The sequence below is a fragment of the Chitinophagaceae bacterium genome (assembly GCA_016710165.1).
Classification (GTDB): domain Bacteria; phylum Bacteroidota; class Bacteroidia; order Chitinophagales; family Chitinophagaceae; genus Ferruginibacter.
Map to the genome: position 1 here is coordinate 2,191,516 of JADJLJ010000001.1, position 57,671 is coordinate 2,249,186.

Annotated in this window: 52 protein-coding genes, 3 tRNA genes and 1 pseudogene (2 of these 56 only partly in view); 17 read left to right on the plus strand and 39 right to left on the minus strand. The window is 45.0% G+C overall.

The genetic code is table 11. The features are described 5' to 3' along the window. The 11 genes and pseudogenes from IPJ02_09590 to IPJ02_09640 all read right to left on the minus strand — a co-directional run. On the minus strand, positions 1-97 hold the beginning of the coding sequence (locus IPJ02_09590; protein ID MBK7375790.1) for a tryptophan 7-halogenase. 1,157 nt of this gene lie to the left of the window's left edge; only the first 97 of its 1,254 coding nucleotides appear in the window; the start codon lies at positions 95-97; the stop codon falls past the left edge of the window. Further along, a complete protein-coding gene (locus IPJ02_09595) occupies positions 94-1,179 on the minus strand; it encodes a methyltransferase domain-containing protein (protein MBK7375791.1) in 1,086 nt (361 codons plus the stop codon). The genes IPJ02_09590 and IPJ02_09595 overlap by 4 nt, the downstream gene beginning before the upstream one ends. Positions 1,180-1,193: 14 nt before the next feature. Then, positions 1,194-2,339, minus strand: coding sequence for a beta-ketoacyl synthase (locus IPJ02_09600; protein MBK7375792.1), 1,146 nt, complete (start codon positions 2,337-2,339; stop codon positions 1,194-1,196). Between the two features lie 9 nt (positions 2,340-2,348). After that, complete coding sequence (locus tag IPJ02_09605; GenBank protein ID MBK7375793.1) at positions 2,349-2,768, minus strand: acyl-CoA thioesterase; 420 nt, start codon at positions 2,766-2,768, stop codon at positions 2,349-2,351. 18 nt (positions 2,769-2,786) lie between these two features. Then, a complete protein-coding gene (locus IPJ02_09610) occupies positions 2,787-3,440 on the minus strand; it encodes a hypothetical protein (protein ID MBK7375794.1) in 654 nt (217 codons plus the stop codon). Then, positions 3,437-3,868 (minus strand): 3-hydroxyacyl-ACP dehydratase, encoded by a 432-nt coding sequence (locus IPJ02_09615; protein MBK7375795.1) that lies wholly within the window; start codon positions 3,866-3,868, stop codon positions 3,437-3,439. The genes IPJ02_09610 and IPJ02_09615 overlap by 4 nt, the downstream gene beginning before the upstream one ends. Before the next feature lie 5 nt (positions 3,869-3,873). Further along, positions 3,874-4,751, minus strand: a pseudogene (locus tag IPJ02_09620) (lipid A biosynthesis acyltransferase). Beyond that, complete coding sequence (locus IPJ02_09625; GenBank protein ID MBK7375796.1) at positions 4,751-5,008, minus strand: acyl carrier protein; 258 nt, start codon at positions 5,006-5,008, stop codon at positions 4,751-4,753. The pseudogene IPJ02_09620 and the gene IPJ02_09625 overlap by 1 nt, the downstream one beginning before the upstream one ends. 9 nt (positions 5,009-5,017) lie before the next feature. Further along, the gene (locus IPJ02_09630; protein MBK7375797.1) at positions 5,018-6,238 is read right to left on the minus strand and encodes a beta-ketoacyl-[acyl-carrier-protein] synthase family protein; all 1,221 of its coding nucleotides are present in this window, start codon (positions 6,236-6,238) and stop codon (positions 5,018-5,020) included. Between the two features lie 114 nt (positions 6,239-6,352). After that, positions 6,353-7,081 carry a 3-oxoacyl-ACP reductase FabG gene (gene fabG, locus IPJ02_09635; protein MBK7375798.1) on the minus strand — a complete coding sequence of 243 codons (729 nt, stop codon included), beginning with the start codon at positions 7,079-7,081 and terminating at the stop codon, positions 6,353-6,355. 72 nt (positions 7,082-7,153) lie between these two features. After that, a complete protein-coding gene (locus tag IPJ02_09640) occupies positions 7,154-8,731 on the minus strand; it encodes an aromatic amino acid lyase (GenBank protein MBK7375799.1) in 1,578 nt (525 codons plus the stop codon). A gap of 200 nt (positions 8,732-8,931) precedes the next feature. Between IPJ02_09640 and IPJ02_09645 the strand changes: the two genes are divergently transcribed. Together IPJ02_09645 and IPJ02_09650 are read left to right on the plus strand one after the other, a co-directional pair. Next, complete coding sequence (locus tag IPJ02_09645) at positions 8,932-9,516, plus strand: hypothetical protein (GenBank protein MBK7375800.1); 585 nt, start codon at positions 8,932-8,934, stop codon at positions 9,514-9,516. 86 nt (positions 9,517-9,602) lie between these two features. Next, entirely contained in the window at positions 9,603-10,199 is a 597-nt protein-coding gene (locus IPJ02_09650) for a hypothetical protein (protein MBK7375801.1), read from the plus strand. 5 nt (positions 10,200-10,204) lie between these two features. On the opposite strand, the gene IPJ02_09655 is transcribed toward IPJ02_09650, so the two are convergent. From IPJ02_09655 to IPJ02_09690, 8 genes are all read right to left on the minus strand, one after another. Then, positions 10,205-11,500, minus strand: a complete 1,296-nt coding sequence (locus tag IPJ02_09655) for an AMP-binding protein (GenBank protein MBK7375802.1) — start codon at positions 11,498-11,500, stop codon at positions 10,205-10,207. Positions 11,501-11,535: 35 nt separating this feature from the next. Then, entirely contained in the window at positions 11,536-13,245 is a 1,710-nt protein-coding gene (locus tag IPJ02_09660) for an FAD-dependent monooxygenase (protein ID MBK7375803.1), read from the minus strand. 150 nt (positions 13,246-13,395) lie between these two features. Then, entirely contained in the window at positions 13,396-13,773 is a 378-nt protein-coding gene (gene acpS / locus IPJ02_09665) for a holo-ACP synthase (protein MBK7375804.1), read from the minus strand. An 89-nt stretch (positions 13,774-13,862) separates the two neighbouring features. Beyond that, positions 13,863-15,524 carry a peptidase C45 gene (locus IPJ02_09670; GenBank protein ID MBK7375805.1) on the minus strand — a complete coding sequence of 554 codons (1,662 nt, stop codon included), beginning with the start codon at positions 15,522-15,524 and terminating at the stop codon, positions 13,863-13,865. Next, positions 15,517-17,106, minus strand: coding sequence for an NAD(P)/FAD-dependent oxidoreductase (locus tag IPJ02_09675; GenBank protein MBK7375806.1), 1,590 nt, complete (start codon positions 17,104-17,106; stop codon positions 15,517-15,519). Before IPJ02_09675 ends, IPJ02_09670 begins: the two co-directional genes overlap by 8 nt. A 20-nt stretch (positions 17,107-17,126) precedes the next feature. Further along, a complete protein-coding gene (locus IPJ02_09680; GenBank protein ID MBK7375807.1) occupies positions 17,127-20,984 on the minus strand; it encodes a 1-acyl-sn-glycerol-3-phosphate acyltransferase in 3,858 nt (1,285 codons plus the stop codon). 3 nt (positions 20,985-20,987) lie between these two features. Then, on the minus strand, positions 20,988-22,154 hold the full coding sequence (locus IPJ02_09685; GenBank protein MBK7375808.1) for a DUF2062 domain-containing protein: 1,167 nt from the start codon (positions 22,152-22,154) through the stop codon (positions 20,988-20,990). A 222-nt stretch (positions 22,155-22,376) separates the two neighbouring features. Then, positions 22,377-24,080, minus strand: a complete 1,704-nt coding sequence (locus tag IPJ02_09690) for an NAD(P)/FAD-dependent oxidoreductase (GenBank protein ID MBK7375809.1) — start codon at positions 24,078-24,080, stop codon at positions 22,377-22,379. Between the two features lie 241 nt (positions 24,081-24,321). Here IPJ02_09690 and IPJ02_09695 point away from each other — a divergent pair, with 241 nt between their 5' ends. The 3 genes from IPJ02_09695 (at position 24,322) to IPJ02_09705 (ending at position 27,926) form a co-directional block, all read left to right on the plus strand. Then, on the plus strand, positions 24,322-25,290 hold the full coding sequence (locus IPJ02_09695; protein MBK7375810.1) for a hypothetical protein: 969 nt from the start codon (positions 24,322-24,324) through the stop codon (positions 25,288-25,290). 485 nt (positions 25,291-25,775) lie between these two features. Then, entirely contained in the window at positions 25,776-26,384 is a 609-nt protein-coding gene (locus IPJ02_09700; GenBank protein MBK7375811.1) for a hypothetical protein, read from the plus strand. A 270-nt stretch (positions 26,385-26,654) separates the two neighbouring features. Further along, positions 26,655-27,926: an NAD(P)/FAD-dependent oxidoreductase gene (locus tag IPJ02_09705; GenBank protein ID MBK7375812.1), complete on the plus strand. Its 1,272-nt coding sequence runs from the start codon at positions 26,655-26,657 to the stop codon at positions 27,924-27,926. Positions 27,927-28,179: 253 nt separating this feature from the next. On the opposite strand, the gene IPJ02_09710 is transcribed toward IPJ02_09705, so the two are convergent. Further along, a tRNA-Gly gene (locus IPJ02_09710) sits at positions 28,180-28,252 on the minus strand. Positions 28,253-28,845: 593 nt separating this feature from the next. Between IPJ02_09710 and IPJ02_09715 the strand changes: the two genes are divergently transcribed. From IPJ02_09715 to IPJ02_09745, 7 genes are all read left to right on the plus strand, one after another. After that, positions 28,846-29,028 (plus strand): hypothetical protein, encoded by a 183-nt coding sequence (locus tag IPJ02_09715; protein MBK7375813.1) that lies wholly within the window; start codon positions 28,846-28,848, stop codon positions 29,026-29,028. Positions 29,029-29,181: 153 nt separating this feature from the next. Further along, positions 29,182-29,355: a hypothetical protein gene (locus IPJ02_09720; protein ID MBK7375814.1), complete on the plus strand. Its 174-nt coding sequence runs from the start codon at positions 29,182-29,184 to the stop codon at positions 29,353-29,355. Positions 29,356-29,894: 539 nt separating this feature from the next. Beyond that, positions 29,895-29,968 (plus strand) — tRNA-Asn (locus IPJ02_09725). 201 nt (positions 29,969-30,169) lie between these two features. Continuing rightward, on the plus strand, positions 30,170-30,472 hold the full coding sequence (locus IPJ02_09730) for a DUF1778 domain-containing protein (protein MBK7375815.1): 303 nt from the start codon (positions 30,170-30,172) through the stop codon (positions 30,470-30,472). Then, positions 30,469-30,969, plus strand: a complete 501-nt coding sequence (locus tag IPJ02_09735) for a GNAT family N-acetyltransferase (protein ID MBK7375816.1) — start codon at positions 30,469-30,471, stop codon at positions 30,967-30,969. The genes IPJ02_09730 and IPJ02_09735 overlap by 4 nt, the downstream gene beginning before the upstream one ends. 266 nt (positions 30,970-31,235) lie before the next feature. Beyond that, positions 31,236-32,153, plus strand: coding sequence for a pirin family protein (locus IPJ02_09740; protein ID MBK7375817.1), 918 nt, complete (start codon positions 31,236-31,238; stop codon positions 32,151-32,153). An 880-nt stretch (positions 32,154-33,033) separates the two neighbouring features. Continuing rightward, the gene (locus tag IPJ02_09745; GenBank protein MBK7375818.1) at positions 33,034-33,477 is read left to right on the plus strand and encodes a hypothetical protein; all 444 of its coding nucleotides are present in this window, start codon (positions 33,034-33,036) and stop codon (positions 33,475-33,477) included. A 1,098-nt stretch (positions 33,478-34,575) separates the two neighbouring features. On the opposite strand, the gene IPJ02_09750 is transcribed toward IPJ02_09745, so the two are convergent. From IPJ02_09750 to IPJ02_09775, 6 genes are all read right to left on the minus strand, one after another. Beyond that, positions 34,576-34,878: a Rieske 2Fe-2S domain-containing protein gene (locus IPJ02_09750; protein ID MBK7375819.1), complete on the minus strand. Its 303-nt coding sequence runs from the start codon at positions 34,876-34,878 to the stop codon at positions 34,576-34,578. A 121-nt stretch (positions 34,879-34,999) separates the two neighbouring features. Beyond that, a complete protein-coding gene (hflX, locus tag IPJ02_09755; protein MBK7375820.1) occupies positions 35,000-36,193 on the minus strand; it encodes a GTPase HflX in 1,194 nt (397 codons plus the stop codon). A gap of 114 nt (positions 36,194-36,307) precedes the next feature. Further along, positions 36,308-37,684, minus strand: a complete 1,377-nt coding sequence (locus tag IPJ02_09760) for a peptidylprolyl isomerase (protein ID MBK7375821.1) — start codon at positions 37,682-37,684, stop codon at positions 36,308-36,310. A 215-nt stretch (positions 37,685-37,899) separates the two neighbouring features. Then, positions 37,900-40,695 carry a translation initiation factor IF-2 gene (infB, locus tag IPJ02_09765; GenBank protein MBK7375822.1) on the minus strand — a complete coding sequence of 932 codons (2,796 nt, stop codon included), beginning with the start codon at positions 40,693-40,695 and terminating at the stop codon, positions 37,900-37,902. Between the two features lie 75 nt (positions 40,696-40,770). Next, entirely contained in the window at positions 40,771-42,021 is a 1,251-nt protein-coding gene (nusA, locus tag IPJ02_09770; GenBank protein ID MBK7375823.1) for a transcription termination/antitermination protein NusA, read from the minus strand. A 70-nt stretch (positions 42,022-42,091) separates the two neighbouring features. Beyond that, positions 42,092-42,556 (minus strand): ribosome maturation factor, encoded by a 465-nt coding sequence (locus IPJ02_09775; GenBank protein MBK7375824.1) that lies wholly within the window; start codon positions 42,554-42,556, stop codon positions 42,092-42,094. Positions 42,557-42,722: 166 nt separating this feature from the next. Between IPJ02_09775 and IPJ02_09780 the strand changes: the two genes are divergently transcribed. Beyond that, complete coding sequence (locus IPJ02_09780; GenBank protein MBK7375825.1) at positions 42,723-42,962, plus strand: hypothetical protein; 240 nt, start codon at positions 42,723-42,725, stop codon at positions 42,960-42,962. Positions 42,963-42,968: 6 nt separating this feature from the next. Here IPJ02_09780 and IPJ02_09785 read toward each other — a convergent pair whose 3' ends face one another. From IPJ02_09785 to IPJ02_09795, 3 genes are all read right to left on the minus strand, one after another. Next, on the minus strand, positions 42,969-43,583 hold the full coding sequence (locus tag IPJ02_09785; GenBank protein MBK7375826.1) for an HAD family phosphatase: 615 nt from the start codon (positions 43,581-43,583) through the stop codon (positions 42,969-42,971). A 57-nt stretch (positions 43,584-43,640) separates the two neighbouring features. Beyond that, positions 43,641-43,943 (minus strand): GIY-YIG nuclease family protein, encoded by a 303-nt coding sequence (locus tag IPJ02_09790; protein ID MBK7375827.1) that lies wholly within the window; start codon positions 43,941-43,943, stop codon positions 43,641-43,643. 373 nt (positions 43,944-44,316) lie between these two features. Continuing rightward, positions 44,317-44,393: transfer RNA gene (locus IPJ02_09795), tRNA-Ile, on the minus strand. A 329-nt stretch (positions 44,394-44,722) separates the two neighbouring features. Between IPJ02_09795 and IPJ02_09800 the strand changes: the two genes are divergently transcribed. Both IPJ02_09800 and IPJ02_09805 read left to right on the plus strand, forming a co-directional pair. Further along, positions 44,723-45,439, plus strand: a complete 717-nt coding sequence (locus IPJ02_09800; GenBank protein ID MBK7375828.1) for an outer membrane beta-barrel protein — start codon at positions 44,723-44,725, stop codon at positions 45,437-45,439. Positions 45,440-45,550: 111 nt separating this feature from the next. Further along, positions 45,551-47,419: an amidophosphoribosyltransferase gene (locus IPJ02_09805; GenBank protein MBK7375829.1), complete on the plus strand. Its 1,869-nt coding sequence runs from the start codon at positions 45,551-45,553 to the stop codon at positions 47,417-47,419. A gap of 75 nt (positions 47,420-47,494) precedes the next feature. Here IPJ02_09805 and IPJ02_09810 read toward each other — a convergent pair whose 3' ends face one another. Together IPJ02_09810 and IPJ02_09815 are read right to left on the minus strand one after the other, a co-directional pair. Continuing rightward, positions 47,495-48,283, minus strand: a complete 789-nt coding sequence (locus IPJ02_09810; GenBank protein ID MBK7375830.1) for a S1/P1 nuclease — start codon at positions 48,281-48,283, stop codon at positions 47,495-47,497. A 67-nt stretch (positions 48,284-48,350) separates the two neighbouring features. Then, the gene (locus IPJ02_09815; GenBank protein MBK7375831.1) at positions 48,351-49,502 is read right to left on the minus strand and encodes an esterase-like activity of phytase family protein; all 1,152 of its coding nucleotides are present in this window, start codon (positions 49,500-49,502) and stop codon (positions 48,351-48,353) included. Positions 49,503-49,588: 86 nt separating this feature from the next. Here IPJ02_09815 and IPJ02_09820 point away from each other — a divergent pair, with 86 nt between their 5' ends. Continuing rightward, positions 49,589-50,083, plus strand: a complete 495-nt coding sequence (locus tag IPJ02_09820) for a histidine phosphatase family protein (GenBank protein ID MBK7375832.1) — start codon at positions 49,589-49,591, stop codon at positions 50,081-50,083. 149 nt (positions 50,084-50,232) lie between these two features. After that, positions 50,233-50,874, plus strand: a complete 642-nt coding sequence (locus IPJ02_09825) for a hypothetical protein (GenBank protein MBK7375833.1) — start codon at positions 50,233-50,235, stop codon at positions 50,872-50,874. Positions 50,875-50,947: 73 nt separating this feature from the next. On the opposite strand, the gene IPJ02_09830 is transcribed toward IPJ02_09825, so the two are convergent. From IPJ02_09830 to IPJ02_09865, 8 genes are all read right to left on the minus strand, one after another. Beyond that, complete coding sequence (locus IPJ02_09830; GenBank protein MBK7375834.1) at positions 50,948-51,850, minus strand: DMT family transporter; 903 nt, start codon at positions 51,848-51,850, stop codon at positions 50,948-50,950. Positions 51,851-51,945: 95 nt separating this feature from the next. Then, on the minus strand, positions 51,946-52,965 hold the full coding sequence (gene recA / locus IPJ02_09835) for a recombinase RecA (GenBank protein ID MBK7375835.1): 1,020 nt from the start codon (positions 52,963-52,965) through the stop codon (positions 51,946-51,948). A 490-nt stretch (positions 52,966-53,455) separates the two neighbouring features. After that, the gene (locus tag IPJ02_09840; protein ID MBK7375836.1) at positions 53,456-54,037 is read right to left on the minus strand and encodes a sigma-70 family RNA polymerase sigma factor; all 582 of its coding nucleotides are present in this window, start codon (positions 54,035-54,037) and stop codon (positions 53,456-53,458) included. A 74-nt stretch (positions 54,038-54,111) separates the two neighbouring features. Then, a complete protein-coding gene (locus tag IPJ02_09845; protein ID MBK7375837.1) occupies positions 54,112-54,690 on the minus strand; it encodes a sigma-70 family RNA polymerase sigma factor in 579 nt (192 codons plus the stop codon). Positions 54,691-54,943: 253 nt separating this feature from the next. Further along, entirely contained in the window at positions 54,944-55,798 is an 855-nt protein-coding gene (locus tag IPJ02_09850; protein MBK7375838.1) for an AraC family transcriptional regulator, read from the minus strand. A 66-nt stretch (positions 55,799-55,864) separates the two neighbouring features. Continuing rightward, positions 55,865-56,476 (minus strand): hypothetical protein, encoded by a 612-nt coding sequence (locus IPJ02_09855; protein ID MBK7375839.1) that lies wholly within the window; start codon positions 56,474-56,476, stop codon positions 55,865-55,867. Beyond that, the gene (locus IPJ02_09860; GenBank protein MBK7375840.1) at positions 56,439-56,927 is read right to left on the minus strand and encodes a hypothetical protein; all 489 of its coding nucleotides are present in this window, start codon (positions 56,925-56,927) and stop codon (positions 56,439-56,441) included. The genes IPJ02_09855 and IPJ02_09860 overlap by 38 nt, the downstream gene beginning before the upstream one ends. Before the next feature lie 10 nt (positions 56,928-56,937). Further along, positions 56,938-57,671, minus strand: the 3' portion of a protein-coding gene (locus tag IPJ02_09865; protein ID MBK7375841.1) for a TIGR04255 family protein. Its footprint extends 76 nt past the window's final position; the window shows 734 of its 810 coding nt (coding positions 77-810); its start codon lies beyond the right edge, outside the window; its stop codon occupies positions 56,938-56,940.

A 57,671-nucleotide genomic window follows, 5' to 3' on the forward strand; every position in this document is an offset into this window, starting at 1 on the left:
TCTTGACCGTAAAGCCTGCCTTTTTAATGATGGCAGCAGCTACGGTCCCGGATGGGCCGGCACCGATCACTAACACATCAACTTTTTCTGATTTCATGATCTTAGTTTTATTATTTTTTTTTTGCATTGCAGTAAGGTCTGGCTGAGGCCAATTCCGTCTGTTTGCTTTACGATCTCAAAACCCGCCTCGCTGATACATCTTATAAATATTTCGGCACTGTACATCTGGCTGTTGCCATTTGCCACCACCGTAAAGTACAGAGAAGTTTGCTGCAAACAGAATGCAGCCGTTTCAAATCGCTGCCTGTCCCAGAACGGTTCCAGGATGAAGACAGACCCGTTCTCATCAATTGCCTCATAACATCGCTTCAGGATGGAGACGATCTCCTTTTCTGAGAAACAGTCAAGGAACTGGCTCATCCAGATGGCATCATATCCCGCAGGAAGTTTCACTGTTTCGTCCAAAATATTTGCGGAAACAAATGAGATCCTTTCTGTCAGGCCAAGTTCTTCAATCTTTTTTCTGGCCATGTCCAGTTGGCCGGGGAGATCCATGATGGTAACTTGAACTTCCGGAGAATATTTCGCAGAAGCGATGGCCCATTTCCCGGTATTGCCGCCAATTTCCAGTATTCTTTTTACCCCGTCCCTGTATACCATCGGAAGCACTAAAGGAAAAGCATCGTCTGAAAAATAATGATCGAAATTGAACCAGCTTTTTTGCACCTGTGGCGGCAGCTGCGACAAAGCTTCATACACCGTATTCCAGTTACCAAATTCTTTTAAGCCTACCGGCCTGCCCGTTTCCACGCTTTCCTGCAGGTGAAAAAGTCCCTTATAATTCACATCATGTACAAAATCCATATTCACATTCGTCAATGCATCATGAAGGAAGAAATAACCGGTCTTCCCCAGAGTATATTTTCCTTCATTTAGCAGCACCAGGCCAAGGCTGAGCCCCGACTCCAGCAGTACCCTTACCCCATAAACCGAAAGGTTTACTTTTTCCGATACCTCCTCAACAGTCAGGCCTTTTTTCCCGGAATCTTCAATACACTTCAGTATGCCTTTATTTCGTAAGACCCGGGCAGCCTGGAATATTACCGGGCCAAAAGCTATCCATTGTGCCCGTTCCTGTGCTTCAAATGCCGATCGCTTGTCTTTTTTAAAAAAATTCATGTGTTAAAAAAGTTTTAATCTGAATAATCTTTACTGAATATCATGGCTGCATTACACCCGCCAAAACCAGAGGCTGTTTTCAGGCAGTTGTTCAGTGGTTTTTGTAAAAGCGTAGTGCAAACATTCACCGGCTGTGTTACTCCCATGGTCTCAAATCCAAGGGTGGGCACAACCATATTCTCTTTTAATGATTGTATGGCAATGACCGATTCAATAAGCCCGGCTGCACCCAGCGTGTGGCCGTAGTATCCCTTCAGGCTGTTTACCGGTACTGATTGCAGTCCCGCCAGTGTTAATGCCTTCGCTTCCATCTCGTCGTTATAAACCGTAGCGGTTCCATGTGCTGAGATAAAATCAATATCTGCCGATGACAAACCCGCTGCATGCATGGCGTTTGATATGGCAAGTTTTAATTCCTCCCCGGTACGGGAGGGGCCCGAGATATGGTTGGCATCATTGCTTACAGAGCCGCCGCTCACTTTTATTCCACAGGAATTATTTTTATGGGAACTTATTATCACGGTAGCTGCCCCTTCGCCAAGGTTTATCCCGTTTCTGGCAGCATCAAATGGTTTACAGGGCGAAGAACTGATGGCCTGGAATGACTGGAATCCTGAGAGTACGAACTTCGTTATAACATCCGCCCCTGCAATAACGGCATGTTCAAATTGCCCGGATCGTATAAGCCGCATACCCGTTAAAATAGCCAGCAGGCCTGAGATACAGGCGTTGGAAACGATCACAGGCTTGTTGATGAATCCAAAATATTCCGCCACAAGTTTTGCAGAAGTATTCAATGATATCCGGGTCTGTAATTCCCTGTTGTACGGTTCGGTTTCCAGCAAACTGATGTTTCCCTTGGTGGAAGAGATGATGAGAACCGTTTTTTCATCGGAAGCATTCACAGGGCTCTTTTCCAGTGCATCGCTGATGGAAGTGATGAGCAGGTTCTCAAACCGGGACAGACCGGCCTGCTGCCCGTTTTGCACAAAGTCCTGTCCTTTTTCAAACAACGCTGCATAAAAGGGCTGTTCAGACATGGCGGCATCATCCTGTTCCTTTACCCCGGAAATATTTTCGGTAAGCCGGGAAAAATTTTCGGCCGTTGTTAAACCAAGTGGTGATACAATATTATCTGAACCAATATAAATTGCTGTCATTATCCTGTTTTAATCCAGCCCGTGTTTCCTTTTCCATTCCTCAAAAAACGGGGGGTTAGACAATTGAAGTACCGAATCGTCCTTGCTTAAAAAAACCTGGACGGAAGAACCGGTTGCAACCAGGTCTCCTGTTGCAGCGTTAAACAGCCGGTACGTGAATTTCATTTTAGCGGCTTCGCAGGGCACATACCATGTTTCCACAATTACGCGGTCGCCATAGCGCAATGATTTTTTAAAATCACATTGTACATTCACCACCGGGATCACAAAGCCCTGCTGGTACACATCCAGGTATTTCAAACCATGGGTTTCGCCAAATGCTTCCCTGCCATCTTCAAAATAACGGATATAGTGGCCGTGCCATACAATGCCCAACGGATCTGCTTCATTAAACCGTACTAAGATCTCCCTTCTGCTGGTTAATTCCATATGTATTGTTTACGCCGGTCAGCTGTTGCTTTTATTCCGCCACTCTTTGTATTTTTTCTTGTCAATGTCATCAAGCAGTTCTTTGATGGTGGAAGCCCAGTAATTACGGAAACCAAAACCGCCCTTTGCTTCTGTTACCATCCGTTCTGTCATCAGCACTTTTTTCGATTTCATGTCAATGAATGTGACCCAGATAGCCGCATCCCCTTTTTTATCAACCTTGCGCATGGCTTCCATTACAAACAATACCCCAACACCATCTTTCCCGGAGATATCCAGTTGCTTAACAATGGCCGCAATGTCAGATTCTTTTAAGCGGCTGAAATCCGATGAGTTGGTGGAGATGATGTCGTTCAGGTTTGCTTTTTCACTGCTTTTGAGCGCCGCACTGATGTCATTCGGCATATTGCTTTTGCGGAAAACCCCCCTCAGGTCATATTTTTTGGGTTCATCGATCACCAGGTTGTTGATACTGCCGTAGAGCCGGCCACGTATATCGCTGGCATTGCCCACATCCAGCAGGCGGGCCTGGCTGAAATCAATACCCAGGTAAACCAGCGGTGATTCGCTGTTGTTAAATACATCTTTCAATGATTGTGCGGAAGAAGCTGCGCTGCCACCCAAAAAGATAAATACAGCAACAAGCCATTTGCTTTTTAGTAAACGTTTCATGATTGGGGATTTTTAATTTGATTAATAAATATTTTCATGGTACACTGCACGATAATATTTCCGTTGCAGGTTATTTTCCCGGATATTAATGTTACATCAAAAATCTGATTTTCTATGGTAATTTCAGTAATTAATTCATCGCCGGTTCCGGGCAATGCATGCACCTGCAGGTTGTTCACAGCGCCGATATAACCAACGGGCACCGGCCTGTTCTCCGTTTTAGAAACATAGCCTGAACGGGCGGCGGCTGTCTGTGCAATATTTTCCACCAGGCCGGGCTCTTTAAACTCACCATCCTGTACAAAAATATTATCTGCCCGTATGGTTAGCCGGGTGGTGGCCGTATTGTCAGCACAGGCCAACAGCTCATCCACCATCACAAAGGGTGGTTTTTGAGGGATCAGTTCCAGTATGTTCTCCGTTGCCATTATGTTTATTGCCAGAAATTATAATAATTAAACCACTGATCGGGATATTGTTTGAGTTTCCCTTCCATCTCGCCGACAAAATCGTTCAGCATCTCCTGCATTACGGATTGCTTGTCTGCATTGCTATATTCTTTATTTCACTGGCAAAGAAATGATAATGCATTTTGCTTTCCTTCATGGCAAAAACAAAAGACACCGGCACTTTAAATTTAGCGGCCAGTAGGAAAGGCCCCATCGGGAACTTTGCCTTTTCCCCCAGGAAAGCGGCCGACATGGTCTTATTGCCTTCCATAAACCGGTCGGCATGCATGCAAACGAGTTCGTTGCCGGCAAGGGCATCATTTATTGCGTAAATATGCGAAAGATCGTTTTTAATAACGATGATCTTCATCACCCGCTTCCCGGTCACCCCTTCCAGGTATTCTTTTATCTGTTCATGTTCGCCATCGTACAATACAATATTCACCGGGGTTTCCAGCCTCCTGAATAAATGACCGGCCACATCCCAGTTGCCGATATGGGCGCTGAGCAATATGCCGCCTTTTTTTTGTGCGGCGATCTTTTGCAGGTTTTCCTCTCCATCAAAATCAAAGCTGAAATTATTTCTGATCCCCGACATCACCACCACTTTATCAATGATGCTTTGACCGAGCATATAATAATTCATGTACAGTTTTCTTACAGAAGAGATCTTCCCATAACCAAGCCGGTAGTGATATAAATGATAGATCTGCCGCGATGATCTGTAGGAAAACAGGAAGTAATAAGGCACCACAAAGTGCAAAAGGAAGTAAGCAGGCAAAACACCAAAAGTCCGTAATACCCATACAAAGATGCGGTACCCCAACGGGGTTCCTTTTGATTTTCCATGCCAGGAAGACATTATGCCATTTCTTTAGAATTCACACGGGAGATCACGTAGTCGCAAAAATCCCCGAAAGTGGCTATGTTGGTAAAATCTTCGGGTTTGACCTTAAAGGCAAAATTGCTTTCGATAACCACCACCAGGTCGATATAATCCAGACTGTCTAAGCCCAGGGTTTCTTTTAAATTGGCTTCGGGTACAAGTTTTTCTGCTTCCACCTCAAATTCCTCGATAAGGAATTCGTGAATTTTCTCAATAATTTCTGTATTCGTCATAGCAGTTTTTTAATTCAGTTTTCGGATGATCAGGGAGGAATTCGTTCCTCCGAATCCAAAAGAGTTGGACAAAAATACAACTATATCTTTTTCTATGGCACTTTTTGCAATATTGAGTTTGGCCGAATCCTCATCCGGGTTCTCAAAATTGATATTGGGCGCCACAAAGGAGTTTTGCATCATGAGCAATGAATAAACGATCTCACTGGCCCCCGCCATCCAGCATTCATGGCCGGTCATGGATTTTGTTGAACTTACCAACGGTTTGTACTGCCCAAAAACTTCATCAATCGCCCTTGCCTCGCTGGCATCGCCCGCCGGCGTTGATGTGGCATGTGCATTTATATAATCAATTTCCTTTGCATCTATCCCGGCGTCTTTCAATGCCCTGTGCAATGACCGGACCGGACCCTCAACGGTTGGGTTTGAAATATGGCCGCCATTGGATGAGAACCCATAACCGATCACTTCGCCCAGGATCTTCGCCCCTCTTTTTTGTGCCGACTCCAGGCTTTCCAGTATAACCGTTGCAGCACCTCCGCTGGGGATCAATCCATCCCGGTCCCGGTCAAACGGGCGGGAGGCACGGGTTGGATCCGATTCCCGGATCGAAAATGCAGAGAGGGCATCAAAGGTTCCCATGGATAAATGGTTTATCTCCTGGGCGCCCCCGCAAATGATACAATCCTGTAAACCCGTTTTTATAAAGTGATAACCAAGGCCTATGGAATGAGACCCGCTGGCACAGGCTGCACTGATCGTAAAATTTATACCCCTCAGTTTAAAGATGGTTGCCAGGTTCATGGTCACGGTCGAGTTCATGGTTTGAAAAACCGCTCCCGAGCCTACCAGCGTGGTATCTTTTTTCTCCCGGATGATATCATCCGCTTCTATCACCGCTTTGCCCGAACTGTCGTTACCATATAAGATCCCGATCTCGTTCGCCTGGATATGATCGGCATCAATACCGGCATTTGCCAACGCTTCGATGGTGGCCAGGTACGCATATTCCCCCTGCTCAGGCAGCATGATACGTGCCCGCCGGTCTAATTTTCCTTTCAGGTCGGGTTTATCTACATAGCCGGTCAGCCCCGAACGGTAACCATACTCTTTACGCACCGGGTCGAGTATGATACCGGACCTTCCTTTGTACAGCGAGTCCCTTACCTCTTCGAGGTTCTTTCCTATGCAGGAATAAATACCCATGCCTGTTATAACTACCCTGTTCATAATTTTTTATGTCATTGGATATTAGTCACTAGTCACTGGTCATTGGTAAGTCTCTTTGGGTTTAGTGGTCTCCCAATGACTTAATGACTCAATGACTCAATAACTAATTCACCATCAGGTATACAACCCGCCATTCACAGAAATAACTTCCCCGGTTATATAAGAAGCCCCTTGTGAAGCCAGGAACCCAACCGTTTTTGCCACTTCTTCGGGTGAACCAAACCGTTTTACCGGTATCATGGCCTTCAGTTCATTCTCATTCAGGTCACTGGTCATATCTGTCTTAATAAATCCCGGCGCCACCGCATTCACGGTGATCCCCTTCCGGGCTATCTCCTGTGCCAGGGCCTTGGTGGCGCCTATCACGCCGGCTTTGGCCGCGGAATAATTGACTTGCCCCGCCATTCCCTTTATGCCCGAAAGGGAAACAATATTAATGATACGGCCATATTTTTTCATCAGCATACTGTTCACCACCAACCGGGTAACATAAAAGAACCCGTCAAGACTGGTGTTTACCACCCGGTCCCATTGTTCATCTTTCATCCACATCATCAGCCCGTCGTCCCGTAAGCCGGCATTATTCACCAGCACTTCGATCACTTTATCTTCATTGGCTTCCATCCAGCCGCCCAGTTTGCTGTTTATCTGTTCCTTGTCCGAAACATCAAACCGGATGATCTCTCCATCCATCCCTTTCTCTTTTACAAGGGCAAGGGTTTGCAATGCTTCCGTTTCATTCGATCTGTAATTGATGAGCACATTATATCCCATCCCGGCCAATTCAATACAAACAGCCCTTCCAATACCTCTTGAACCTCCCGTTACTAATGCAAATTTCATCTGAATTTATTATTTGGCGGTAATATTATTTGCCGGTACCATTTATTAATTGGTTGCTTTCTTTTCAACAAATCAGGAAGTAATTTGTTCCGGTACGATCCCTAATTTGAAGGAAATAACAGGGTCGGCCTTCTCAAAATAGTTTTTGATCCTTTCCAGGTCTTTGTATTTGGGTTTGTCTTCAATAAAGCTGGGGAATATCTTTCTCACTTCCGAATAAATATGATGGGTCTCGGAGGAGAGCCGGTCGGTGCATTTCAGGTAATCGATCGCCTGCAGCACCGTCATCATCTGTATGGCAAGCACTTCAAACGAATTGTTGATGACCCGCCTGGTCATCAACGCAGCATTACAGCCCATGCTTACAATGTCCTGGTTGTCGTTGTTATTCGGTATGCTGTGTACATACATGGGAAAAGACATGGTCTGGTTCTCGGCCACCGTGGAAGTTGCCGTAAACTGCATCCCCTGCATCCCGAAGTTGAAGCCCAGTACACCCAGGTTCACAAAGGGCGGGAATTTCTGGTTCAGCTTTTCATTCAGTAAATAATTCAGCTGCCTTTCCGAAAGCATGGACAGCTTGGTAACAGCGATCTTTAATTTATCCATCTCCAGCGAAACATAATCGCCGTGGAAATTGCCGCCATGAAAAATATTCTGGTTCTCGTGATCGATCACCGGGTTATCATTGACCGAATTGAGTTCATCCACCACCACTTTTTCTGACTGGCAGATGGTATCGTAAATGGGGCCCAGCACCTGGGTAACACAGCGCAATGAATAGTACTCCTGCACTTTGTCCTGGAAGACCTCCTGGTCGAGTTTCTCGGGATTATACAAATGCTCCGAACGGTTGCGGATCATTTTACTGTCCTTCAGGATATCCCGGAGCTGGGCAGCAACTTTATTCTGTCCTTTATGATGTTTTACCACGTTCAATTCATAGGAATAATGGTCGTCAAACGCTTCCACCACTTCATTGATCATGGCCGAAAGCATCACCGACCATTCCAATAGTTTTTGCGCCTGTATAATATTTAACATGCCGATGCCGGTCATGGCCGAAGTGCCATTTAGGATGGCCAGTCCCTCCCGTATATGGATGGTCAGCGGCTTAATCTTCAGCCGGGAAAATACCTGTGCCGCTGGCTGAACCTCTCCGTTATAAATTACTTCTCCCTCGCCGATCAATACCAGGCCCAGGTGTGCCAGTTGAACCAGGTCGCCGCTGGCTCCTACGCCGCCGTGCTCATAAATACAGGGGGTCACGTTTTTATTGATCAGTTCCCTGAGCAGCTCCACTGTTTCGGGATGAACCCCGGAATAGCCCTGCATGAGGCTGTTGAGCCGGGCAATCATTACTGCTTTTACCATGATGTGCGACATCAGGTTTCCGCTGCCGGAACTGTGGCTCCGGATCAGGTTATACTGAAGCTGAAGCATGTTCTCTTCACTTACCTTATACTGGGCCATGGGGCCAAAACCGGTATTGATGCCGTAAATGAGCTTATTCGAGGAGAAATTCTTCAAAAACCGGAAATTCACATCCACTTTTTCAACCGTCTTTTTATCTAAAGCAACCTTCTTTTCCTTGAAAAGTATATCAGAGAAATCATCTAAGGAAAGGGCTCTGTCTCCAACATGTACCATGATCCGAATTTTATCTGCAATTAAATTGTTTGGTAACTATTCAGGTAAAAATAGAATAAAGATTTCAAATTTTATTTTTTTGACCTGCCATACCTTGAAGGTATAAAAACAGGGTACAACAAATTTGTGGCGATTGGGTATTTTTATTGCCGGATTTTTTTATACTTTTAATTAATTATCACCTAAAAACAACTTTTCATATGAAACGCATAACTGGTTTATTTGCTATTTCCCTTATTGTCCTGGGCTCCCTGACAGCCAATGCTCAGCGGATCAAAACCAAGAGCGGCAACGAGAATATTATTAAGAATGAATCCACTATTAACATTGAATTTGTATACGACGGCCTGAGCGTAGGCAAATATGATGTGGAAGCCGATTATATCAAGGCAAAAACAGATGAATACAACAAAAAAGAGCCGGGCAGGGGCGACTCCTGGGCCAGGAGCTGGGTCAGTGACCGGGAATCAAGATTTGAGCCCCGGTTCATCAACGAATTCCAGGATGCCACCGGTATGACCGTAAAAAAAGATGCCAAATACACCCTTGTATTCAAAACCACTTCCATTGAACCGGGTTATAATATTGTGATCAGCCGGAAAAATGCAGAGATCGATGCCGAAGCGTGGATCGTTGAAACGGCCAATAAATCAAATAAACTGGCGGAGTTCACCATATCCAATGCACCCGGAAGGATTTATGGCGGGTATGATTACGATACTGGACTACGGATACAGGAATCGTATGCCGTGTCTGGCAAAAGGCTGGGTAAATACCTGAAATAAAGAAATTAACAACAAAAATGAATAAAGACTTCCCATAAAAAGGAAGTCTTTATTTTTGCCACTGTTAAACCAAACGATCATACCAAATGAAAACTATTAAAATGCTACTGGCCATTGCAGCCATCCTGGTTAGTTCTATCAGCGCTTATGCACAGCAGGTTGACCTGACCAGGGGCGATCTTTCCATTTTAAAGGAGGAGAACTCGATCAACATTGAGTTTACCTATGATAAGATGACCGTGGGCGATGATGGCAAAGAAGCAGACTATATAAAAAGGAAAAGGACCGAACTGAATGACAAGGAAAAAGGAAGCGGGGAGATCTGGGCACGGAAATGGGAAGAAGACAAAGCCACGAAATTTGGCCCGAAGTTCATCCTTGGTTTTACAAACCTCAGTAAAATGACGGTCAGCAAGGATGCGAAATACACCCTCCTCTTTAATACCAAAGCGCTGGAACCGGGTTACAGCGTTGGGGTTTCAAAAAGAAATGCGGGCATTGACGGAACGGTTACTATTGTAGAAACGGCCAACCCGTCAAAAAAACTTGTCGTTCTTTCTGTCGAAAGGCCCGGCGAGAACATGTTCCGGGGAGCAGCTTTTGATGCCGGATCCAGGATCGCTGATGCCTATTACCTATCCGGGCAGAAGGTTGGTAAATTCATAAGCAAGAATAAAGATTAGATCTTTTAATTCCTCCTGTCGATAAACCTGATCGCCTTCCGGCTTCCTTCAGGGAACTGTATCTTCTGCATCTCCTCTTTGGATACGTACCGGATATGCGGACTCACCCGTAAGCGGGCCTGCAGGTTGGACCGTATCTTACGGTTGATCTCTTCGCTGCTGTTCAGCGGCAGCAGGTGCAGCATCACTTCATCCATACCTATATCATTGGAATATACTTCGGCAACAAAATCCTGTACTTCTTCCATTTCGTTCAACAAGTCAAAAATGGAAGGTGGGTATAAGGTGGTGCCCTTGTATTTTATCATTTGTTTTTTTCTTCCCATCACCGGGGACAACCGTAATGTGTTGCGGCCGCATTTGCATGGTGCATCATCATACACACATATATCGCCTGTCTTGTAGCGAAGCAGGGGCATGCCTTCCACACCCAGGGTGGTAATGGTCACTTCACCCGGTTCACCGGCTGCAACCGGCTTATTCATTTCATCCAGCAGTTCCACGATCAGAAGATCGGGTTGCAGGTGCCCTCCTTTACACTCGCTGCATTCCGTAAAGGCGGTCTGCATTTCGGTGGAAGCATAGGTAGAGAATAATTTGATGTTCCAGGCGTCGGTGATGCGTTTGCCCAATGTGTTCAGGGAAAAATCGGTGTTGCGGATATTTTCCCCGATGCAGATCGCTTTCTTTACTGTTGAAGAATTAACATCGATCTTATGTTCATTTGCAAATTGTACCAGCTTCAGGATAAAGGAAGGGACCGCAACAATGGCCGTTGGCTTCAATCGCTGGATGGTCTCCCATTGCAGGGAGGGTACACCGGGACCAAGCCGGATAATGCCTGCGCCTAATTTGCGGAGGCCGGCATAATAGGCCATGCCCGCCATGAATTGCCGGTCAAGCGTCAGCATCAGCTGGTAAATATCATCTGCCGATCCTTCGGCACTTACAAAAGAGGAGTATTCATTGTATGTAAGCCGGCCGAGGTCATTTTCGGTAAGCGCAATGGTAACCGGGCTGCCCAGTGTACCGGAAGTGGAACTGTATTCTATGATCCTGTTCTTAGGCACACATAAAAAATCATTGTTACGCTGCTGCAGGTCTTCCTTCACCGTAACCGGTATCACCGAAAGGTCTTCAATGGTCTTGATCCCTTTTACATTGAACCGGGCACTGGTGAACAGTTCCCGGTAAAAGGGAGAACGTTCATTCAGGTATGCAACGGATTCCTGCAGTTTTTTTTCCTGCATCCGTTTGATCTGTTCCTTGCTTTCAAATGCTGCTTCGGGAGAATAGTTCATATATTTTCAATTATTGTCATTCGCCTGATCCATGATCATCCTGCTGTTTCTGTTACTGCTTTCGGGTAAAACCACATCAGTTCCACATCTTTAATAATGGAGGGGCCGGGAGTGATCGCATCGGCCGATCCGGTATCCAGCATCATTGCATTTTCCTTTTTTCCCAGGTTGATGGTATACGGGTTGACCTTTATGTCAGGGGCTGTTCCGTTCACCTCTGTACTTATGAACCGGAAGATCGCAACGGCCAATTGTTCCAGGATATTCATATTCTTTTCGATCTGTGTGACCATTTCCCCCGGGTTACGCTGTACTTCTATTTCTTCCTGGAATTTTCTTAAAACAGCCAGGTCAAAAGGATCAATATAGCGGTTAGAAAATACCCGGTTCTCAAAAGGCAGCCATTCAAGAAAAAGGTCCTGCATTATTTTATTCAGGCGTCCGAACTTCCTGCCCAGGCTATCGGGCGCAACAAAAAGTTCTTTAAGTATCCGGAGATTGGTAAATGCCTTGTTGGCAAACAAATGTGAAGGTATTGCCCAGTATGTTGCCCAGTCCCAGAATATTTTTATCACCATGATCTGGGTGTTTCCCATCAACAGGTATTTATTCTGGTAAACCGGTATCCAGCTATCCACCAATGCAAGGTGTGATTTTTCATAAATGGTGGCACGCCCGGAAATATCCTCCCCGTCCATATCACGGAGTATCAGATCACTTAACCAGGAATTATTCAACGCAATGAAATCAGTTCCGGGTGAATAAAGCGGATCTAAAAAAGGGCCCGATTCACCGGTGGTTGCCCAGCGGTCTGCCGAATATATCCGTTCGGTATGATGGGCATAGTGTTTCAGTATCTTAAAATCCAGCAAACCATCTCCATGCCCGAGCGGTTCCAGCATTTTGTAAGGCAATGGTTCATTCTTTTTCATCCACTCCACTGCCTTTTCGTAGGTGTTGAATGTTTCAAACGGATGAACGGCCGGGTCTGCAACAATTCCGATGCTGGTGTTCTTAGACCCCAATGGAATGACCCATAACCAATAACCGGTATCCATGAAATGGACCGTGCTTAAATACCTTAACCCCGGCTCAAGGTATGATCGCCATTCCTTGTTGTTGGTCCATGTATCAATATCGATAACCCCTTTAAGCCTCCACCACACTGCATTGGTATGATGTTCCATCGGCTTCTGGAACTGCAGTTTGCGCTTCAGTATGCTGGACCTGCCGGATGCATCTGCCACCCAACGGCAGCGAACGGTGATCTCTTCGCCGTTCCGGATATAAGAAACGCGGTGACCGGCATCCCTGTCAAGATCCACATTGGAAACTTTTGCTCCCAGTACCAGGTCGGTCCCTTTTTCCCTGGTCAACCGCATCATGTAATTTTCCACGGTCCCCCTGTCAAGCTGGTGACTTGGCACCGGCAGCCGTAGCCGCGGGCCTAATTCAACACGGCTTGCAATATCATCCTTGGTATGTGATCTGAAAAAAAAGCGCAGGCCATGTTTGGGAAGTTCATGTTCTTCTAAATAATCTTTCAGGTTCAATACCTCCCGTAAATAATGAGTTCCGAGCTCTACCGTTGATTCACCCACTTTATGTGCTGCAACAGCCGCGTCTGCTTCTCTTCTTTCCAGTACAAGAATGGAAAGGCCGGGCTTTGCATTTTTAAGCTGTAAGGAAAGCGTCAGACCTGCAAGCCCTCCGCCAAGTATCACCACATCATACTGATCATGCATAAAGATTATTTTATACTATTAAAAGTAATAAATTAAACAGTAGAATCACAAAGTATAAATACAGGATGGGTTGATCTTGTTTAATATAGCGGCCGGTATTTATCAGAAGGTTCGACGGTCAATAAATGCTTTGAAAAATCCGGCGGCAGCTTAACGGGATTCAATGATCACCATGGCACATGCCATTGTCTTAAGGTGGGAGAGCGAAACGAAAATATTTCCTATTCTCATTTCAGCAACGGTATCCGCCGTTGTACCTGAAAAACGTAACTCCGGCTTTCCTTCACCATCATTATACACTTCAATTTCATGGAAGGCCGTTCCGCTCCGCCAGCCGGTGCCGATCGCTTTTAAGAAGGCTTCTTTGGCTGCAAAGCGGGCGGCATAGTGTTCGTACTTATTGGTCTTTGATTCACAATAAATAATTTCTGCCGGCGAAAAAACCAATTCCTTAAAGCCGGATTTCTTTTCCATCTTTTCGGCCACCCGTTCCACTTCGATCAGGTCGGTGCCGATGCCTAGGATCATGATGTTTGTTTTATCTGGTGATTTTTTGAACCACATAGGCACATAGGAAACATAGAAAACAACCTATGTGATCTATGTGTCTATGTGGTTCAGTTTTTATTGATCTTTTTGATCTGCTCTTTTATATGGTCCTCCTCCTTCTTTGTTGCAATTACTTTTGTAAGAGCAAGCTGGTAATTTTTTAGCGCCTCTGCATATTTTTTCTTTTTGAAAAGATAATCACCCGCCAGCACATAGGCATTATAAAACTCCGGATTGCTTGCTACCAAACTATCTGCGTTCACCTCGCCGCCGTCCATGATCCGTTGCTTGAGGTTCCTGAATACCACAAAGTTCTTATAGGCGGGGGTCAGCAGGAATGAATCTGCCGCAATGGCAAGGCTGCTGTCGGCGATCTCCCTGTTCTCCTTCATGCCCTTCCATGCAAAGATCCTGTTCAGGTCGTATGCCACGTATTCGCCCAGTTGCCAGGGTGAAGTGGAGACCCAGACCAATAATTTTTTAGGTTCAAACACAATGGAATGATGGGCGATGAGCTGGTTGATGGCTTTTTCGTTGCCCATACCAATATCGGCATTGTTCAGTCCTTTCCGGTCACGCAGGATACGGATCGTTTTCTGAACGGTATTCTTCCCGTTTACATTCAGCAGCTCCATCATTCTTTTATAGCGGTAGGGAGAGGCACTTTCGTTCTCCTGTTCAATATTCATCTTTGTTTTTCCCAGGCCCTTGCTTTGAAAATGATTGGTGCAAACGATAAAATCCTTTTTCGGGTCATATACATCCAGGTCATCCGGTGTTTTTTCAATGATGACCGCTTTGTTGTCGGAAGCGGACGCCACTAAAAAAGACTCTGAAACAAACATCTTTCTTGACCGGGCAATGGCAATGGCCTCTTTTATATTCTTTGCATATTGCAAAATTTCTTTTGTTACCAATGATACCGGTGTAGCCGATCCGGTAGGTAGACTCGATTTGGCTGCATTGATGGTAACGGAAACTCCCTGGTCGTTCATCCCGGATACTGCGCCGGTAAATCCGCCCCAGGTAACCGTCATGAATTTATGCCCCTGCGTGGGGTTGAAAAAAGCGACGATCTTGTCTTCGGCAAATTTATCCCCCACATAAAAATCGAAATTGCGGCCGATGATCATTGTGCTGTCCTGCGACATGGCCCCCCATGTTCCGAATGATGTACATCCTACCATGGCCAGGTTTTGAACGGCATGGCCAATATCGTGTGCGGCATGGTAATTTAAAATGCGCTGGTAGTTGGTGCCAAGGTATTGGTATTTGGGAGATGCAGATTCTGATACCCCATAGATCTCTTCCTCGTATTCTTCTGTAACATTTTTATCCAGGTTGCGGTTGAACCACCCGATGAGGTACTTCAAAAAATTCCGTTTGAATTCAGACGGGATCATTTTTTCGATCTGTTCCGCAAAATGGTCTTCCTGCCTGATCACCAGTTCGCGGGTAAGCCTGCCGTTGATAACGCCCCGCTCGAACGGATCGCCTTCCACGTATAATTCATACAAACCGCTTTTGCTGTGCCGGAACCAGTTGTCCTTAATGGTATAGAATCCATTGCCGTGATCAATACGCTGCAGTTGCAGGCTGCTCATGTCCGCAACTTTTGGCGGATCCACTTTTGAAACCTGGACTATATAAACAGCGCCGATCACCAGCAGCAGCACGAACGCTCCCAGCACATAAAGAACCCTTCTCCAGAATTTCCTTCTTTTAAGCATTTCTTACTTTTTCAATGATGTCTTCATTTCCCAGCAGGGCAATACAGGTTACCAGCCCGCTCATGGTGGCGCCCAGCACCCCATGTAAATTAAGGTTTTGCCCGGTTAAGTAGAGGTTGGATATTTTGGTACGGGGAGAGATGAATGTTTTTAACGGGTTGCGGTAGTCTTTCGCTATGCCGTACATCGAGCCGTCATCGTTACCAATATAATCCCGGTAAGAAAGGGGCGTGGCCGTATAGTAGGATCGTATGGCATCCCGCAGGCCCGGAAATTTTTCCTGCACCAGGTCGATCAGTTTTTCCGCTTTTCTTTTCTTGAATTCCTCGTAATCCTGTCCCCGGTCGGTTTCATTTGATACGGTATTGACCGTACCCGCCCATTGTTTCACTTCGTCAAATTTCATGTAGGCCAGGATGGTCATCGACTCGGCATAAACATCCGACCTGGAAGAAGCAGAAAAGAATAATGAATAACACAAAGGCCAGTTGGCTTCATTGTGGTCTGCCATGTTCCAGATATGCCCTTCCTTGTGGTAATAATAATTGTTCTTCAGGTAGGGAAATGCGTCTTTTTTAAAAACAACATTTACAATGAACGACGAAACCGTGTTCTCCAGTTCTTTTACCCGGCTGCGGTAAGCCGGTTTGATGAGCGTGGTCTCTGTCATCTCCAGTGTCCGCACCGGGTGCATATTGCTGATGAAAACATTGGCATATAAATGTGACCCGTCGGCCAGTTCCACTGATGTTGCTTTCCCGTTCTCCACTACAATGCGTTTCACTTCGGTATTGCGCCGTATATCTCCGCCATGCTGCCGGATATTCTGCACCATGTATTTTGCAATGGCCGAGCCGCCGTCGATGCATTTCCACGAGCTTTCTATATAGCTGTTCAGGATCATGGCATGAACATAGAACGGCGTCTTGTTACCCTGCAGTACATACAGCATATTATTGCCCACCAGCACTGCCTGCAGTTTTTTGTTGGAAGTGATGGATTCAATGAATGCCTGCGTATCGATCTCCAGCACTGTTGTTTTTTCATTTACATCGCCGCCGGACCGTAAGTTGTATAAAGGGAATTTACTGCACACTTCTTTGATCTTATCGCAATAGGTCCGCAATGCTTTTTCTTCGCCGGGGAAATCCTTCAACAGGTGCCGGATAAAATTCTCGTAGCCCTGTGCAAAAACATATTCCTTTTCATCGTTCTCAATAATGATCTTGTCAAATACGTCTTCATCCATTTTCTGCAGCTTGAGTTTATCCATCAGCCCCAGGTATTTGAACACCTGGTAAAGATTCTGCCCCTTGCCCAGCCCACCCAGGTAATGCACACCCGAATCAAAGATCACCCGGTCACGTACATAGGTCTGCAGGCTGCCGCCCACCTGTTTGTTCTTCTCCAGTACGCAGACCTTATATCCCTCCCGGCCCAGTACATCAGCACAAATAAGGCCACCCATGCCGCTGCCGATTATTATGATGTCGAATTCTTTTTTCAATCTGTTATTTTTTATGCCACAAGCTGTTAATTGGGTTGAAAGTGGTTGAAAATGGTTTAAAGGTTTAAACGACATTCAACGAATTTCAACCACTTTCAACCATATTCAACCATTGCACTTTGCTTCCCTAAAATAAATATCGTATTCGAAGTAAGTTTCGAATCGGGTATTTCCCGGCAGGACAAACCGTTTTCGGCTGCCACCGCCCGGATCATTTTCCCCGATAAGAAACATAACCCGCTTTCTTTTGTTTTATTAAAATTCAGGACCGTGGTTGAGAAGAACTCGGTAAGCTTTGTTTTTTTGTGCAGTTCCGCCTTGTCACTGTCCCCATCCCGTATTATGATCATTCCGCCGGCATTCAGGTTGCTGATGCATTTTTCCATCACCTGTTCCTGCTCTGCCCGTGGCAGGTAATGCAGCATATCGGCCAGGATGATGGCATCGTACCTTTCAAAAGCGAACCCCATTACATCACTGTGCACAAAATTAATGCTATCTGTTTTGCTGAAGCAATGATTTGCCGTGTCAATCTTCTCCCCGTCATAATCTATCCCGGTGATCTCCCGTTGCGGAGAGGTAAAAGAAAGCATATACGACATGAACCCATAGCCGCAGCCAATATCAAGTATCTTCCCTTGTTCCGGAACCAGGTCATGAAAGGGCTGGTAGTTCTTCTCCAGTTTGGTCTTTACCCGCATGTACCATTCCAGCACGGGGCCCTTGTACAGGTAATTATATATGAGCTTCTCCCGGAAGTAGGCAGGCTGTTCAATTTCTCTTTTAAGCAGGCTGAATTCATCCCGGAAATACCGCCCGATCGTTTTCGACCGCTCGGCATAACCCTCCCCAAAACGTTTATCTTCCGGTTTTATCCTGGGCAGGAACTTTACTGTAAGCTGGCCGTCTTTTAAAAGCTGGTCCTGCTTGGTCAATGTATAATCGGTGCCATGTATCATGATGGGCAGGATATCCACGTTCAGTTTTTCGGCCAGGTAGAATGCCCCTTTATGAAAACGTTTGATCACCCCGTCTTCCGACCTGGTGCCTTCCGGAAAAATAATTACCGAGTAGCCGTTCCGGATCCGGTCTTCCACGAGGCTGATGTCCTTTTCGATCTGTTCCGTCGGAAAATAATCTGCCATGCGGATCACTTTTCCAAAGAGTGGTGAATTCCAGATGCGGTTATTGGTGAACATGATGAGCCTGGGGTGCAGCATGATCAGCGGCAGGATGTCAAGCGATGACTGGTGATTGGCAATGATGATGGCTGGCGTCTCAAATTTTTCGTTCTGTGGATTAATGATCTTCTTTTTTACGTTGATCATGATATACACCAGCCGCCGGCAAACCCGGGCAATGATGCGGTGATAAAGCAGTTTGCCTTTTTCTTTTATGTTGAACAGGGCAAATATCCAGGCAATATGGGTGAAGGTCACACTCCAGCCGATAAAATAGGAGAATGCAAAGGAAGATTTTATAAAGCCCCAGAGTGTCCATGGAAAACGGTTACGCTTTACCCGGTTCCGTATCAGAAGAGAAAACAGGAAGGGTATGAGTATCTGCGCCATGATGACCACGCAGAGGATACCGATGATGGAAATGAATGCGATGGAACGCAATGCCGGGTGCTTTGCAAAGATCAAGACACCCAGGCCGGCAATGGTGGTAACGGCCGATAAGATGATGGAAGATTTGAAAGATGACAGGTTCTTTTTTCCTGTTTTATATTCCTGCAGCAGCCCGTCCATGATGAACAAACTGTAGTCGTCTCCCAGGCCGAATATCAGTGCCGATACAATGATGTTGATGATGTTGAACTGTATGCCCGCCATGGCCATGATGCCCAGTATCCAGAGCCAGCTGATGAACATGGGAATGAAGGAGACCAGGGTAAGTTCTATTCTCCCGTACATGAGCAGCAGCACAAAGAACACCAGCAGCGAGGTCATTAAAGCGATGCGGGAGAAATCGGCATTGATGATCTCCACAAAACGGTTGGTAAGGTATTGTTTGTCGAGCACCGTAACATTGCTCTCCTTTTCAAAAGCCTTATACACTTCCGCTCTTTTTTCCGGTATGGCTTTTACCAGGGTAACCACCGTTGCTTTTCCGGGCTTTTCGGTGATGTAATCATCCAGGAAGTTTTTACGCACATCCGCCATCGCATCAGCACCCACCGGTTCATATTCCTTATCCAGCAGCATCTTGAAATTATCAAATGCCGAGGCATTGAACTTTAAAGCGGCGCCTTCTTTAAGCAAGCTGCTCATTAATGCTTCTTTCTTTCCTGGTGTCCAGTATTGCTTCCATTTTTCAATCCGGGCCTTCTGCAGGGAGGCTGATATGATAAGTGATGAGGCTCCGGAGTATTTTTTTACGATACCCCTGTCCTGCAGGTCTTCAACCTGTGCCATCAGTTTTTCATTGTTCACCAGTGCTTCGTCCAGCGTCTTCCCTTCGGTTACGATGTACACAGACTGCAGGGCGTATTGATTGATCCTGTTCAGTTTCTGTTCCGACTCCTTTAAACCGCTGCTCATGAAATTCATGTTCTGCAGGTCTGATTCAAAACGTACATTGCCCGCCTGGAAAGAAAAAATAACCGTAAGGATGAGAATGATCAGTACCAGGTATTTATTATACTCGGGACGGAACGATGCGACCTTATCGATCAGGGAAAAATCATTTTTACTATGCTGAACCTGCTCTTTTTTTGAAACAATGAAATGGGGCAGGAAGATGAGTGAGCAGAGCGAAGCGCCGATGAGACTGAATGCAGCAAAGAGTCCCAGGTCCTTCAGCATTTCCGATTCAACAAACTGCAGGCACAAAAAGCCGCCGATGGTGGTGAAACTCCCCACGGTCATAGGCATGGCCAGGTCACGGATCAGTTGCTGCATGTTCCGGGTATGTCGGTAATGGTTAAAGACATGCAGGGAGTAATTGACAGCGATCCCCAGCACCACCGAACCCGTACCCAATGCAATTACCGATATCTTCCCCCTGATAAAATAAATGGCCGCCAGTGAAAACGTAGCGCCAAACAGCACCGGTATCAGGATGAGAAAAGGGGCTCTTTTTTTACGGAAATAGATCCCTAAAAAAACAATGATGAAAAGAACGGTGATCCCCTGCGTGAGCAAGGAGTCTTTTCTCAGTTGCAATGCATTGCCTACCGAAACCGCCGTGGCGCCAAAATAGGAAGCGGTAATATCACCGCCGCTGTTTTTATTGATGAGGCTATCGAGGCCCCTGAGCAGCAGGGCGTTCTTACCGGTGTTATTGGGCGGGTATTCCGGTGTGATGAACAACAGGAGGTGCTTCCTGTCCCTGGTCACCACGTAATTATCATACAGCTCAAAGTTCTCATCGTATTGCAGCTGCTGTACTTTTTTTATTCCCAGGAAACTGATGCCTACCGGGTCTTTGCTGATCATGCTTTTGAGCGCAATGCCGGCAGGCGAGCTGAGTGTGCGGAGATCCTGTTCCAGGGTTTGTTTAACCGCTTCAGGAGTAATGAGAGAATCGATCGCTTTATAATCTTTTTCTTCAAGGTATACCGGCAGGTGGCTGCTGATGGTACCGAACAGTTCCATCGCAAATTCATCATCTACCTTATCATTGATCTTCCGGACAAAGGGAGAAAGTGTTCCCCGGATGCCTTCCACAAGGCGGTCTGCATAAGCTACCAGGCTGTCGGGCTCCGGTACCGCAGACGTATCTTTCATGGAAACCGTGACCGCCAGCTTATCCATGAACTTCGAGTTCTGGAAAACCTCGTTCAGTTTTTCGATCTTCTTATCGTTGGGGAGGATGCTGGAAATATCTTCTTCAAACTTCAACTGCGTGGCAAACCAGGCAGCCATCAGGAAAAGGGCGGCAAAACTTCCGTACAGAACAGGTTTATGCCTGCTGTAAAACCGGTGGATGTGAAGTAATATTTTTTCCATGCCCTAATCTGCCCCTGTAACAACGGGTTGTTTTTTGCCCGTCAGTTTTAAAAAAATGAACGTGAGTATCCCGAAAACAATGCCGGCAACAATGGCCAGCGTTATGCTGCCGTAAATATATTGAAGCAGGTTGTTTTTTATCGAATCAAGGGTGATGGTCTTGCTGAAGCTTATCTGCATGGCATTGGCCCCCATCCAGAATGCGCCCATTTTATAGCTCAGGAATATAATGACCGGGATCATGGGCGGGATACTGATGTTGGCTGCAATGATGACCAGGGGTTTGTTCAGGTTGAACAGAACAGCCAGGAATATGGCGGCTACCAGCTGGAAACCCCAGATGGGAACAATGCCCATGAATATGCCAAAGGCAACGGAAATGGCTTTAAGCTGTGCCGGCTGCTGTGTGTTGAACAGGTGATCATCCAGCAACTTGCCCAGTTTCTTTTTATTGAACAGGGTCCGGATAAAATCCCGTGGCTTTATATAAAGGAATGCGATCAATACCAGCAACGTGTTCAACACACTGATCCGGAAAAAATCCTTGAATGGCCTGAAATGAGAAACCCTTTCTTCTTTGGGTGCATAATAAACCGTTACCGGTACCGATTCCACCCCAACACCTTTCCAGGAAGCCCTTACCAGCACTTCGATCTCAAATTCGTATTTACGGGTGAAGAATCTCATTTTCTGCAATGGTTCCAGTGGATAAAGGCGATACCCCGATTGGGTGTCGGGGCTGCTGATGCCAGTTTCCACCTTGAACCAGAAGTTGGAGAACTTATTGCCAAAACTGCTGCCGCCGGGAACAGATTCCTGGTTCATATTACGGGCGCCGATGATGATGGCACGGGGGGTTTCTTCTGCCTTATCAAAAAAAAGGGGAAGGTCTTTTGCAAAATGTTGTCCGTCTGAATCGATGGTTATGGCATATTTATATCCTTTATCCATTGCATACCTGAATGCTTTACGCAGTGCCCATCCCTTACCCATGTTTTTTTCATAGCTCACGAATTGCACAAATGGAAATGAGTTGACAATTGATGCGGTATCGTCGGTAGAGCCGTCATTCACCACAATGATATGGTTGCAGTAGCCGGCTGTGTCTTCGATCACTCCGGCAAGGGTGGCGGCATTGTTATAGGTAGGAATAATAACACAGGCCCTCAAAACATCAGCTTTCTCCTTCGGGGAAACAGAACCGGTCATTATTGTCTTTATTTGGCATTAAATGAAACCCTTGGCAGGGTAGCGGTAAAATTAAAACAATAAAGGGAATAACGGGGAGGCTGTTTTACGTTTAGGACGTTTCAGACGTTATAAATCGTTGCAGCGTTGCAAATCGTTGCAGACGTTTAAAACGGCTGAAACGATTGACCTGACTTCAACGACTCACACTGCGATCTTCATCTTATTCTCCGAGCGTTTTTGTTTAGCAGCCAGCCGTTGCTTCATCCATTCGGGCCATGCGGAACTGTCTTCTGCTTCAAATACACGCAACTCCTGCGATTCGTCTTTTTTCAGCAGGTCGGCTTCATTGCAGCCAAGGATTTCTGCAGCTGCTTTTACTCCCGAATAGCTGGCTCCGGAAACCCCGTGCGACATGGTGCTTGCTCCGCAAAGGAACAGGCTCTCAATTTTCGTTTTTGAAGTGAATGAGAACGGTCCTGTTTGCCAGAATCCTTTTTCCGTGCCATATACATTGCCCCGGGTGGCGTTGATATAATGTTTATTAGTAAAGGGGGTGCCTAATTCAAGATGCACCATATTCGCATATACGTCCGGCAATATTCTTTTAAAGGTATTCATCAATTTCTGGCATAAGCGCTCTTTTATTTCCTGGTATTTCTGATCATTTTCCCCGGGAACTCCCATGCAGGCTTTAAAAGAATCGTAATCAATGAATGTGATCGCTTCGATGGTATGCAGTTTACCGTTATAACTCAACGGGTCCTTTAAAGAAGAGCAGCTGATAAAGAGCGAATCAAATTCACCGGGCTGTAAAATATCTTCGCCTGCCATACCCTCGTGCAGCTCATCCATATCTTTTTTGGGCATGAACCAGATATTCCCGGAATCCAGTCCGGCTTTGCGTATATCCATTTCCACGGTAATGAAAAATATAAGTGAGGTTACGGAATAGCGGGTCTTTTCCAGTCTCTTCAGAAATTTGCTGCCCAGGTTTTCGTGTCCCACCATTTTAAAGGTTGTTTCCGGGTCAGCGTTGGAAATAATATTTTTTGCCATGAGCTGCTCCCCATTCTGTAATTCTACTCCAATGGCTTTTTTCCCCCGATGGTTATCGTCCCGATAGCTATCGGGATGCGGTTCCAGCAATATCTTTTTTACAGCCTGCCCGGTATGTATCTCTCCCCCGTATTTTTTTATTGCATTGGTAAAGGCTTTCACAATGGCGGCCCCGCCCCCCATTGGATAGAATCCCCCGTTAAAATAATGGTCCATCAGTGCACAATGGAAGGGGAAACTGGCCTTGGAAGGAGGTAACCCATGATCGCCGCATTGTATGTTCAGAACTTTCCTCAAAAGGGGGTCTTTAATATGCCAGCCAATTACCCGTTTTAAACTGAATAACCCGTATTTACCCAGGTGCCTGGTGCGGTAAGCAATGGTCAGGTTGTCCCAAAAGCCGCTCATTTTAGGAATGAGCTGTATCTGGTCGCTTACTTTTTTAACAAGGGCCAGGTATTTTTTTAAGCCTTTTTTCTCTGCGGGAAAGCGTTTTGAAAGAGATTCATACAGGTTTTCGATGCCTGCGGGCATGTCAATGCGTTCATCGCCAAGCCAGCAATGTTCATAACCGGAAGGGTTCATCCTGAAAAAAACAAGTTCATTGGCTATGCCAAGGCCCTCGTATAAATTGCGGGCAGAGCCCCCATTATCCATGGAACCGATATAATGAACCCCCGGACTGAAGCGCTGGCCATCTATGTAAAAACTATGGCACCAGCCCCCGGGCACATAATGTTGTTCAATAACAGCCACTTTTTGTCCTGCCCTTGCAAGACAAAGGGCTGCAGACAGGCCGCCGGCCCCGGAACCAATAATTATAGTATCAAATACCTTTTCTTTAGTCATTGCCGTTGGAAGATACTCCTTTTAATAAAGCAAACTACCATATGTATAACAAGGTTTTGAAGGTTTTCACCCAGGGTTCATCAGAATTATTTTTCCCTTTATTAACATTTAATATCTGCTTTAGATTTGCCTCTAAGTCCGCTTCAATGGGTTAAAATAATAGTATGGCACGGTTTTGGTTTTGTATCTCAGGTATCAATTTAATACTTATTAACACGTTTAACCTTCTAAATTTAATATTATGACTGAGACGAATTTTCCAACCCCACCAGCTCCACAGGCTGCACCGGCAAAGAACTATAAGAATATAGCTATTGGTGTACTTGCCACAGCTCTTGTTGCCGTATCGGGTTACATGCTGTATTCAAGAAATCAAACATCGCAGACCTTACAGCAGCAGGAAACGCAAATTGCAAAAGTAACCACTGAAAAAAGTGACCTGCAGAACAGTTTTGATGCTTCACTGGCAAGGCTCGACTCCATGTCGACCGTTAACTCCGGCCTGGAAAGCAAGCTGACTGAAAAGAACGATGAGATCACCAAGGTAAAAGCAGAGATACGCAGCATCCTGAACAAGAAGAATGCTACCGCATCTGAATTAGGCAGGGCAAAGACCCTGATCGCTTCCCTGAATGAGAAGATCGCTTCCCTGGAGCAGGATGTGGCCCGCCTTACCATGGAGAACCAGACTTTGTCAAACGACAAGGCTGTTTTAACCCAGGAAAAAGAAAAGCTGACCCAGGACCTTACAGCCACCACGGTTGTTAAGCAGGAACTGGAGAAAAAAGTAGATGTAGCTTCTACCTTAAATGCTTCCAACATTGTCATCACCCCGATCAATGTGAGGAACAACGGAAAAGAAAAAGTTTCTACTACCGCCAAGCGTGTTGACAAATTTGTTGTAAGCTTCGACGTGGCAAACCGCATTGCCCAGCCTGGTAAAACAGATGTATATGTACTGGTTATCGGGCCGGATGGCCAGGCAATCAATACCGGAACAGAAACATTCACCATCCGTGAAGAAGGAGAAAAAGCATTCACCGCAAAGGTTCCGGTTGAACTGGAAACAGCAAAGACCAAGAATGTTGAATTTGCATTCATTCCAAAATCAACTTTCAAACAGGGTAACTATACCATCATGATCTATCAAAATGGATTCCTGATCGGCCAGGGTACCCGTGAACTGAAGAAAGGCGGCCTGTTCAGCTAAGAAAAGAACAAAAGAATTCCAATATATCATTCAACATTATCCCTGTAAAGCCAGGAGAAGCTGTCCGGATCTTAATAATCCGGGCAGCTTTTTTGTTTTTTGGACCTTCGCCCTGGTTCGTGTCTCTCCTGAGTGAAGCCGAAGGAACCACAAAGACACGGAGAAAATCCCCGGCCCACCCTCGTTCGTGTCTCCACCGGCCAATGACCTGGAAACATATCTAAGTACTTACATCACCCTTTGCGTGCTTTGCGAAAAACTCTGCGCTCTTTGCGGTTCAACCCTGAACTAATTCGAAGGGTAACCGCAAAGAGCGCAAAGGAAATACAACGCAAAGCTGGTAATATTTTTTACAGAAGGTTCAATGGCGTAGTATTTGGTTGCCGTTTATGAGCTCCTGACCCCTTCAACCCTTCAACCTTTTTTCATCCTATATTTGCACCCGATTTTACTATTTATCCGAAACGTTATTTAAACAACCCTTTATGAAAAAGATCATTTTATCCCTTGGCCTTGCACTTCTTCTAAGCAACTCATTCAGCCAGACATTTATGCATGGAGCTGGTATTACCGTGATCGGCAGCACTTCCGGCAAGGGAGGCAACACCGATATCGGCTTTGGCGAAGGCTTTACCTATTTTCCCCGTATTAATTTTGTAGAAACAGAAGCCCTGTCGGTTTCGGCGGGTATTCCCCTGGTTGTTGGAATTTCTGCAACCACATCTACTACATACGACCAGTATGGCTATGCGTATGACAACAGCTCGGTCGGTTTTGTATTGAACGCCCCGGTGATCATCAACCTGAATATGGGCCGGGGATCAACCAAAGAGAACACAAAAAAATTCGGGTATTTTGTCGGCGCCGGCTTTGGTTATCACCATGGTGATTTTTTAACCGATACCTACGACCCCTATACAGGTACTTATGTGGATAGCTATTCATCCAACAGCTTTGGCCCGGCAGCCAATGCCGGTATCCGACTGGGTGTGGGCAGAAAGCACAGGAATATCGAGATCCGGTTTTCGTATATGAAGGGGATCAATGAGAATAAGCCCAATATTTTTGGCTTGGCGGGTGCGTTTAACTTTTGATGGGGGATGCGGGATACAAGATGCAGGATACAAGATGCAGCATAATGAACTTTTCCCGGGGTCAGGTATAGGATGAGTAATATGGCACAGATATTTACAAAAGCCTTTCGATTTTCGGGGGCTTTTTTTCGTTGCAGTCGTTTGGGACGTTGCAAATCGTTGCAGGCGTTATAAATCGTTGCAAATCGTTGAAGACGTTGAGCACTTAACGACTGAAACGATTGAAACGTTTGTAACGATTTAACCATTCTTTTTTTACATTTGCAGCCTATGAAAAGAAATATCCGATCTATTGCCATCATTGGCGGAGGGCCCTCCGGATGCGCACTGGCAACGCTGCTTAAGCGGAAAGGTTTTAACGTAGCCGTTTTTTATCTCGAAAAACGCCCCGAGATCATTGTGGGCGAATCCTTACTGCCCGCCATCATTCCCCTGCTGAGAAAGCTGGGTGTGGAAGACGAGGTGAAGTCATACAGCACCTACAAACCCGGGGCTTCTGTATGGGTCAATAAAGATGAAGAGGCAACTTCTCCATTCAGTTTCGGCGGCGGCGGGCTTCCTCCTTATGCATACAATGTGCCCCGGCTAAAATTCGACAAGACCATCTTTGATCTTGCCGTTCGGGAAGGCGTGACCTTCTTCAACCATGTGGCTAAAATAGAAACCACGGGTAATGGCGATGAATTGAAATTAGCGGATGAGACCATTGCAGCAACGGGTGATCATTTCAAGGGACAGCCCGATCTGATCGTGGATGCAACGGGGCGTTCAAGAGCCATTTCCCGCCTGTTGAATATCCCAACCAAAGAGGGCGAACGTAAAGACGTGGCCATCTTTGCACACTTAAGCAATGCGGAAAAAATTGAACCGTATAATATACACCTGCATCGCCTGGAGCATGGCTGGACATGGCGGATACCGCTGCCCGACCGTACTTCTGTTGGGGTGGTGATCGATCCCAGGCACTTATCCAAATATGGAACAACAAGGGAAGAGCAGTATGATAATATTTTGAAGACGGATGAAATCCTGGTGAAGTTCACTAAAAATGCAAAGCGGGAAACGGGTGTGGTTCAGTATAATAATTACCAGCTCATCTCTCAAAAGATGTATGGAACCAACTGGTTGCTGGCCGGGGATGCGGGAGGGTTCCTGGACCCCATTTTTTCTTCCGGTTTATTTCTTGCGATAAAAAGTTCTTTTTCTGCCGCCGATGCCATTTTGGAAGGAACGGAAGCTGCATTCAGAAAATATGAGAAGAGCCAGATGCATGAATTACAGGTATGGCAAAAGCTGGTCAATACCTGGTACAGCGGCGGGCTGTTCACACTGATGACTGTTGGCAAGGAGCGGATGGATACATCTTTCGGCCGGTTCATTGGTCCGCACATGCAACGTCACCTTACGAGGATCTTTACCGGGGAAGCCGTATATAAGAATTACAGCCGTGGGTTCTTACGGTTCATACTGGGGCCGATGATCCGGTGGATGAAACTGGGAAGGCTGCATAACAGGGAGATCAGTGATCTGGCGATCAAGTAGAATTTTGAAAGGGTTGAAAATCGTTGCAGGCGTTTAAGTCGTTGCAGACGTTTAAGTCGTTGCAGACGTTTAGATCGTTTAAGTTGTTTAAGTCGTTTCAATCGTTGGGAACCCAACGTTTTAAACGAGTGCAACGTCTGCAACGATTCTAACATTATCCCTGAGCGGCAAAAGAGACTCGAACTCTCTCCCGATAACTATCGGGATTAGCTTGAGAAGCTAATGCCTTTCTTATTTGCAAATGTTTTAATTGAGCGGCAAAAGAGACTCGAACTCTCGACCCTTAGCTTGGGAAGCTAATGCTCTACCAACTGAGCTACTGCCGCATTTATTCCATATTGTTTAAAGACCCTTAGCTTGGGATCCGCCGGTTGGCGGACTACCAACTGAGCTACTGCCGCAGAATATCTCTATAAATATAATTATTAATAGGAAATAACCGCAAAGGGCGCTAAGACAAAGTGCAACGCAGAGCCCGCTAAGTTGCTTTGCGTCCTTTGCGAAATACTCCGCGTTCTTTGCGGTTACCTGTACTTTTCTCTTTTGCCGCTCATTTTTTACAGATTTACACAGATAATCCGTGGCCATCTGTGCAGTAATCCGTGTAATCTGTGGTTAAATTCTTCATTTTTACTTGAATTTCCTCAAAAACCTGCCATTCATACATCCCTATTTCCATTCTTCATAATAGGAAAATAAATTTTTCAGAAACGGTAACTTTTCTAACTCATTGATCGTAAATGAATTAAATTGGAATTTTGGTAATACCAATTGCCCATTACTAAAAAATACTTAGTACTTTATATTGCATAGTACTAAAAAAACCCCTTATCTTTGTGTTATCAAAGTAAGCGAAGCGAAAAAGCGGCTCACTTTTAAAAAGAAGCAACCAACTATTAAAACAATAAAAACTAAAGTCATGAAAAAGCAATCAAACAACCAGTTCTCAGCAATCAGTGCCGAACACAGTAAAGAATTAACGAATGTAGTAAAAGAAACCCTGGCCGTTGGATTTACCCAGCCAAAGATCTTCAGCGCCGCCGACCTGTGGAATATCCAGCGCCGGAGCAGGACCATGGTAAGCAGGAGGTATTTCGCCTGAACGAATTAACAGATCAACTAATTAACCAATTACCGTACAGTTATGAAATTTTACATCCTCCTGCTGGCCATTGTAGCCCTGACATTCGCTGCAATAACCGCCTGAGAAAACAAAAAAGTAAACAGAAGTAAATAAAGTATAAAAAGTATAGTCATGAAAAAGCAATCAGAAAACACGATCACTGTCTTAAGCAAAAAGGACGTACAGCACCTGGTAAACGTGGTAAAAGAGACCATTTCCAGGCCCCGCACCTTCAGTGCTGCCGAGCTCTGGGATATCCAGCGCAGGGGGCGGACCATGGTGAGCCGCAGAAATTACGCCTTTTGATTCCGTATATAAAAGTATAGCCGCCCCCGATTGGTATCGGGTTTATATAGGAGAAAGTGCGCCAAAGACAGATCCCGTTAATTCCGGGATCTTTTTATTTACCGGGATTGGAAGGGTTGGTTTAAGATACTGGACCCGTTGCAGTCGTTTCAAGCGTTTAAGCCGTTTGGGACCCAACGATTGAAACGGGTTCAACGACTCAAACGATTTCCAACCAGCTTCGACAATTTTCAACGCTCCCTTTGTCTGAACCACGGATTAAACTGATTAACGGATTACACTGATTTATGTATCGGTCCAGTTCCGATTTTCATTCCTGCCCAGGCAGCAGACATCTGGTCCTTTAACCATCGTAAACAACATTCAACAATTTTCAACAAAATTTCATCCTTCATCCCCAACAGATCCCGTTTCCCCCCTCCATTCCCCATTTTCAACGAAACCCAACTTCAAACCTCAAACTTTAAACCCTATTTTTTTCATACAACCCCTAAAATCCCTTATTTTTGCCCTCCCAAAACGGAAACGTTCGGGATAATTCCTCCTTAGCTCAGTTGGTTAGAGCATCTGACTGTTAATCAGAGGGTCGTTGGTTCAAGTCCAACAGGGGGAGCAGGTATTAAAGTATAAGAGTTATAGAATTATATTCTATAACTCTTTTTTATTGGGCTGCTTCCAGGCATTTGAAAAGGGCTAAAAATGCTACAGGACCAGTAAACCCTACCTCAACAAGATTGCGAGCGAAAATCAGTTTTAACAATGGATTATTTGAATGTACGGAAAATAACCGTACATTTGGCTTAAATCAATTATCATGAATCAAATAAAAGCCAAACCAAAAGTAAAATCACAGGCAAGATTTGATGCCAGGCTTTCCCGTAGCCAAAAGGATCTTTTTGAAAGGGCAGCGAGAATAAGGGGCTTTAAATCATTGTCCGAGTTTGTTATTCATACAACCCAGGAAGTTGCTATTGATATTATTGAAAAGCACAATGCGGTGCTTTCTTCTGAAGCTGACAGGAATGTATTTTTTGATGCCCTTATTAATCCTCCGAAGCCCAATAAGGCATTAAAAGAGGCTTTGCAGCATTATTCAAAACAAGTAACAGTAAAATGAGTTATATAACAACGCTGTTGGCAACCACACATGAGAAATCAAAGTTCTTCTGTGGTAAAGCCATTTTAGATAACTATATTCGAAAGCAAGCCAAACAGGATGTAAAAGGAAAGGTTTCTGCTTGCTTTATTCTTTCTGATGACAATAAAATAATCAAAGGCTATTACACACTTTCCAATGGCTCAATCACCAGGTCTCAATTACCTGAATCTATAATTAAACAACTTCCAAAATATAAAGACCTGCCGGTAACATTATTAGGCCGTTTAGCAGTTGATAATAAATTTCAAGGACAAAAAACAGGACAGTTGTTATTAATAGATGCTTTAAAAAGAAGTTATGACGCAGCTTCAGGCAGTACTGCATCCATGGCAGTTATTGTTGATCCAATTGACCAGCAAGCAACTGACTTTTATACGAAATATGGGTTTGTTTCTCTACCGGATAGTTCGCGGATGTTTATACCAATGCAGACAGTAGAACAACTGTTTAATTGATCTGCATTATATAGAGGGGAAAACCCAAATCCCAGGTTCATGACTCACGAAACAGAAAGAATATCCTGATACGATGAATCACTTGAACATTGAGAATTGGGTATTGGGTATTGAACATTTAAAAATATCGAACCTGCCTACCGGCAGGCAGGCAAGGAAGTGATGCGTAAAAGGATTATACTTCGAAATTCGGCATTCCTTGTTCCTTGTTCATTATTAAACAGTATCACTCCTTTTATTCTAATTTCGTATCCACAATCATCCCAATGCCCGAGATCATCATAGAGGCTCGCAATGCCGCCATCAGCCAGTCCATGAAGGTGAAGCGCATCCTTCCTTTTCGCCTGCGGCGCATGGTGGGGCCCTTTATTTTTATGGACCATGCCGGACCGGTGACGGATGTGCCCTCCAGCGCCTCATCCCTGGATGTGCTGCCGCACCCGCATATCGGGCTTTCCACCGTAAGCTATCTTTTCGGCGGACAGGTTACCCACCGCGACAGCCTGGGCGTGGAGCAGATCATCCGACCCGGCGAAGTGAACTGGATGACGGCGGGCCGTGGCATCGCCCACTCCGAACGCTTTGAGGATCCTGCTGCCCTGGCAGGAGGCAACCTGGAAATGATACAGACCTGGGTGGCGCTTCCCGAAAAGGACGAAGAAGCCATGCCTTCTTTTAATAATTATACCCCCGATAAGCTGCCGGTATTTACCGACAAGGGCGTATGGATGCGACTTATTGCCGGCAATGCCTACGGACTGAACAACCAGTTAAAAACAAACTCCCCGCTGTTTTACCTGCACGTGATACTTGAAAAGGGGGCAAGATTTGTCCTGCCGAAAGAACATGAAGAACGGGGATTTTATATTGTAAAAGGCGCCGTTGAGATCTCCGGCATTACCTACCCCGAAGGCCAGATGCTGGTATTCAGTAAGGCAGATGATCCCCTGATCCTGGCCAGTGAGCACACAACCCTCATGCTCCTGGGTGGCGAGCCACTGGGCGAACGCTTTATCTGGTGGAACTTTGTCTCCTCCCGCAAGGAACGTATTGAACAGGCCAAGGAAGACTGGAAGCAGGGGCGTATCCTATTACCTCCGAATGATAACCAGGAATTTGTTCCGCTGCCGGAGGATAGGTCGAAGCCGGCGGGGGGTGGGAAGGAGCCGGGGTTGTTGTCTTGAGGGGGAAAATATTCAATAATCAATATTCAACGCTCAATTCTCAACGGGGCCCTCATTGAATATCGAACAAGGAACAAGGAATATTGAACAAGGAAGTGATGCTAAAAAGGATCGTCCTTCAAAATTCGGCATTCCCACTGGCCCCACTGGCGCAAGTGTTCCCCACCTCAATTCCCAATATACAAACGTAGTAATTGCGGGATCACTTGGGCCTTCCAATTCAACCGGACTCCCCCCATTCTGGCGCAAGTGTTCCCCACCTTGATGCCCAATTTGGCAAAGAAGTAATTAAGGGATCACTTGGGTCTTTACAATTCTACCGGACTGTGTCCGGGTTTTGAAACCAACTACGGATACAATCCGGGTAAATCAGCAGGCACAAGTGATCCCATAGACATTGTTGTCAGTAAAAAAGCATTGGTTGCGGGAACACTTGCGCCAGTGGGCGGGAAGAATGCTCAATATTCAATGAACGGGATTCTATTGTGTAATGAATATTCTTTTGCGCCCTTTGCGTTGCTTTCACTTTGCGTGATTTGCGGTTTTTCGGCTTCGCCCAGGATAATAATCTGTGTAGATCTGTGACCATATCTGTGTAATCTGTGGTTCCTCTGCTTTGCTCACGGGCGCAAGTCTTCTCCGCCTTAATGCCTAATATAAAAACGAAAGGATTCCGGGATCACCTGGGCCCGTAGAATTCTACCGGACCTTGACCGGATTTTTAAAAACCAATTGCTGAAATGATTTTTCAGCGCCGGATCGAAGGATTTTTTAACGCTCCGGTTCTGCGGGGCTTTTTTATTTTAACAAATTGTAATCAAACTTAGCCTACTGTTTGCCATCTCATTGTTGTAATCATTGATCATAAAAAACATTAACCATGAAAAAGATCTTTACCATTTCAATTTTGGCAGCCTTCGCTGTCGTTTTATTTACCAGTTGCCGTAAAGAAGCAGTAGTAGTGTATGATGACAGTTCTTACTGGCTTTCGCAGGAGCGGGGCTGGGTCGTATATAGTAATAACGCCTGTGGGTATTATGTAGTGGAAACAAACTATGGATATACCATTATCAGGAACCTGGATGGATTAAGGACCTATGAAAACGATGTGATGTATGGAAACTTTGGCGCTTTTGGAATCCGGAGTTTCTATAATTATACTGCCGATGTGGTTACCCGGGGGGATGTGGTGGAATATGACCTTACATATAATGAAGCCCAGGCAGCCATTGATTATTATTGTCCCTACGGTAAAGCAAATGGATTGAAGATCACGCAAAGTGCAACTGCACAAGGTAAAATTTCGAGACCAGTACTCCCGTGAAAAAATAAGACGTCATTGCAGATAAAACCATTCCCCACCCTGGCGGCCCCTTTTCCCAGCAACGTCTCTCCCGGCATTTGTGTATGGCCGAGGACGTTGCTGAAAAGAGTTGGCATATAATTCTAGCGGATTGCGTCCGGATTTTGAATCCAACTGGGATGTAATCCGGGTAAATCAGCAGGCACCAGTGATCACATGAACATTGTTGCAGGTAAAGGCATTGTTTGCGGGAACACTTGCGCCAGCGGGGGGAGCGGTTGGCGATGGAAGCTCTTTGTGTACTTCGTATTGTATTTCCTTTGTGCACTTCTGGGTTCCTTCGGCTTCGCTCAGGATTTTACTGTTGGCCCAAGGCAATACAGCGTTGGTAATCTGTATCCCGGTCCGTAAATACCTCTTCTTTCTATATTTTTCCTGGTCTCCTTAAAACTGGTTCGAATTTTGTTTAGCAATACCTACCCATTAGGATTTGATTTTCCGGAACCCCTTATGCAAGCTACCTGATCATACCCCCAGGCCCTTGTTATTTACCCCCATTATTTTCGTTTGTTTATCTCTGAAGAACCCCGCTTACCACTGAAACCCCTGAAAAAAAATTTCCACCCCTGCTTATTGGCTTAGCGGAGGTTGACCGGGTCCGGCCTGCGAGGACATATACCAGGGCGGGAAAATAATAATCCGTGTAAATCTATGAACACATCCGTGTTATCTGTGGTTACTTCGGCTTTACGCTGGATTTTATTGTTAGCGGGACACACATATTATGCTGTTGGCGGAACGCACAACAGCGGCAGCAGGAAACCTTTGAAACATTAAAAAATGGTTTTTCATCAGGTATTGTATCCACTCGGTTAGCCAACTATGTTGCTGACAGCAGAAACAGGCTGATAATATTTTGGGACTTGCAGTTCAGGTGAAAGCATTGCCTGGTTAAAGAGGCTGGTGGTAATCGTTAAAAGAATACTGATCAAAGCAAGGCATTTGTACTGCACAACAAATGGCTTGACTGGCGCAAATATATAATTGCTTTCAGGAGTACCCCACATCTTTTATGCACAATGTTGATAACCCCGGCCCTGTCGAAGCCTTTCTACAAGATCAAAGACCGGGAATATTCACAAATACCCCATCTTCCCGTAGCTCTGCTGAAAAAGTTCTCAGGTAATACCCTTCGCCACTTGTGTTGCGGCCATTATATGGATTGAAGCGGTAGCGGTGCAGCGGGCAAACAATATTTCCAAATGCATCTACATATCCATCGGCAAGCAAGCCCCCGGCATGCGGGCATTTATGGGCACAGGCAAACAGCTGTTCCTTTTCCTTATCCATGCCTACCGTTATTGTTCTGCCGGCAACAGTAACTACCGCAAGACCATTGACAGAAAAGTTTATTTCGGCCATGCTTTCGGCGATCTTATACCAGTTAGTGTCGTTAAATGTTTTTATAGTGGGGGTTTTTTTTAAATCGTTTAAGACGTTTCTAACGTTTAAGTCGTTTCAATCGTTTAAGACGTTTGAAACGTTAATAAAAAAACTCCGCCTTATACGGATAACGCACCCGGTACATTTCCCGCACCTCATTTAAGATCGACTGACGAAGACCATCGATATTACTCCTTTCCGTAGCCGACACAAACACGCAATGACCGGCAGTTTCATTTTGCCAGCGCTGTTTCAGATCATCCAGTATCTCTTTCTTTACTTCCGGGTCGAGCCATTGATCAAACGCCTCTTCCTCGTATTTGTCCAACTTATTGAAAACCGTGATGGTAGGTTTATCGGCAGCGCCCAGTTCGGCCAATGTTTTATTCACCACGTTCAGCTGCTCTTCATATTGGGGGTGCGATATGTCCACCACGTGCAGCAGCACATCGGCTTCCCGCACTTCATCCAGCGTGCTTTTAAAACTCTCCACCAGGTGGTGCGGCAGCTTGCGGATGAAACCAACGGTATCGCTGAGCAAGAAAGGGGTTTGTTCAAACACAACTTTCCGGGTGGTGGTATCCAGCGTGGCAAATAATTTATTCTCGGCAAAAACCTCACTCTTGCTGAGCACATTCATGAGGGTTGATTTACCCACGTTGGTATAACCCACCAGGGCCACCCGTATGAATTCGCCCCGGTCTTTGCGCTGGGTAAAAGCCTGCTTGTCAATTTCTGCCAACCGCTTGCGCAGCAAACTTATTTTATCCTTTACAATACGCCTGTCGGTCTCGATCTCGGTCTCACCCGGACCCCTTGTTCCCACACCACCGCCCTGGCGTTCCAGGTGCTTCCACATTCCCTTCAGCCTTGGTAAAATATATTGATATTGCGCCAGTTCCACCTGTGTTTTTGCCTGGGCTGTCTTTGCCCTGCTGGCAAAAATGTCGAGGATAAGGTCACTGCGGTCGATCACTTTTACACCCAGTTCCTTTTCGATGTTCTGTATCTGCGATCCCGTGAGTTCGTCATCAAATATCACCAGGCTGATATTGCCCTTCAGCTGGATAAAATGTTTTATCTCTTCCAGCTTTCCCTTGCCTACAAAGATCTTACTGTCCGGGTGCGGAAGTTTTTGCGTGAACCGTTTTACCGCATGGGCGCCTGCCGTTTCTGCCAGGAATGCCAGCTCATCCAGGTATTCGTTTACCATGGGCTCTGTCTGCTCTTTGCAAACCAGCCCTACAAGGATGGCATTTTCCTCCTGCCGGATTATTTTTTTATTCTCTATCAATTTGTTTGCTTTTAGATGTCAGGCCTGTAATACCGTCCCGACAGGGTGCTGGCTTTACTAAAATTAAAACGTTCCGGCCAGTGACCGGAACGTTTATGAATATTTTTTTTCTGTTTAATTTTTTGATGCTGTATTTTCCGGTAACCATTTTTTCATTTCGGGACAGCTTTTAAATTCGTCATCCACCATGATATGGTAGGTGATCACTTTTTTCATGAACCATTGTTCCAGCACCATGTTCTTTTTTTCTTCCAGCGCCCTTTGCCCTATACGGTTGTAATCATCCTTTAAGTTCTCCCGGTGCGGCTCCGACCTTGTTTTTAAATAAACGATACGAACTCCCTTCCTACCCCGCTCATCGGTAAACTCGGTTGGCTGTGAATATTGACCAACCTTAAGATTCTTAAGCATCAGTACCATGTCTTTGTCAAGCTGGTCGATGGTCAGGTACCCGCTTCCGTCGCGGCCCAAAAGCTGGCCACCGGTAAATTTATGTTCATCGTCGTTGCTGTATTTGTTAACCGCTTCTCCAAAATCCATTGTTCCGGCTATCAGTTTGGCCCTTACCGAATCCAATCTCTCTAATTCGGCCCTGATCTCCACAGAAGTAACCTGCGGTATCAATAAGATATGCCTTACGGCGGCATCATCACCATTGCGGCTTACCAGCTGCATGAGGTGATAACCAAACCTTGTTTTAAATGGATTGGAGACCTGTCCTTCCTTTAAGGTAAACGCCTTACCAAGCCAGATAGGATCCAGTTCTTTTGAATACCGGTTCACTTCATAATATCCGCCGGTTTCTTTGCTGCCGGGATCCTGGGTATACAGGCTGGCGACCGACTCAAAGGTTTTCCGGCCGGTCTCGATCTGCTCTTTATATTCTTTCAGTTGCTGAACGCAATATTCTTCTGCATCCCGGTGTGCTTTGGGATAGGCTACGATCTGGCTGATCTCCAGTTCGCTTTCATAATAAGGCAGGCTGTCCGTTGGTATTTTGCTGAAATACGCATTTACTTCGTTGGGGGTGATGCGTACGTTTTCCACCACTTTACTACGCATGGCTTTAGCAAGTTCCTGGTCACGGATGGGCTCTTTAAAATCTTCTTTAAGCTGGTAGATCGTTTTGCCGGCAATTTTCTCCAGTTCATCTTTAGAACCGAACTGTGCGATAAAACTGCGGATGCGGTTATCAATAATGGTTTCCACATCTTCGTCGGTTACAGGCAGAGAGTCTTTTTCGGCCTGCAGCACAAGCGCTTTGATCCCCATGGCCTGCTCCAGCACCTGGCAGCGGGCATTCTCAGGTACTTCCACGCCCTGGCGCTGCATATCAATAATGCTGTTATCAATATCACTTTTCAGTACCACTTTATCTCCAACCACCGCAAGGATCTTATCCGCTACAATCCCTTTGGTTTGGGTGGCCTGGCCAGCAACAGAAAACACTGACCCGATTACTGAAACAAAAAGTAAAAAATAATTTTTCATTGATCACAATTTAAACCGGCAATAAGCCTTCAAAAGTAAACCTCTGCGTCAATACCCTGCCCGGACCCCGGTTCATTTAACAAAAGATTGAGATGCCGGATACAGGATACCAGATTCCGGATACAGGATACCAGATAGAGTCCGATTATTTAAAAAGTTATTTAAAGTTTTCAAACCATCCTGTATCTGGCATCCCGTATCTTGTATCGCTCTTCTTACAAAGTCCGCTTCACTTCCACTTCTTCAAATGCCTCCACGATATCGCCGACCTTTATATCGTTGTAATTTTTTATGGTCAACCCGCACTCCATGCTGGAAGTAACTTCTTTGGCGTCGTCTTTAAAGCGTTTTAAACTTCCCAGTTCGCCGGTGAATATTACAATGCCATCACGTACCAGCCGGATCCGGTTGTTCCGGGCCATCTTGCCGTCAAGTACAAAGCAACCGGCCACACTGGCCTTGTCAAACTTATACACTTCCCGTATCTCCACATTGGCAAGTATCTTTTCTTCCACCACCGGTTCAAGCATGCCTTCCATGGCGCTCTTGATCTCTTCAATGGCGTTGTAAATGATGGAATACAGTTTGATCTGTATCGCCTCATGTTCCGCCATCCTGGCTGCCTGGAGTGAAGGACGTACGTTAAAGCCGATGATGATCGCATCCGAAGCATTGGCCAGCGTAACATCACTTTCGGTGATGGCGCCCACGGCCTTATGGATCACCCGTATAACAATTTCTTCTGTGCTTAATTTCTGCAGGGAATCACTCAATGCTTCCACCGATCCGTCCACATCGCCCTTGATGATCACATTCAGTTCTTTGAAACTTCCCAGTGCAAGACGACGGCCGATCTCATCCAGGGTAATATGCTTTTTAGCACGCATACCCTGCTCCCTCAATAGTTGTCCGCGTTTATACGCCATGGCCCGGGCGTCGCTCTCGTTTTCAAAAACCTTGAAGGTCTCTCCCGCCTGGGGTGCACCATTCAGTCCTAAGATCAAAACAGGTGTCGACGGCGGCGCTTTGTCCACCCGCTGGTTACGTTCATTATACATGGCTTTCACCTTACCGAAGTACTGGCCTGATACGATCATATCGCCAACACGCAGTGTTCCGTTCTGAACCAGGATCGTTGCCACATAACCACGGCCTTTATCAAGGGTTGCTTCGATGATGGTACCGCTTGCTTCCCGGTCGGGGTTTGCTTTCAGTTCCAGGATATCTGTTTCCAGTAATATTTTTTCAAGAAGCAGGTCAATATTCAATCCTTTTTTCGCACTGATCTCCTGGCTTTGGTATTTACCGCCCCAACTTTCAACCAGTACATTCATGGCAGCCAGTTGTTCTTTGATCTTATCGGGATTGGCGCCGTCCTTATCCATTTTGTTGATGGCAAAGATCATTGGCACCCCCGCTGCCTGTGCATGCGAAATGGCCTCTTTTGTCTGCGGCATCACGGCATCATCGGCAGCCACCACGATCACGGCAATATCCGTAACCTTGGCTCCCCGGGCCCGCATCGCCGTAAAGGCTTCGTGACCGGGCGTATCCAGGAACGTGATATTCCTTCCATCCGGAAGGGTTACTTCATAGGCACCAATATGCTGCGTTATACCTCCGGCCTCACCGGCAATAACGTTTGTATTTCTTATGTAATCAAGCAGGGAGGTTTTACCATGGTCAACGTGACCCATGATGGTAACGATCGGCGCCCTGGGTTTCAGGTCTTCTTCCTGGTCTTCTTCCTCTTCAGAATCCAGGTCATTGGCATCTTCCACTCCGATGAATTCCACTTCAAAATTAAATTCACTTGCAACCAGTTCGATCACATCCGCTTCCAGGCGCTGGTTAATGGAGACCATGATGCCCAGGCTCATGCATTTACTGATCACATCCGCAAAGCTTACGTCCATCAGGTTGGCCAGTTCACTCACCGATATATATTCAGTAACCTGCAGCTTATTGCTTTGATCCGTTTCTGCACCGGCGTGTTCGGCGTGTTCTTCTCTTTTTGCCTTCCGGTATTTTGCTTTCAGGCTTTTTCCACGTCCCCCTGCCCCGGCCAGTTTGGCCTGTGTTTCCTTCAGTTTATCCTGTATCTCTTTCGCATCAATTACTTTTTCTTCTCTTCTTCCGGTACCTGGTTTGCTCCGGTTAAAGCGGTTATCGCCCCGGTTTGCTGTAGAAGGGCCGCCGGGAGCCTGTCCGGGCCTTCTGTCCTGCGGTCCGGTTCCTGTTCCGGGTTTCCGTTCTACGGGAATACGTTTACGCTTCCGCTTTTCTTCGCTGTCCTTCTTGGGCCGGGTATCATTTTCAACGGGCAGTTCTATCTTACCCATGATCTTGGGACCGGATAATTTTTTTGCCTGTATATTTTCTATGACCGGCTGCGGTGGTTCCGGAACTGCGGGCGCCTCCGGTTTTACTTCTTCAGCAGGTTTTTCCTTTTTGCCTTTTTTGGCTTCCGTTTTCTTTTCTTCTTCTTCTTCTGCTGCTGTTTTGGCTGTTGCTTTCTTTGCACCCTTCTTTGGGCGGGTGGAAGAATCGATCGAATCAAGGTCTATCTTATCAAGCACCCTGGGTGTTTCCAGTTCAGGCGCTTTGATCTTTGTTACCTCGGTATTTGCTGCTCCCTTTGTTCCTTTATTCGCCGGTTCGGCCTTGGCTGGTTCTTCTGCAACCGGGGCCGCAGGCTTTTCTTCTGCAGGTTTTGTTTCTTTGGCTGTTTCTTTTTTCTTGAACGAAAGGTCTTCTTCGTCTTTTTTCTTCTTGGGCTCGCCCGCTGCTGCTCCCTTCGGAAGGTCTATCTGCTGCGCTTTCTGCTTGGCAACCTTATCCTGCTGGAATTCTGTTTGCAGAACCCGGTACATGGATTCGGTCAGTTTTGAAGTAGGCTTCAGGTCCTCTTCATTGAACCCTTTGGATACAAGAAAGTCTACCAAGGTATCCTTACCTATGTTAAACTCTTTGGCGGCAGCCATCAACCTTGGTGTTATTACTTCTGACATTTGTTTTTTGTTTGCCTGTTCTTAAAACCCAGGCTTATTTTTCTTTTAAATTACCCAATTAAATTTTCAGGGCAATCATTCGTTTTCAAATTCTTCTTTTAATATCCTTCTTACTTCGTCAATGGTCTCCTTTTCCAGGTCTGTCCTGCGCTCCAGTTCTTCTGCGGTCAGGTCCAGCACGGCCCTCCCGGTATCACATCCCACTCTTTTCAGCTCGTCAATGATCCATGGTTCGATCTCGTCGGTGAATTCGTCAAGGTCAATATCATACTCTTCTTCTTCTCCTTCGTTATCCCGGAATACATCGATCTCGTAACCGGTCAGTTCGCAGGCAAGCTTGATATTGACGCCCCTGCGTCCAATGGCCAGGGAAACCTGGTCGGGTTTAAGAAAAACATTGGCGTGCATTTTCTCTGAATCAATTTCCATGCTGGTTATCTTGGCCGGAGTTAATGAACGCTGTATCAGCAACTGGATATTGCTTGTCCAGTTGATCACATCAATGTTCTCATTTTTCAGTTCCCGTACAATACCATGGATACGGCTTCCTTTCATACCCACGCAGGCGCCTACCGGGTCGATCCGGTCGTCATAACTTTCAACAGCTACCTTTGCCCTTTCACCCGGGTCCCTCACAATTTTCTTAACCACGATCAGGCCATCAAAGATTTCCGGTACTTCGATCTCCAGTAGTTTTTCCAGGAATACCGGGCTGGTCCTTGAAATGATGATCACCGCCTGGCTGTTCTTCAGTTCTACCTTTTTAACCACGCCCCTCACGGTTTCACCCTTTTTGAAGTAATCGGTAGGTATCTGTTCCGATTTGGGAAGCAGCATTTCATTGCCTTCTTCATCCAGCAACAGCACTTCTTTTTTCCAAACCTGGTAAACTTCCCCGCTCACGATCTCCCCGATGCGGTCTTCGTATTTTTTTATAAGGATGTTCTTCTTCAGATCGTTGATACGGGCAGCCAGGGTTTGCTTGCCGGCCAGGATCGCCCGGCGGCCAAATTCCTTCTGGATATCCACTTCTTCATATAACTCTTCCCCAACCTGGTAGTCGGGTTCTATTTTGATGGCGTCTTTGTATTCAATTTCGGTCAGCGTATTGTAGAGGTCATCGTCTTCCACAATGGTGCGGCGGCGAAAGATCTCCAGGTCGCCTTTCTGGTCGTTCACGATAACGTCGAAGCATTCGTCGCTGCCGTATTTTTTACGGATCAGTGTTTTAAACACGTCTTCCATCACTTTCATCAGTGTTGGCCGGTCAATGTTTTCCGCATCTTTAAATTCCTGGAAGGAATCGATTAAGTTAATACTTGCCATAATCCTCGCCGGCTGCTCTCCCGATAATTATCGGGATCATTTCCCCGCCGGGTGGGGGTTTTGTTTATAATTAAAATTTTACAAGAACCTTTGTTTGTTTGATGTTGTCAAAGGAGATCTCCTCTTGCTTCGTCTCTGCTTTCTTTCCTTTTCCGGTCGTGTATTCAATGATGATCCCGTCTTCCGCAACGCCTGTCAACCTGCCTTCTTTTTTTGCTTCGTCCAGGGTCGTTACCTCCACGTTCCGGCCAATATTCTTTTTATACTGGCGCAGCAACTTCAGCGGCTCGTCAATTCCCGGGCTTGAAACCTCCAGCGAAAAGTCGCCATCCGGGAACAAACCCTTCTCTTCCATTACTTTATAAAGCGCCCGGTTTATCCTGATGCATTTCTCGATCCCCAAGCCGCCATCCGCATCCAGGTATATTTTTATATTGTTTGTCGGCTTTATTTTCACCGACACCAGGAAAACATCCTCCTGCAGTAACGGCCCGATCAGTTTTTCAACGGTCTGTATGTGTGAATCCTGGGTCATGATAAAAGAAGAAGGGAACGCCTCCGTTCCCTTCATTTGTTTCTTTGTCAGTTGCAAATATAGGTTGTGTGGCTGTAACTGCCAAAATTGTAACCCCAAAAATCACCGGCCGACTGTTATTTTTATTTTAACAACATCCGGTTTATTTGGTATGTACCTTTGAGCCATGAGCATCTTAAAAATACTTTTCGAGCTGTTTGTACTATACCTGCTTTACAAGCTAATCTTCGACTTTATCATCCCTGTTTATCAAACCACCAGGCAGGTAAAGCAAAAAATGGGGGAAATGCAGAGCCGGATGGATGAGCAGATGAAAAAGCAGGAATCCAGCTCATTTACTGCTCAAAAAGAAGAAAAAACCCAGCCTGCCAGGGAAGACTACATCGAATTTGAGGAGGTAAAGTAACCCGGGTCAAAACGGTATGTTTTCAATTCTTTCTCCTGCCTGCAAATGATACGTGTTGATACCCAACAGGGCAGCCGCGTCAATGTTTTTCAGCAGGTCATCAATAAACAAGGTTTCTGCTGCAACAATACCGGCATCCTGCAGGGTAAATTGGTAAATTTCCCTTTCCGGTTTTCTTAAGCCAAGATGATGCGAGTAGTACGCTTTGGTGAAATGGTCATCAAAGTCTTCCCTGCCCGTTTGCGTCCTGAAGTGCCGGTGAAAAGCAGTATAATGTATGCTGTTGGTATTGCTTAAAAGATACAGGTCATACCGCTGCTTCAACTGTTCCAGGTACCGTAAACTTTCTGTCCTGAAATCAAGTATCAGAGCATTCCAGGCATCCCGGATATCATTATCGGCTATCGGCAGGCCACTTATCTTCCGGATGCCGGTATAAAACTCCATTTCTGTCAGCTTCCCTTTTTCCAGCTCATCAAACAACGTATCTGCTTTTTGAAGAGAGTAGTTTTTTTTAAAATCTGCTACGCCCAGTTTTTCAAATGCCTCATTTGTTTTGCCGGTATCAATATCCAGCAATACGCCCCCTAAGTCGAAAATGATATTTTTAATGGCTTTCATTTTACTAAAAAGCGGAACCATGCCGATTCCGTTAATCCCTCTATTCATCGAAACTGATTATGAATCAGGTATGGAATATTTTATTTTAAGTTTTTCAATGATAGAAGAAAATTTCTTCAGGTTACTAATATAGACCTTACTTTTCATTTTTTTAATGTGCTTCTCTATCAGCAATGCCTGTTCCATGGAAACACACTCTATTTGTAAAAATAACTCCCAGTCCTTTACTTTTCTTGTAAACTTATTTTCATAATACCCCTCCAGATGTCTGCCAAGCCTTTCTTCCGGCCTGATTGTAGTGGCCCCAATATAAAATGAATCATCCGAAGGACTATACAATATGTAAACATAGGCTGCCATCAGGCAAAACAAATAAAATCAGCACCCTCATTCTTGAGGTCTGTCGCTGACTTTTATGTTTTTAAAGACAAGAAATCTTGCTGTTTCTGTCAGGTTTATCCCAGACGAATATCGGAACTCTGATTATGAGTATGTTCATTGAAAAAAACCTCAGATCTTTTTGTGAGGTTTTGGTGGGCCCACCTGGGCTCGAACCAGTTCCGATAGCTATCGGAACTCTGATTATGAGTATGTTCATTGAAAAAAACCTCACAGATCTTTTTGTGAGGTTTTGGTGGGCCCACCTGGGCTCGAACCAGTTCCGATAGCTATCGGAACTCTGATTATGAGTATGTTCATTGAAAAAAACCTCACAGATCTTTTTGTGAGGTTTTGGTGGGCCCACCTGGGCTCGAACCAGGGACCCTCTGATTATGAGTCAGATGCTCTAACCGGCTGAGCTATAGGCCCTTTCCTTAATTATAAGTCAGGGACTCTAACCTCCCGATAACTATCGGGAGAGCTATGGACCCTTTCCTATGCAGGAAGGATTTATTTTAAATGCCTGGCCCGGTAAACCAAGCAATTATAGAAATTAATTTCAAAAACTTGCATCTCTTTTGATGACAATCTAAATTCGCCAAGAGTCAGATGCTCTAACCTCCCGATAGCTATCGGGAGAGCTATAGGCCCTCTCTTCAATACAGTTTTGAAGAATGAGGCTGCAAATATAGTCAAACCTGTTTAATTTAACGCTTCGTTAGATTATTTGCCGTTAATTTGCAACTTCAAAATTACTTATGAAGAAAATAGTATTTGTTGTTCTTGCCTCCCTATTCGTTACAACCCTATCAGCCCAGACCAAAAAGAAAGCAGGTGGTTTTATGTCGCAGACAGGCGACCATTTCATGCTGCAACTGACCTCGGATCACTGGATAGGAACCCCCGACAGCATTAAGTCGCACAAAAAAGGATTTGCGAGGGGCGCTAATGTGTACGTGATGTTAGACCAGCGTTTTAAGGGCAATCCCCGTTTTAGTGTTGCTTTTGGATTGGGTGTTGGCACAAGCAATATGTATTTTAAGAACATGAGCATTGATGTAAAATCAAAAACAAACAAACTGCCCTTCAATAATTTAGACAGCCTGAACCGGTTTAAAAAATACAAGCTGACCACGGCTTTTTTAGAAGTGCCCATCGAATTGCGTTTTACGGCTGACCCCGAAAGCGATACCAAGACCATTAAAGCCGCCCTTGGTTTTAAAGTGGGTACCGTAATAAATGTTCATACAAAGGGAAAGACCCTGCTGGATAAGGACGGAAAGACCCTGAACAACTATACCGCAAAGGAAACAAGTAAAAGCTTCTTTAATTCAACCCGCATAGCGGCAACCGCAAGGGTGGGCTATGGTAATTTTTCGGTGGTGGCCAACTACCAGCTTAATAATATTTTCAAAGACGGAGTTGCTGCCGATGTAAAGCTCTTCCAGATCGGCCTGTGTATCAGCGGACTTTAACCGTTTCACCAAACAATATTCTTTCCCCCGCTTCAACGGGGGATTTTTATTTGCTCCTCTTTGACAATGCCTTAACTTTGCGGCTCTTCCGATGGCTATCGGAACCCCACCATGAGCGACGAAATAAAACACGAATGCGGCCTTGCCTTCATTCGTCTACGCAAACCTTTCAGTTACTATCAGCAAAAGTATGGAACCGCCTTGTACGGCCTCAATAAGCTGTACCTGCTTATGGAAAAGCAGCACAACCGGGGCCAGGACGGGGCCGGCATTGCTGCTGTTAAGCTGAATACCGAACCCGGTTATCCTTTCATGCACCGCCTGCGAAGCGCTGCACACCAACCCATTGCCGATCTTTTTTCACAGGTTGGAAAAGAGATCGACGAGGTAGAGAAGTACCAGCCTGATATTAAGAATCACCCCGGCCTTATGAAAGGCCATCTTAATTTTTTGGGCGAGGTCTTGCTTGGCCACCTCCGGTACGGCACCCAGGGTAAAAACAATGTGGAATTCTGTCACCCGTTCATAAAACGGCATACCATTCCTTCACGCAACCTGGCCCTGGCAGGAAATTTCAACCTGGTTAACACGGAAGAATTATTCGGGCTGGTAAACATTGACCCGGGGGAGTTCCAGCGTCAAAGCGACCTGGCTGCCATGATGGAAGTGCTGTATCATTTTATAGTAAAGGCCGACGAGGCCTTTCCCCAACAAATGGATGTGGTCCGGGTTTTAAAAAAAGCGGTTCCGCTGTTTGACGGGGGCTTTAATTTCAGCGGCATGATCGGCAATGGAGATGCTTTTGTGATGCGGGATGCTCACGGGATCCGCCCTTCTTATTATTATATCAACGACGACGTGATCGTTGCAGCCAGCGAAAGGGCTGCCATACGAACCGCATTTAACTTAGGAGAAAATGAAGTGCAGGAATTGATGCCGGGCTGTGCACTGGTCGTAAAAGCCGACGGGAGCTTCAGTATAGAACAGATCCTGGAACCAAAAGAAAGAAAGGCCTGTAGTTTTGAAAGGATCTATTTCAGCCGCGGAAGCGATGAAAAAATATACCGGGAACGCATTGCCCTGGGCCATAACCTGAGTGATACGGTCCTGAAAGCAATTGATCACGATCTGAAGAATACCATTTTCTCTTTTATTCCCAACACCGCCGAAACGGCCTTTTATGGCCTGATCAAAGGTGCCGAGGACTACCTGAACAAGATAAAGATCGAACGCATCCTGAGCTGGGGAAAGGACCTGCCTGCCGGACAGGCAGGATTTGATGAAGAGAAATTATCCGAAATGGTGACCCGGCGGGTGCGGATCGAGAAGATCGCCATCAAGGATGTGAAGCTGAGGACATTTATTACCGAGGACAGCAGCCGCAATGAAATGGTTCAGCACGTGTACGACATCACCTACGGAACGGTAAGAAAGAACACAGACGCCCTCGTGGTGATTGATGACAGTATTGTTCGGGGAACCACTTTAAAAGAAAGTATTGTAAGAATGCTGTCGAGGCTTCAGCCAAAAAAGATCATTATCGTTTCCTCGGCCCCACAGATACGCTACCCGGACTGTTATGGCATTGATATGAGTAAATTGGGAGACTTCATCGCTTTCCGTGCCGCCATTGAATTACTGCATGATACCGGGCGGCAGGAACTGCTTGCCACCTTATTGAACAGATGCAAAGAATTGCAGCGAAACAACCAGTTGCATACAGAGAATGTTGTACAGCAGATCTATAAATCCTTTACGCTTGCCGAGATCTCTGATAAAATTGCAAGGCTCATTACCCCCGCAGATGTCAACATCCCTGTTTCCGTGATCTACCAGACCATCGAATCGCTCCACCAGGCATGTCCTACCAACCTGGGCGATTGGTATTTTACCGGCAACTATCCCACGCCCGGCGGCAACCGGGTATGCAACAAAGCCTTCATGAACTACATGGAAGGAAAGAATGTAAGGGGGTATTAGGTTTGTAGCCTGCCTGTCCGGTAGGCAGGTTTGTGGTTAAGGATATCTTTATTTAAGAACTCCTTATCGTTTTGTTTACCCAAAGATTTCGTTCAGCAACCCGGCGAGATGAACCCCTCCTTTTAATAACTGCTGGTTAACGGTGCCGATATTTTTAAAATTATACTGGTAACCTAATTTATCGTCTGGTTTAACCTCTGCATATATCTTTTCAGCCAGCTGGTACGATTGCCATACCCATTCACTCAGCGGCTCGGCCTGCCATTGTTTTCGCTGCGCTTTGGTAGTATGATTGATCGCTGTGGCATATTCTGTATAGCTGAGGTTCTGGAGGTCTATCAGCCGGTCGTCCCAAACCTGGTGCAGGTTATACGGGTTGTTGAACCATGATAAACGAATGGTATTCCCTCCCCGGTCATCGGGCCTGCCGGTGTGCATTGGCTGGTGAATATCTCCCACAATATGGATCAGCAGGCGCAGGTACATCAGCTTGTCCGTTTGTTCCAGGCTCTTATTTTTCAGTTGATCCGCCAGCCAGATAATTTTCGTGTAGGCATCGGTGGCCGTGTCATTTGCCAGGTACGTTTTTATTCCTGTTTCGCTAAGGCCCGGTTTAAAATTTATATAATGCCAGTTGTTCAGATATGCAAACGATGAATCGGACTTGATAAAATCCGGCCAGTTGCTTGTCATGGCAATGGATTCCGTTCCGAGCATCTTCGCTATTTCTTTCCGGGCCTGTTTGGTAAGGTAGCTGTCGGCGATCTGTCCTACAATACGGTGGCCCAGCATTCCCCAAGCCATACCGCTTAACGGCAAATAAAAGAAAAGGGTAAACAGTATGGCTCTTTTTATATGTCGCATCATCATGGTGAATATTTTATTCTCAAAGCTAATTAATGTGGTCAAAAAAAAACTGACCCTTCTGAAATTATTCGATCACCTCAAACAAAAGCACCTGGGCTTTTTCCAGTGGATTGAAATTATTGTCGGCTATAAAGAGCAGGGTCTTATGCCCGTTGGGCAACCGGGGACCAAACGTTACACCTTCGATATTATCGGTATAAATACCCAGGTCATCCATATTCAACAATAGTTTTTTGGCAGCAGGAACAAACCCATCGTTGTTATTAAGTTGCATATTGCTGATATCCGTGGCCCCGTTGAGGTCTGCAATAAATACCTTGATCGTACAGGGGATCCTGCCTGTTGAAAAGGATCGTTCGATCACCAGTAATTTATTGTTCCCCAGGCTTAGTATCTCGGGTACACCGTTTATTTTGAAAGCAGATCCCGGTACAGCGGGGTAAGCAACGGGGGATAGTTTATACGCATACTGTGCCGTATTTTTCCGGGTTTGTATATCAAACCTGTACATACGGATGAACGCATTGCCCTCTGTGACTTCTGCCCTGGGGCCATCTTCATATAAAGGTTCCTCAACATTTACAAAAAGGGTTTGGTAATTGTCTGCAAAGGTCATTCCCTCCAGCACCCCGTTACGCCGGGGGCCTTTTTCTGTTGCATGCATAAAAAGGTTACCAGGCAAAATAAAACTGTCAATATACCCTCCACCGGGCCGGATCAGAATTACGGAAGGGTTCCCGAGTACGGTATCCTTATCTGTAACGACCCTTTCTCCTTCACTGCTCCAGGCAAGCATACCCGATACGGGGTTGAAACGGATCGCTTCCGGATCGGGTGTTTGCCGGGCATCCTGTTTGTTATTGGGATATGCTTGTCCATCTGCCCGGAGCATATACTTAACCCCGGTAAAAGAGATGCTGTCGATCTTCTTTTCGCTGAAAAATATTTTTGCAGTATAGAAGCGGGCCGGATTTCTATCACTCCGGTCGTCGCTGATCAGGTAGTACAGGTTGTTGTTTGCATCATAGTCAATGCCCGACAAGCCGCCTACAATTGTATTTTTATATGCAAGGTTGAAGGGAAGATCATATTGCGACAGGAATCGTAAGCCCCGGATGTCTGCTGTAGTTTGAGTTGATTTTTTTACCGTGGTACATGAAAAGGAAAAAATGATGAGTAAGACAGGCAAGAGGGACCGGAGGAGTTTTGAATGCATATGGTTTCTTTATACCCAAAGTTCCGGAAGAATCCGGTTGCAATTGTTCTTTGTACAAAATTTTTATACTTTTATAAAAACAGGTCTTGAAACAATTATACATCATTCGCCATGCCAAGAGCGACCAGGGTTTTTGGGGCAACGACTTTGAGCGGCCCCTGAACGAACGGGGCAAATCGGATGCTGTGGTAATGGCAAAAAGGCTGAAGGACAAGCAGGCCCACATGGATGCATGGGTCACAAGCCCTGCCCGGCGTGCAAAAAAAACAGCGGAGGCATTTGCAGAAGTTTTTAAATCCCCGGCGGATGATATCATTTTTATCTCGGCGCTTTACCAGGCTCCCCCGGAAGTGTTTTATGAAGTGATCGCCCAACTGCCCGGTAACCTGGACAGGGTTGCCATTTTTTCACATAACCCGGGCATCACCTATTTTGTGAACTCGCTTATCCCCGGTGTAAAAACAGACAATATGCCCACCTGCGGAATTTTTGCAATAAAGGTAGATATAGAACAGTGGCGGGAGTTCGGGGATGCCAGGAAAGAATTCCTGTTTTTTGATTACCCTAAAAAAAGCCACTGATCTAAACAAGCCCTGTTTCTCGATTCTACGCAACCAAAAAGCTACAAAAAACGTTTATATCTTCATGTAACGATCACCGGTAACAAAACGGTTCCCCGTTATTGAAACAGCGGCAAACTTTTTCCTTATAAGCATCTAAAACAACCAGGATGAAAACCTTACTCGTTAGTATTACCCTGCTGCTCTCCTTATGTGGCGCAGGCCAAAACAAAGACCATTTAGTGAAAGCCAACGGAGATACCGTTTGGGGAAGTTTCCGGTTAAAAAACCAGCTTTTCTATACTGCCGGGTCAGATCCTGTACAGGTGAGTGCATCAGAAGTAAGAAAAATAAAAAGCGAATATTTCAAGGGGAACACGGTTGTTCCATGCAGGTTGCTTTTATACACCGATGATATAGATAGTTATGAGATCGATTTTATGAGAAAGGAATCCGTAGATACCATCATGGTATTGGATGAGATCATGACCACCCCAAAGATCAACCTGTATTATGGGGTAAGCAACTTCAGAACACCTTTCTATTTTTACAAAACCCCCGCAGATTCACTTCCCTTACAGTTGGTGATTCGGTATTTCCTGCAGGGAGGACTTGCCAATTATACCAATGACCGGCCAAAATATATGGGCGATAAGTCAAAACTTAATATTGTTGAAGACAAGGGTTATGTCAACCAGCTCCATGCCATCATGGGAGATTGTAAAAAAATCCCTTCCTCTACCTGGGAACTGCTCAGTTACCGGGGCTATAGCTTTAAAAAACTCATTAAGCAATACAATAAGTGCAAATGATCCGGATCCCCTTCCCGGTAAACTGCAACGGGCCGGATCATCATACAGCATGATCATTTCCTGCGGCAATATCCTATACCCTGTTCTCATTCTTCGTTTGCCTGTTCACCAGGTAAACGCCGGAAAAAATAAGTACCGCAGCCACGATCTTATACAGGGTCAGTTCTTCCTTTAAGAACAACATGGCAATGAGGGCGGCAAAAAAGGGCTGGGTATAAATATAAAACCCGGCGGCGGCTGGCCCGAGTATTTTTATACCATACACATTGAACAAATAGGCCAGGAAGGTCCCGGTGATCGTAATAAGGCCCATACTTAAAAAATCAACCGCTCCATATTTTTCCCATGGTATCTGAACAAATTCCCCCCAGCCAAAAGGCAATATCAACAACAACCCGAACGTGAAGATCCACCGGATTATGACTATCGGGTTGTATTTATGCATCAGTGGTTTTACCAGTATGAAGTAGATGGTATAAGACACTGCATTGATAATGATAAGGGTATCTCCAAGCAGGATATTATTTCCTTTCCCTGCATTGTCTTTGGCAAAGATCAATACCATGGCGCCGGATATACCGAGGGCAAGGCCGGCAAGTTTTAAAAAACCCGTCCGCTCTTTTAATAACCAGGCAGCTATGAGAACGATCAGGATCGGTGTAATAAGCATCAGCAGGGATGCATGAATGGAATGCGTGAGGGAAAGTCCTTTTAAAAAAAGCAACTGGTTGATGGCTATGCCGGTTACGGCACACAGTACCAACCGTTTCCTGTCGGCCTTCTCAATACGGACATTTACCGGTTTTAGTAAAAACAGGATCCATAACAAGACCACGCTGGCCCCAACCCTTACTACGTTTATTCCGAACGGCTTTGCCAATTCGGCATTGGTAAGATGTTTTACTGCAGACAGGTTGATGGCAAAGAACAAGTTGGTAAAAAGAAGGGCAAGGTGTGCTGTATACTTTCTGTTCAAGTAATAATATTGAACCGCAAAAATAAGGCATTAAAAAAAGCCACCTGCTTTATACACAGTGGCTTTATACTTACTAACCCTAAATTGATCTTTAACTAGACAGATTGCGCTTCCTTGATCTTCTCCCGGATCTTGGTCTCAATTTCGTTGGCCATTTCAGGATTGTCAGCCAGCAATTGCTTTACCGCTTCTCTTCCCTGTCCCAGTTTATCATTATTGTAACTGAACCAGCTTCCGCTTTTCTGTACAATGCCAAGTTCTACTCCCATGTCGATGATCTCGCCCACTTTTGAAATGCCTTCCCCGTAAATAATATCAAACTCTGCCTGGCGGAAGGGCGGTGCCACTTTATTTTTCACCACTTTTACCTTTACATGGTTGCCAATTGATTCGTCCCCGTCCTTTATCTGTGTCATCCGGCGGATATCCAGGCGGACAGACGCATAGAATTTTAACGCATTGCCTCCCGTGGTGGTTTCCGGGTTTCCAAACATGATCCCGATCTTTTCACGAAGCTGGTTAATGAAAATGCAGCAACTGTTGGTTTTAGAGATCGTAGCCGTCAGCTTTCGCAGTGCCTGGCTCATTAACCTGGCATGAAGGCCCATTTTACTGTCGCCCATTTCGCCTTCCAGTTCGCCCTTAGGAACCAATGCGGCAACGGAATCGATCACCACAACATCCAGGGCCCCTGAAAGGATCAGCCTGTCGGCAATTTCCAGCGCCTGCTCCCCGTAATCCGGCTGGGAGATAAGCAAATTATCGATATCAACACCAAGCCGTTTTGCATAATTGCTGTCAAATGCATGCTCGGCATCTATAAAGGCACACATGCCCCCTTTTTTTTGCGCCTCTGCAATAACATGAATGGCCAGGGTTGTTTTACCGGAGCTTTCAGGCCCATAAATTTCCACCACCCTGCCTTTTGGCAAACCCCCGATCCCCAATGCCATGTCTAACCCGATGGAGCCCGTGGAAATAACCTCCTGCTCAACAACTCCTTTATCACTCATCAGCATTACCGAACCCTTGCCGAAATCCTTATCAATCTTATCCATTGTTAATTTCAGCGCCTTGAATTTTTCTGTTCTTTCCAAATTTTCTGTCTTGTTCATTTTCTTTGATTTTAATTGATGTATCTGGTTTTGCGTAGTAAATGTAACTGTGGCACCAAAGATAATGGTTTTATTTTATCAACACTAATTTATTTAGTATTTTTTTGTTAACTTATTTAGTGGTCACTTTTGCCCTTAAAAAAGTATCCCCTCCCGAAGAATCGGGAGGGGTTGTGTTCAAGCATGAGAAAAACAGACAAAGGATAAATCCTTTGCTCCCTCAGAAAGGTTCGGCTATAAAAACGGACCAAATGAATTTTGTATCAATCTAAACCGGTTGTTATAATTCACCCAACAAATAGAAGATAGTTTTTTGAACTTAACAATACCACAAAGTGGTAATATCCGGGTAAAAATAGCCATTTTTGCCATTCATATACTTTTTTGTTGTAATAATGCAGCCTTTTTATCCTCCCTGCTTAAAAAACAAAGCGGGCCCATACAGGAGCCCGCTCTGTTTATTAAAGAAAACGGTTATTGTTAGCTAAGGTCATATGGCCACCCGTTGTTCTTCGATCATCTTCCGGAGGTTTAAAAGCGCATAGCGCATTCTGCCCAGGGCAGTATTTACGCTACAGTCAAGCATGGACGAGATCTCCCTGAACTTAAGGTCTGCAAAATGCCTTAAGATGATGATCTCCCGTTGCTCTTCGGGAAGCTGGCTCACCAACTTCATGATCCGCTCGTGACTCTGGGTTTTAATGATGTTCTCTTCTGCATTTGAATCATTGAACCGCAGCACTTCAAAAATGTCTTTTCCTTCAATTGTTTTAATGGTCGGCTTTCCTTTGACCTTCCGGAAATGGTCTACACAAAGATTGTGGCCTATGCGCATCGCCCATACCACAAATTTGTTCTCTTCCTTGTATTTTCCCGCTTTAAGCGTTTCAATGATCTTAATGAACAATTCCTGGAAAATATCTTCGGCCAGGTATTTGTCCTTTACCAATAAATAAATGGAAGTGAAAATGCGGACCTTGTGGCGGTTTACAAGCACATCAAGCGCCTGGGCTTCTCCGTCGGTAAAAAGTTGAACCAATTGCTGGTCAGCCAGGGTAGAAAGTGATTTCATAGTCAGGGTTTGGTTTTAGTTTGGATATTTAGATGTAGTGTTTCAGATACGGTTTACAATGATAATGTTGCCTGTTATTGCAGGGCAATTTCTTTTTCGGTCATCAGTTTCCGGAGATTGGTAAGGCCGAATTTCATGGTATCCAGGGCGGCACTGAGGCTGCAATGCATGGTGTCGGCGATCTCCTTAAAACTAAGGCCTGCGTAATGGTTCAATACCATTACCTCTCTTTGTCCGTCGGGCAGCATATCGATCATGCTCTTTATTTTTCCGTGGCTTTCATGGTATCCGCTGTCTGCCCTGCCTGCATTTTCCGGCAGGCCGATCACCTCTTTTCCGGGATTGCCGGTTTCTTCCACGAGTTCATGCCTTATTTTCCGGTTGTATTCGATGCACAGGCCATTGGCTATTTTTATCGCCCACTGCAAAAAGTTTCCTTCTTCAGCCGTTTTCCCGGCCATAAGATTATCAATGATCCGGATGAACACTTCCCGGAAGATCTCTTCTGCGGCATATTTATCATGTACAATACTATAAATGGACCGGTAAATTCTGTCTTTATAAAGTTCAACAAGCGTGGCGAGGGCATTGGGGTCGCCGTTGAGATAGAACTGAATGAGTTTCTCATCAGTCATGCTGTTTTGGTTGTTCATAGGAGGTAAGTTTGTGTTATTGGATATTAATGAACAGGAGATAAAGATTGCCTGAAAAAAAACAAAGGCTTGTAGTATATGATATGATTTGACTGTAGAAAGATTTCTATTATATTAAATTAGCCTTTTTAATCGTTTGATTTACTTGCTTTTTACAAAATACAAAAGCAAAATTCTCCATAGCTGGCTGGTTCTTTTTATTGTGCTATGCTGGTGACCGGCATGATCATTACCGGGAAGACCCATTAAAAGATCAGCCTTTTTTGCTGATCCCCTGCAGTAACTGCAAATGCGGTTTCAGGCTTGCCACTGTGTCTTTCTGTAAAAATTGTTTCAGGTGTTTGCAAAAATGGCTGTAATCGTAGTAGCCGAACTTTTCATAATCAAATGCCGCCGGATCCCTGGCTATTTGCTGCACGGCCTTGCGGATACGTAAGATCTGCAGCGCTTTCTTGCTGCTGAGACTGGTGCTGGTCTCAAAATACCGGTGCAATGTACGGGCAGATATATTGTATTGTGCCGCAAACGCTTCCACGGTTGTTGTAAAATCATTATTCTTATCGCAATGCTGCAGGATCTCAGAAACAATGCGGATGGGTTCCCAGGAACCGGAATATGTTCTTACGATGGACTGGAAATACGCATTTAAAATACCGGTCCGTTCTTCAAAGGAAGACGCCTTTTTTACATGATCAATGCTGGCCTGTTCGATCAGGTAGCTTAACGGGTAGATGTATTCCCTGTATTCGGCAAAATTCACTTTGGTCTTGAAAATGATCGGCGAAATCTTAAACTTGATACCAAACAACCGGTTCCCCTCGCAGTGATAACATTCGATGGACCGGTTGCGGGGCAAAAATCCATCGGTCTTCATATTGAACTTCTTATCTCCTACCTGCATCACAAAGGGCGTACCCAGGTTAATGAGGTAGGTATACCCGATATTGGGGAACAATGCATCCGAAAAACCATGGGGGTTTTGCTGCAGCAGCTCATCAAAACGGGTCTCCCAGAAAAAGTCGATGAAGCTTTCCAGTCCGGGCAGGGGTTTTACACGGTGGTAATTATTTTCAAAATGATCAATATGAAAAAACTCGATGTGTTGCAAGGCCGTACTTTAATGGAATAAAGATAAAGTGGTCTTGATGTATTTTGCTAAATTTTACATCAACGGTCAAGAAACAATAGGATACTTTATTTTTTTTCCAATCCATCCCGGCTCATTTGGTTGGGGGTCTTCAAAGTAATAGGAAAAATTTGTAGCTAACTCTTTTGCAAATAATCTAAATTTTGTTTGAGGTTTACCTGGAGTAAATTCGCCATTATAATAAATATCCGCATGCATTGGCAAACCCCTAAAATGTGTAAAAATTGGCCGTTCAGTTATTGGTGTTCTATAATCTTCTTGCAGGGGAGAAAATCGCATATAAACAGAGTCTTGGAGATTGTGTTTATTTACTAAATCTTCCATATGCTTTATTAAGAAAAAGGCAAGGCCCGAGTAGTAGCTTTGGCCAAGATTTATTTTATAACAATGATTTTTACAGAAATTATCGTCTGTGTAACTATGTCTTAAAACAGAAACATCTCTTTCTTGCCTTTTAGGTGGTGGTAAAAAAGCTCCCTCCCTTAGAATTTTTTTGGAACTTATGTACAAAGGAGTAAATATCCCTCTTACAATTATTTCATCTTTGTGAAATTTCTCTGGAATAATTTTTCCAGAGTTCTTTTTCTTCTTAAAGAAATTTTTAGCTATGAAATTTATAAAAGATATCAACCAGTTCATTGGGTACTTTATTCTTTTCTAATTTAACGGATTCTGCTATCGAAGTTTCATTGTTTGCCAGTTTTGCAAAATAACCAATACTATCGTCACCTATTTCAAGGGATAGCATTTTATTTTTATCTGTCCAATCTAAGACAATTGTGCCATATGGTGTTAATGAAATATCATCTCTAGATATGTTTTGTAAGTATTTTTTAGGTAGTTTTTGGAGTAGAAAAAAGCAATTTTCAATTGTTGCATCATCTAATTGTACAGCCCCGTTGCTATCCCAGTTTTCATCGAGGTAGCTAAAAGAACTTAATCTTGCCATAATTTCATCCGAAATATTAGATTCGATAGGGTCACAAAAATTTCTTTCAGAAATTTTTGTGTCAAAATATTCATATGCAGAAATGGGCCTTGAAAAAGAAAAAGCCTCAGCTTGAAGTTCAATTGGCAAGATCGCATCCATTATTAGCATATTATAAGTTTATTAGTCTCTTTATATCTTCATTTAAAATATCTCCCAATGTTTCCTTATTTCTTCGATGAGCTATTGTAAGCATTTTATTAAAATTACTTTCTTTTACTAACGAACTTAATTCTTGCTCATTGTCCAATTGATGTGCCACATTATGGCTTATTGTAATCTCTGGTAAAATTTTATTTTCAATTTTTATCTCAATGCGATCCAAAAACTTTAACCCTTCAAACTCTTGCTCTATAGTCAATAAGTATGTTCTACTAAATTTAGACTCAAAAAATTTGGCGGGTAATATTTGGCTGCTTCGATTAAATATCAAGTCAGCGATAAATTCATCTGTTGTTCCTGTCCAATTAAAAACATCTACATATTGTAAGCTAAACGAGTTAACAAATAATAAATCTTCTGCCGCTCCGGTAAAATCAACTATTGTCTCAGAGTAGTCTTTATAGAATTCTGCCCAAGTATTATATTCAAGATAATGAAAAGAAAGAAATTTTCTTCTTTCTTCATTTAACCCTTGAAATACTATCGTGTTTTTACCTTTTTCATTAAATCCTGAGAACCGAAAACCGGTATTCTTTACTGTATTTGTATTAACTATAGAAGCTTCTCCCTTTTTCTGTATCTGAACCTGTACTTGTTCAAGCGTTGTGAATTGTTTAAATTTATTTTTAAAGGTTGTTTCAATAAGTTTTTGAAACCTTTCTGGCTTAATGATTTGATTAACCA

Excerpts from the sequence above, each read along its gene's own strand:
- IPJ02_09730 (MBK7375815.1), top strand. The coding sequence starts at position 30,170 with ATGAATCAAATAAAAGCCAAACCAAAAGTAAAATCACAGGCAAGATTT.
- IPJ02_09680 (MBK7375807.1), bottom strand. The coding sequence starts at position 20,984 with ATGGAAAAAATATTACTTCACATCCACCGGTTTTACAGCAGGCATAAA.
- IPJ02_09805 (MBK7375829.1), top strand. The coding sequence starts at position 45,551 with ATGAGCGACGAAATAAAACACGAATGCGGCCTTGCCTTCATTCGTCTA.
- IPJ02_09690 (MBK7375809.1), bottom strand. The coding sequence starts at position 24,080 with ATGACTAAAGAAAAGGTATTTGATACTATAATTATTGGTTCCGGGGCC.
- IPJ02_09845 (MBK7375837.1), bottom strand. The coding sequence starts at position 54,690 with ATGAACAACCAAAACAGCATGACTGATGAGAAACTCATTCAGTTCTAT.
- IPJ02_09640 (MBK7375799.1), bottom strand. The coding sequence starts at position 8,731 with ATGGTACATGTTGGAGACAGAGCCCTTTCCTTAGATGATTTCTCTGAT.
- fabG (MBK7375798.1), bottom strand. The coding sequence starts at position 7,081 with ATGAAATTTGCATTAGTAACGGGAGGTTCAAGAGGTATTGGAAGGGCT.
- acpS (MBK7375804.1), bottom strand. The coding sequence starts at position 13,773 with ATGATCCTAGGCATCGGCACCGACCTGATCGAAGTGGAACGGGTGGCC.
- IPJ02_09720 (MBK7375814.1), top strand. The coding sequence starts at position 29,182 with ATGAAAAAGCAATCAGAAAACACGATCACTGTCTTAAGCAAAAAGGAC.
- IPJ02_09825 (MBK7375833.1), top strand. The coding sequence starts at position 50,233 with ATGAAAACCTTACTCGTTAGTATTACCCTGCTGCTCTCCTTATGTGGC.
- IPJ02_09810 (MBK7375830.1), bottom strand. The coding sequence starts at position 48,283 with ATGCGACATATAAAAAGAGCCATACTGTTTACCCTTTTCTTTTATTTG.
- IPJ02_09705 (MBK7375812.1), top strand. The coding sequence starts at position 26,655 with ATGAAAAGAAATATCCGATCTATTGCCATCATTGGCGGAGGGCCCTCC.
- IPJ02_09595 (MBK7375791.1), bottom strand. The coding sequence starts at position 1,179 with ATGAATTTTTTTAAAAAAGACAAGCGATCGGCATTTGAAGCACAGGAA.
- infB (MBK7375822.1), bottom strand. The coding sequence starts at position 40,695 with ATGTCAGAAGTAATAACACCAAGGTTGATGGCTGCCGCCAAAGAGTTT.
- IPJ02_09855 (MBK7375839.1), bottom strand. The coding sequence starts at position 56,476 with ATGAACTGGTTGATATCTTTTATAAATTTCATAGCTAAAAATTTCTTT.
- IPJ02_09660 (MBK7375803.1), bottom strand. The coding sequence starts at position 13,245 with ATGCATGATCAGTATGATGTGGTGATACTTGGCGGAGGGCTTGCAGGT.
- IPJ02_09740 (MBK7375817.1), top strand. The coding sequence starts at position 31,236 with ATGCCCGAGATCATCATAGAGGCTCGCAATGCCGCCATCAGCCAGTCC.
- IPJ02_09785 (MBK7375826.1), bottom strand. The coding sequence starts at position 43,583 with ATGAAAGCCATTAAAAATATCATTTTCGACTTAGGGGGCGTATTGCTG.
- nusA (MBK7375823.1), bottom strand. The coding sequence starts at position 42,021 with ATGGCAAGTATTAACTTAATCGATTCCTTCCAGGAATTTAAAGATGCG.
- IPJ02_09735 (MBK7375816.1), top strand. The coding sequence starts at position 30,469 with ATGAGTTATATAACAACGCTGTTGGCAACCACACATGAGAAATCAAAG.
- IPJ02_09860 (MBK7375840.1), bottom strand. The coding sequence starts at position 56,927 with ATGGATGCGATCTTGCCAATTGAACTTCAAGCTGAGGCTTTTTCTTTT.
- IPJ02_09625 (MBK7375796.1), bottom strand. The coding sequence starts at position 5,008 with ATGACGAATACAGAAATTATTGAGAAAATTCACGAATTCCTTATCGAG.
- IPJ02_09775 (MBK7375824.1), bottom strand. The coding sequence starts at position 42,556 with ATGACCCAGGATTCACACATACAGACCGTTGAAAAACTGATCGGGCCG.
- IPJ02_09670 (MBK7375805.1), bottom strand. The coding sequence starts at position 15,524 with ATGCTTAAAAGAAGGAAATTCTGGAGAAGGGTTCTTTATGTGCTGGGA.
- IPJ02_09645 (MBK7375800.1), top strand. The coding sequence starts at position 8,932 with ATGAAACGCATAACTGGTTTATTTGCTATTTCCCTTATTGTCCTGGGC.
- IPJ02_09760 (MBK7375821.1), bottom strand. The coding sequence starts at position 37,684 with ATGAAAAATTATTTTTTACTTTTTGTTTCAGTAATCGGGTCAGTGTTT.
- IPJ02_09695 (MBK7375810.1), top strand. The coding sequence starts at position 24,322 with ATGACTGAGACGAATTTTCCAACCCCACCAGCTCCACAGGCTGCACCG.
- IPJ02_09605 (MBK7375793.1), bottom strand. The coding sequence starts at position 2,768 with ATGGAATTAACCAGCAGAAGGGAGATCTTAGTACGGTTTAATGAAGCA.
- IPJ02_09700 (MBK7375811.1), top strand. The coding sequence starts at position 25,776 with ATGAAAAAGATCATTTTATCCCTTGGCCTTGCACTTCTTCTAAGCAAC.
- IPJ02_09675 (MBK7375806.1), bottom strand. The coding sequence starts at position 17,106 with ATGTCGTTTAAACCTTTAAACCATTTTCAACCACTTTCAACCCAATTA.
- IPJ02_09655 (MBK7375802.1), bottom strand. The coding sequence starts at position 11,500 with ATGAACTATTCTCCCGAAGCAGCATTTGAAAGCAAGGAACAGATCAAA.
- IPJ02_09715 (MBK7375813.1), top strand. The coding sequence starts at position 28,846 with ATGAAAAAGCAATCAAACAACCAGTTCTCAGCAATCAGTGCCGAACAC.
- IPJ02_09790 (MBK7375827.1), bottom strand. The coding sequence starts at position 43,943 with ATGGCAGCCTATGTTTACATATTGTATAGTCCTTCGGATGATTCATTT.
- IPJ02_09630 (MBK7375797.1), bottom strand. The coding sequence starts at position 6,238 with ATGAACAGGGTAGTTATAACAGGCATGGGTATTTATTCCTGCATAGGA.
- IPJ02_09840 (MBK7375836.1), bottom strand. The coding sequence starts at position 54,037 with ATGAAATCACTTTCTACCCTGGCTGACCAGCAATTGGTTCAACTTTTT.
- IPJ02_09780 (MBK7375825.1), top strand. The coding sequence starts at position 42,723 with ATGAGCATCTTAAAAATACTTTTCGAGCTGTTTGTACTATACCTGCTT.
- IPJ02_09650 (MBK7375801.1), top strand. The coding sequence starts at position 9,603 with ATGAAAACTATTAAAATGCTACTGGCCATTGCAGCCATCCTGGTTAGT.
- IPJ02_09610 (MBK7375794.1), bottom strand. The coding sequence starts at position 3,440 with ATGAAACGTTTACTAAAAAGCAAATGGCTTGTTGCTGTATTTATCTTT.
- IPJ02_09615 (MBK7375795.1), bottom strand. The coding sequence starts at position 3,868 with ATGGCAACGGAGAACATACTGGAACTGATCCCTCAAAAACCACCCTTT.
- IPJ02_09750 (MBK7375819.1), bottom strand. The coding sequence starts at position 34,878 with ATGGCCGAAATAAACTTTTCTGTCAATGGTCTTGCGGTAGTTACTGTT.
- IPJ02_09745 (MBK7375818.1), top strand. The coding sequence starts at position 33,034 with ATGAAAAAGATCTTTACCATTTCAATTTTGGCAGCCTTCGCTGTCGTT.
- IPJ02_09600 (MBK7375792.1), bottom strand. The coding sequence starts at position 2,339 with ATGACAGCAATTTATATTGGTTCAGATAATATTGTATCACCACTTGGT.
- IPJ02_09800 (MBK7375828.1), top strand. The coding sequence starts at position 44,723 with ATGAAGAAAATAGTATTTGTTGTTCTTGCCTCCCTATTCGTTACAACC.
- recA (MBK7375835.1), bottom strand. The coding sequence starts at position 52,965 with ATGAACAAGACAGAAAATTTGGAAAGAACAGAAAAATTCAAGGCGCTG.
- IPJ02_09815 (MBK7375831.1), bottom strand. The coding sequence starts at position 49,502 with ATGCATTCAAAACTCCTCCGGTCCCTCTTGCCTGTCTTACTCATCATT.